A 56,537-nucleotide genomic window follows, 5' to 3' on the forward strand; every position below is an offset into this window, starting at 1 on the left:
ATGAGGTACCTGCCAGACAACATCCAAGAACAAACCAAGCGAATTGTGTGTTTAGCCGGGTATGACCCCTCGATATACGTGTCGAAACAGGAAGAATCAGTAAAGAACTAACGTGAAATTCAGCCAGACCGTTCTGGACATGTCGAATACAGCCGACAATTGAAGAAAAAAAGGAAAATTTGTCGGCTGAATAGAAGAATTAAACGTTTTTAAAAACTTAATCTAAAAAATTGGCTAAGTCTAGATCTGACCTGCGAAATGTGAGTTATAAGAACATCCAAAATAGTGCATTCTTTTAGAGGGAGTACTAAGAGAAAAGAGTACCTTACATTTCCTCTTCTGAAACCGATATGTATATTTTGGGCGAACATTAAATGAAAAGTATCATTCTTGTAGGTGAATCTAAGAAAGTGGTAGTTTAACGAAGCAAATGTTTAAATGACTTTATAGACAGAAAAAAGAAGCTCTTCACATAAATGATGTAGGTGAAGAGCTTCTTTTTAATTTTCAGGGGATTTCTGAATGGCTGTTTTTATGATTCTTAAAGAAGAACCGCTGAGTTCCCTCTATAAAATACCTTTAAACACAGGGTTCAATGAAACTAACACTATTTTGAAATGCTGTATTTAGGTTAAGATAGCCAGCTTCCAATAACCAAAATTAGTCCAATAATACCAACAGCTGCTGGTCCAACAAGAAAAAGACCTATCAATAAAGATCTGACAATGTCTAGTAGGATATGAGGAGGTTTATCATTGTTTGTTTCATCCTTCAACTCTTGTAACGTGTGCTTAATAATCTGTAATTCGTCCATAATTTGTTGTTCTTTATCTGTATCCATGTGAACACCTCGTTATCTATGGTTTTAATCTTTGTTAGGACTATTCATAATCCATTTGAATCACGATTGATGATTGAATCAACTTTTCATGAGAACATAAGGCTACTTCAAGACATTATGTGTTTCGATTCGTTATATTTTGTGAATGAATGGCTAAGTAGAAAATAAATTTTTCCACTAAATTATCGATGTCCGGAATGTGAGATTAGTAATTATTCTAAAGAGAAATAGAAGATGTTTGGAAGTATCATTCTATTATTTCAAATAATCCATAGCATGACAATCATGATTCTAGTATATCTTAGTGTTGCTGGGAAAAGATTTCATTAAGCTCAGTCACTTAATCAGTCAGGAAAGGTTTAAAAACTATAGTGAGCGTTAAAAATATAAACTGTGAATACTTACGGCTCTTTTCGTATACATTGTGGCTATTTCATCTGATTTTTGATTAAATCACCCATTTCACTGTTGATTTTCATTAAAAATAGACGAAATGATGCCCGAAACAAAGCTATATTAACGTTTATAGACCGGTGCTGTGAGATTAACTTCTTTGATATATACATACTTTGGGTTATATTTTCGTGTCAATTAGTAGATGTGTTAGAGCTATATACAATTTTCTTCAGAATCCCTTCTTGTATTATCAATCATTGACATAAGAGTCGTGCTTAAAAACGTTATCAAGTGAACTATTTGAAATGGAAAAGCAATATGTAGTATAATTAAAGTCAAATATAGTCAAAGTCAGAAAAGGAGGAGGTTTGTTGAGAAATATTTCCGATATTATCGAACAGTATTTAAAGCAAGTATTGAAAAAAAGTGATTCTGAAATTGTAGAAATAAAACGAAGTGAAGTGGCGGATCGCTTTCAATGTGTCCCCTCCCAAATCAATTATGTGATTAACACACGTTTTACGATTGAGCGGGGATATTTAGTAGAGAGTAAGCGTGGAGGAGGGGGCTTTATCCGAATTGCGAAGGTGCAATCTCATGATAAAGCACATCTTATCGAGCAAGTCCTTGCTATACTCGGTGAAACGGTTTCTCAAGCAAGTTCACAAAATGTCATCTACCGTTTAATTGAGGAAAGAGTCATCTCTGAGCGTGAAGCGAAGATCATGTTGAGTGTCATGGATCGATCGGTCATATATATTGAATTGCCAATTCGAGATGAATTAAGGGCTCGAATGTTAAAAAGTATGCTAACAACACTAAAATATAAATAACAGGAAAGCGAGGAGAGAATGTGATTTGTCAGGAGTGTGGAGAAAGACCTTCAACTCTTCATTTTACAAAGGTCGTAAATGGGGAAAAGAATGAAATTCATTTATGCCAAAAATGTGCTCAAGAGAAGCATGAATCATTGCTATCAACTGGTGGAGATATGTTCTCTGTAAATAATTTAATCGCAGGATTATTAAATATGAGCGCATTTCCTCAGCAAAATCCGTCAGCTTCTCATCAGAATATTCAATGTGAAAATTGTTCTATGACCTATGAGCAATTTGTGAATATCGGTAAATTCGGATGTCATCATTGTTACGAAACATTTAGTGATAAATTGCAACCAATTTTGAAAAGGTTGCATAGTGGAAACCTCACTCATAAAGGAAAGGTACCGGCTCGACAGGGAGGTACTATTCACCTAAAACGAAAAGTAAGCTCCCTTCGTCAAACTCTTCAGGAGCTAGTATCCAATGAAGAGTTTGAAAAAGCAGCTGAGCTACGAGATGAAATTCGTTCATTAGAAAGCACTATTTTCCATGAGAGGGGGGACTCATAATGTCGTTAGAGAAATTTATGAGTAAAGCCGTTAGTTCATGGATGAGTGCAGAAGGACCTGCCTCAGATATTGTCTTAAGTACGAGAATGAGACTGGCTCGGAATGTTACAGCCTATCGTTTTCCTTCTGTATATAGTTCTGAAGACGCAAAGGCTATTGTCGACATAGTAGAAGAGTTAAATGCCAATAACCAGTCAGAGAAGCAAGTTTTTGAATTGTTTAAGATGAATGAGCTTCAAGCATTGCAAAAAAGGGTATTAGTCGAGAAACATCTAATTAGCCCTCAACTCTCGGATAATTCTCGTTATGGAGCGGTTCTACTATCTGAAGAAGAAGACATCAGTCTTATGATCAACGAAGAAGACCATCTTCGTATTCAATGTTTATTTCCCGGTCTACAGTTAACGGAAGCATTACAAAAAGCAAATGAAATAGATGATTGGATAGAGAAAAAATTAGACTTTGCATATGATGAACAAATGGGGTATTTAACTAGCTGTCCGACAAATGTGGGAACAGGACTACGAGCTTCGGTGATGATGCATCTTCCAGGACTCTACCTTACACAACAAATGAATCGTTTAGTTCCTGCAATCAACCAATTAGGTCTGGTTGTCAGAGGAATTTATGGTGAAGGTAGCGAAGCATTAGGTAATATCTTTCAAATTTCAAACCAAATGACCCTGGGCAAGTCAGAAGAAGAGATTGTGGATGATCTTAACAGCGTAGTAAAGCAAATAATCGCCCAAGAGCAATCTGCTCGCGAAGCATTAGTCAAAACTTCAAACATACAATTAGTAGACAGGGTTTATCGTTCCTATGGCATTTTAGCAAACAGCCGTATTATCCATACAAAGGAAGCAGCTCAATGTCTATCTGATGTCCGTCTTGGTATTGACTTAGGTTACATCTCGAACATTTCAAGAAATATCTTGAATGAGCTTATGATACTAACACAGCCAGGTTTTCTGCAACAATATGCAGGTGGACCTTTACAAATGGAAGAACGAGATATAAGACGTGCCACGTTAATTCGTGAGCGATTAGAGTTAGAAGAAAATTGTTAGGAGGATGATCTAAATGATGTTTGGTCGATTTACAGAAAGAGCACAGAAAGTTCTCGCTCTAGCGCAAGAAGAAGCGATTCGACTTTCTCACACTAATATCGGAACAGAACATATCTTATTAGGTTTAGTCAGAGAGGGAGAAGGTATTGCAGCAAAAGCCCTATACGGATTAGGACTTAGCTCAGAAAAAATTCAAAAAGAAGTGGAAAATTTAATTGGTAAGGGGAAAGAATCAAGCCAAAACATCCACTATACTCCTCGGGCGAAGAAGGTTATTGAATTATCAATGGACGAGGCGAGAAAGCTCGGTCACTCCTATGTTGGAACGGAACATATTTTATTGGGCTTAATTCGGGAAGGTGAGGGTGTTGCAGCAAGGGTTCTTAACAATCTTGGCGTGAGTCTCAATAAAGCAAGACAACAAGTCCTTCAGTTACTCGGAAGCAATGAGTCAAGTGGTGGCCACCAAGTTGGTGGGGGGAATGCGAATACACCAACCTTAGACAGCTTGGCGAGGGATTTAACAGCTGTTGCACGAGAAGGTAGCCTAGACCCTGTTATCGGTAGAAGTAAAGAAATACAGCGTGTAATTGAGGTTTTGAGCCGTCGAACGAAGAATAATCCAGTCTTAATCGGAGAGCCTGGTGTCGGAAAAACAGCCATTGCTGAAGGCCTTGCTCAACAAATCATCAATAATGAAGTCCCTGAGATATTGCGAGACAAACGGGTGATGACTCTAGATATGGGAACCGTAGTTGCGGGGACAAAGTATCGAGGAGAGTTTGAAGATCGCTTGAAAAAAGTAATGGATGAAATTCGACAAGCCAATAATATCATCTTGTTCATCGACGAGTTGCATACATTAATTGGTGCAGGGGGAGCAGAAGGGGCAATCGATGCTTCGAATATTTTAAAACCTTCTCTTGCAAGAGGAGAGCTTCAGTGTATTGGGGCGACTACGCTAGATGAATATCGGAAGTACATTGAAAAAGATGCTGCGCTCGAAAGACGTTTTCAGCCAATTCAAGTCGATGAGCCTACAGCTGATGAATCCGTGCAAATTCTAAAAGGTCTTCGTGATCGTTATGAAGCTCATCACCGTGTTTCGATAACTGATGAAGCTATCGACGCGGCGGTTAAGCTATCTGATCGCTACATTCCCGACCGGTTCTTACCGGATAAAGCAATTGATTTGATTGACGAGGCAGGTTCGAAAGTTCGTTTACGCTCGTATACAACACCACCAAACTTAAAAGAGCTAGAGACGAAATTAGATGAGATTCGCAATGAAAAAGACGCATCTGTACAGAGTCAAGAATTTGAGAAAGCCGCAAGTTTACGTGATACAGAACAGCGGTTACGCGAAGATTTAGAAGAAACAAAGAAAACCTGGAAAGAAAAACAAGGTCAAGAAAATACAGAAGTGACTGTAGAAGATATTGCAACAGTCGTATCGAGTTGGACCGGAGTTCCTGTTTCTAAGCTAGCTCAAACAGAAACTGATAAACTCCTTAATCTAGAAGAAATCTTACACTCTAGAGTAATCGGTCAAAATGAAGCGGTTGTTGCAGTATCAAAAGCGGTGAGAAGAGCCCGTGCAGGGTTGAAAGACCCGAAACGTCCGATTGGATCATTTGTTTTCTTAGGGCCCACAGGAGTAGGGAAAACAGAATTAGCTCGAGCGTTAGCCGAATCCATGTTTGGTGATGAAGAAGCCATTATCCGAATTGACATGTCGGAGTATATGGAAAAGCATTCAACTTCACGACTTGTCGGATCTCCTCCTGGGTATGTCGGTTATGAAGAGGGTGGTCAACTGACTGAAAAGGTTCGTCGAAAACCTTACTCAGTCGTCTTGTTAGATGAGATTGAAAAAGCACATCCTGATGTTTTTAACATTCTTTTACAAGTGCTAGAGGACGGTCGGTTAACGGATTCAAAAGGAAGAACTGTTGATTTCCGAAACACTGTCCTTATCCTAACTTCTAACGTAGGGGCTTCGGCATTAAAACAAAACAAATATGTTGGTTTTAATGTTCAAGATGCTACTCAAGATTATAAAGACATGAAATCAAAAGTACTAGAAGAACTGAAGCGTGCATTCCGTCCAGAGTTTTTAAATCGAATTGATGAACTGATTGTGTTCCATTCATTAGAAAAAGAGCACTTAAAAGAGATTGTTACGCTAATGTCTGACCAGTTAACCAAACGATTAAAGGAACAACATATCTCACTCTCTTTGACAGATACAGCAAAAGAGAAAATTGCTGAAGAAGGCTATGATCCTGAATATGGTGCTCGTCCGCTACGTAGAGCAATTCAAAAACATGTTGAAGACCGATTATCAGAAGAACTTTTAAAAGGGAAATTGCTGACAGGTCAAGATATCGTTATTGACGTGGAAGACAAAGAGTTTGTTGTGAAAATCAAAGAACCCTCAGAATCAGCATCATTATAGAGGGTTGTATTCGCAAAGAAATTAATTCTTGAAAAAACATTCTTACTTTTCACCTAACGAAAGGAGCCCTAATAAAATTCGTTGGTGAAAAAGAAAGAAGGATATTACTGTTTTGGTCAAGTGCAAAATTAAACAATGAAAACGAAAAGTGCAGATAGATTGAAGTTTGGAGGTACACGGAAAAGCAGGATCGTGTACCTCTTTTTTCATAAGGATATATTCATAACAAAGGGTGCTTTCTGTAATAAGATATTAACCACATACAAGATAGAATTCGGGCCATCTTTTCATCTGTTTTTGAAGAATATTAACGACAAAATGTAGGACTGAATCCAAAATTAGTTGAAATAGCAACAGTGTATACGAGAAGAGCGTTTGCAATACAGAGGATATCCTTGACGATTTAGTTTGAAGCACCAATATTTACAAAAAAACTTCATAATGAATAAAGTTAATTATAGTTTTGTATCTAGAACTAGGCGTTGTTCTCTTTTCTTATCAAGAGATATTATTGTGACTGCTTGCTTTATTGAAAAGGCTGTTTTCGCAAAGATTATTGCTTTTCGAACCAGTCTATAAACGGTGATATCGCTTTGTTTCGGGCATCATTTCGTCTATTTTGAAAGAAAGCAATAGTGCAATGGGAGATTCCATCTACAAACAGATGAAATAGCCACAATGTATACGAAAAGAGTCTTGGAAAAAGAAAGATCAGCTGAAATAGTAGTAAGAAGGATTAGTCTGTTCATATTTGAAAGTGGTTTGAAGAGAAAGGAAAAAAGAGATATGGCAAAGAAAAAAACAAAATTTATGTGTTCCTCATGTGGATATGAATCTGCGAAGTGGATGGGTAGATGCCCTGGGTGTAATGAGTGGAATACGATGGTAGAAGAGGTAGAGGTTACAGGCAAAAGGCCCCGTGGTGCCTTTGTACACTCCGCTCCATCGGCTACCAATAAAGCAACCGCGATTACATCGATTGAGACCGTTCAAGAACCTAGAATTTCTACCAATATTAAAGAGTTGAATCGTGTATTAGGTGGGGGGGTCGTTCCAGGATCACTTGTCTTAATAGGTGGAGATCCAGGGATTGGGAAGTCTACCTTGCTGTTACAAGTATCATCACAGCTAGCTGTATTACAGCAAAAAGTGTTGTATATTTCTGGTGAAGAATCAGTGAAGCAAACAAAACTAAGGGCGGATCGATTAGACGTAACCTCAGAAAACCTATTCGTTTATGCCGAGACGAGTCTTGAGCTTATCTCAGCTACTATAGAAACGATGACTCCTGATATTATCGTCATTGACTCTATTCAGACGATTTTTCATCCAGAAGTAACGTCCGCTCCAGGAAGTGTTTCACAGGTGCGAGAATGTACAGCAGAGCTCATGCGAATAGCCAAAACGAAAGGGATTGCGATCTTTATTGTAGGGCATGTTACTAAAGAAGGAGCGATTGCAGGTCCGAGAATGCTCGAACATATGGTGGATACCGTTCTATATTTTGAAGGAGAACGACATCATTCCTATCGCATCTTAAGGGCAGTAAAAAATAGGTTTGGTTCTACGAATGAAATGGGTATCTTTGAAATGAAAGAAGCAGGACTTGAAGAGGTAGCAAATCCATCTGAAATTTTTTTAGAAGAACGCTCTCAAGGGGCTTCTGGCTCAACAGTCGTAGCTTCGATGGAGGGGACAAGACCAGTGTTAGTGGAAATTCAAGCTTTAATTTCTCCTTCGAGCTTTGGTAACCCTAGGAGAATGGCGACTGGAATGGACCATAATCGGGTCTCATTACTTATGGCCGTTTTGGAAAAGCGAGTAGGGCTGCTTCTCCAAAATCAAGATGCTTACTTAAAGGTGGCTGGTGGAGTCAAACTTGATGAACCCGCCATTGATTTGGCAACAATTATTTCTATTGCCTCTTCCTTTCGAGATCAGGCAACGCGAGCGACAGACTGTATTATTGGAGAAGTAGGACTAACAGGCGAGGTTCGCAGGGTTTCAAGAATTGAGCAAAGAGTCCAAGAAGCGGCCAAGCTGGGCTTTAAAAGGGTTATTATTCCAGCCAACAACATGGGCGGGTGGAAACAGCCAAGTGGTATTGAAGTGCTTGGGGTCGCGCATGTAGGAGAAGCGCTACAAGCTGTGTTAGGAGGGGAATAGTGCATGGAGGGGAGAAAGATGGAAGATAAATCAATGTCCGATATTTTGAGATTTATCGCACCAGGCACGCCAATTCGTGAAGGAATTGATAATGTATTGAGAGCAAATACAGGTGGTCTCATTGTGCTTGGCTATAATGAAAAGGTGAAAGGGCTCGTGGACGGTGGATTTCACATCAATTCGCAGTTTTCTCCGAGTTATTTATATGAACTAGCTAAGATGGACGGGGCTATTATTTTAAATGAAAAAGGAAGTAAAATTGTGCTTGCTAATGCTCAATTAGCTCCTGATCCAAGAATTACTTCTTCTGAAACGGGCATGCGTCATCGCACAGCTGAGCGGGTAGGGAAAGAGACGAAGACACTTGTTATTGCTATATCGCAAAGAAGAAACGTGATCACCTTATATCAAGGAAATGTCCGTTATGCTTTAAAGGATATTTCTGTTATTTTAACAAAAGCCAATCAAGCGATTCAAACCTTGGAGAAATACAAAGTGGTGTTAGATCAAAGTATTTCCAATTTATCAGTGCTTGAATTTGAAGAACTCGTAACCTATAGTGATCTGCTTCAAGTTCTCCATCGGTTTGAAATGGTTCTTCGAATTAAAAATGAACTTTTGTCCTATTTAAATGAGTTAGGAACGGAAGGAAGACTCATTCGTTTACAAATGAATGAATTGTTATCGGATATTGAAGAAGAAGCCATGTTAATTATTCGTGATTATGCTGCCGAAGAACAGATAAAACCCTTTGAAAAACTTGAAAAATTTCAACAACTTGCTCACAATGAGGTCCTTGATGACGCTGTCCTTTTAAAGTTATTAGGATTTCATGGGTATATTCCACTCGAGGATATTATCTGTCCAAGAGGCTACCGTGTTTTGAATAAAATACCTCGACTTCCTCTAGTTATTATTGAAAACTTAGTAACGACATTCGAACATTTAGCCAATGTCGTTAAAGCAACGGTCTTGCAGCTTGATGATGTTGAAGGAATAGGGGAAGTTCGTGCGCGTAAGATCAAAGAAGGAATAAAATTAATAAAAGAGCAAACCTTCGCAGATCGTCAACTGTAATGAAAAGGTACAGAAATTGACAGCCAATACTTAGAAATGGTACTATTTTTTACAGGTATTGGTATTTATACTTAGTCTTTAATTATATTAAAATAACAAAAAATTTCTTTTTTGTGACAATTATTAAAAATAGGGTTTAAAACTATATGAATTTGAGAAAATGATTATAATGAGGAAAGAGGAGGTGAGGGAATGTTAAAGAGAATCGTTCAAGTGTGTTTTCTTATTATAGGAGGAACACTAGGAATTTTTCTTCTACCAGAAGTGTTAGATTTAGTAAATCTTGGAGACATTCCATTATTAAAGAGTGCTTATATGACAGCCTTGCTAGGAGCTATTATTTTTTATCTTTTTACATTCTGGGTGGTCGATTATGTAGTCGATTTTGTCAAATGGGTTGAGGATTCTCTCGTAAAAGCACCAGCGGTAGAAATATTGTTTGGTAGTATTGGATTAATTTCAGGACTTATTTTAGCGTTTTTGTTTGGATTACCAATTAGTAGACTTCAACTTCCTTTTTTTGATACCGTAGTGCCAATTTTACTTACCCTACTACTTGGCTATATTGGTTTTCAAGTTGGTTTTAAAAAGAGAGAAGAGCTAATTAGTTTATTTTCACTGGGAAGTAAAGGTGGAAAGAAAAAGTCGGGAGAGGAAGAACTAGAAGTTCCCCCAAACACACTAAAAATTTTAGATACAAGCGTGATCATAGATGGAAGAATTGCGGATATTTGCCAAACGGGATTTTTAGAAGGTATCGTAGTAATTCCTCAGTTTGTTCTAGAAGAGCTTCAACATATCGCGGATTCATCCGATGTACTAAAGCGGAACCGTGGACGCAGAGGCTTGGATATTTTAAATCGCATTCAGAAAGAGCTGCCTGTAGAGGTCCAAATTTATGAAGGGGATTTTGAAGATATTCAAGAAGTGGATAGCAAACTAGTCAAATTAGCAAAAATCACACAAGGTATTGTGGTAACCAATGATTTTAACTTAAACAAAGTTTGTGATTTGCAAGGTGTTCAAGTATTGAATATTAATGATTTGGCTAACGCAGTTAAGCCTGTCGTGTTACCTGGAGAAGAGATGAAGGTTCAGGTCATAAAAGATGGAAAAGAGCATAATCAAGGAATTGCCTATTTAGATGATGGTACGATGATTGTTGTAGAAGAAGGTAAAAATTATATTGGCAAACACATTGATGTTTTGGTTACATCAGTATTGCAAACATCTGCAGGTCGGATGATTTTTGCGAAACCTAAGTTACTAGAAAAAGCGTTATAAAAGGTAAGGAGTATAAGAGATGACTTATCAAGTTGTAATTCCGGCAGCAGGAAAAGGGAAAAGAATGGGAGCCAATCGTAATAAGCTCCTACTAGAGATTCACCAAACTCCAATTATTGTTCACACTCTTAAAGTGTTTGAACAAGATCCTCTGTGCGATGGAACATTCTTGGTTATCCATCCTGATGAAGAAGAGATTTTTCAAGAATTGATGAAACAATTCGATCTTCAGAAAGTCCGTCAATTAGTGTATGGTGGATCAGAGAGGCAGTATAGCGTTTTTAATGGTATTAAGGCTCTGAACCATGACGGGGTGGTTCTCGTTCATGATGGCGCACGTCCGTTTATTACAACGGACGTTATTCATGCACTTGTCATAGCAGCCGAGAAGGAAGGAGCAGCTATTGCAGCTGTCCCTGTCAAAGATACCATTAAAAAGGTCCATCAACATACCGTCATCGAAACAATTGATCGATCTAGCTTGTGGTCTATACAGACGCCACAAGCTTTTCGTTTTTCTCTTCTTGAGAAGGCCCACCGCGAGGCAGTAGCTCATTCGTTTTTAGGGACGGATGATGCCTCTCTTGTGGAACGGATGGGACAAAGAGTAGCTATCGTAGAAAGTGATTATGATAATATTAAATTAACAACAACAGAGGATTTATATTTTGCGGACGCAATCTTACAAAAACGGAGTGAAAGAACTTCAAATTAATAGGATTTGAAAGGAGAAATCAATCATGTATCGAATTGGTCAAGGTTATGACGTTCATCAACTCGTTGAAAACCGTCCATTAATTATTGGGGGTATCCATATTCCATATGAAAAAGGGTTACTAGGTCATTCTGATGCAGATGTTCTCTTGCATGTAGTGGCTGACGCCGCTTTAGGTGCAATCGGGTCAGGTGATATTGGAAAACACTTCCCGGACACTGATCCAGATTTTGAGGGAGCAGATTCGGCCAGCCTGATGTCTTCTGTGTGGGAACTAGTAAAACAAGCTGGGTATGAATTAGGGAATATCGATTGTACAATCATTGCTCAAAAGCCGAAAATGGCTCCGCATATCGAACAAATGCGGTCCCGGATTGCCGAGTTGTTAGAATCCTCAGCAGATAAGGTGAATGTAAAAGCGACAACGACAGAAAAACTCGGTTTTACAGGAAGAGGCGAAGGGATTGCTGCTCAAGCGACGATTTTACTGAAAGAGACCCTATAAGGTACTTTCTTCTAGTCGTTAACGGTGATAAAATGTATCAATAGTAAGCGTAGATTGAGGAGGAAGAGTGATGTCAAAAGAAGTTCGCGTGCGTTATGCACCTAGTCCAACAGGACATTTACATATTGGAAATGCACGAACAGCATTATTTAACTATTTATTTGCACGCCATCATGGTGGGAAATTTATTATTCGAATTGAAGATACGGATAAAAAACGAAACATTGAAGGTGGGGAAGAAAGTCAGCTTCACTATTTAAAATGGCTTGGAATTGATTGGGATGAGAGTGTGGATGTGGGAGGAAAGTATGGCCCGTACCGACAAACAGAGAGAAATGATATTTATAAAAAGCATTTCGATGAGCTACTGACAACGGATCAAGCGTATTATTGCTATTGCTCAGAGGAAGAGTTGGAGGCAGAGCGTGATGCCCAAGCCTCTTCAGGTGAAATGCTTGGCTACTCTGGCAAATGTCGTCACCTTACTGCAGAAGACAAAGAGCGTTTCGAGAAAGAAGGACGTACACCGAGTATTCGAATAAAAATACCGGCTCGTAAAGTATATACTTTTAAAGATATGGTGAAAGACGAAGTGTCGTTTGAATCAGACGGAATGAGTGACTATGTTATCGTCAAGAAGGATGGAACACCTACCTATAACTTTGCTGTAGTTGTGGATGATCATCTTATGAACATTACTCATGTTTTACGTGGAGAAGATCATATCTCCAATACACCGAAACAAATGGTTATTTACGAAGCATTAGGCTGGGAAATGCCAGAATTCGGACATATGACATTGATCGTAAATGAAAGCCGTAAGAAATTAAGTAAACGTGATGAAAGTATTATTCAGTTTATTGAGCAATATGAGGAGCTTGGATATTTACCGGAAGCGCTCTTTAATTTCATTGCCCTCTTAGGTTGGTCTCCAAAAGGAGAAGAAGAAATTTTTACGAAAGAACAGTTCGTAGAAATTTTCGATACAGACCGTCTATCAACCTCTCCTGCCGTTTTCGATAAGCAAAAGCTAACCTGGATGAATAATCAATATTTGAAAAACCTTGAGTTAGATGCGTTAGTTGACTTAGCTCTTCCACATTTGTTGAAGTCGAACCGACTAAAAACACCACTAACCGATGAAACAAAAGCGTGGGCAAAAGAACTGATTGGCTTGTTTCACGAAAAAATGAGTTTTGGTGCAGAAATTGTTGAATACTCAGGAATGTTCTTCCAAGATTCAGTTCAGTATGATGAAGAAGCAAGTGAAGTATTAGCAGAAGAACAAGTCCCTGAAGTACTTGCTACATTTGTAGAAAAAATTAGTGAGCTTGAAGAATTTGTAGCTCCGAACATTAAAGCAGCCATGAAAGCGGTCCAAAAAGATACAGGACACAAAGGCAAGAAGTTATTTATGCCGCTTCGAGTGGCTATTACAGGACAAACTCATGGACCAGATCTGCCGTATGTCATCCAATTATTAGGTAAAGATAAGGTGAATAATCGTCTGCAAAGCATTTTAAATTAACATTTTTCATAGAATGTAATATAGTATATATAATCCAATAAAGTAGAAAATGTTGAAGAGGAGAAGTAAATACTCGAATGCTGATAGAGAAAACCACCTAGGCTGGAAGTGGTTAGTGTTTTGAGTGTTGAAATGCACCTTGGAGTCCTTTGCTGAATACAGTAGGCAAAGGCGGTTGAACCGTTATCCTGAATGAGTTGAGGGAGATTTTTGCCCTAAACAGAGTGGAACCGCGCTAGTAAAGCGTCTCTGTCTTTTGCAGAGGCGCTTTTTTATATGGAGTTAAACGGTGAACGTAGATCATGGAGAGGAGGAGGAAGATGTTAAAAATATTTAAAGAGGATATTGATGTTATTTTTGAACAAGATCCCGCAGCACGTAATTACTTCGAAGTGATTCTTACGTATTCGGGATTACATGCTGTCTGGTCACATCGAATAGCTCACGGCCTGTATAAAAGAAAATTTTATTTTCTGGCGAGGGCAACATCTCAAATTAGCCGCTTCTTTACAGGTATTGAAATTCATCCAGGAGCGAAAATAGGTCATCGTTTCTTCATTGATCATGGAATGGGTGTTGTCGTTGGGGAAACGTGTGAGATTGGTGATAACGTTACTATTTATCAGGGAGTGACGCTTGGTGGGACTGGTAAGGAAAAGGGTAAACGCCATCCAACTGTGAAGAGTAATGTGTTAATTGCCGCCGGAGCGAAGGTGCTTGGTTCAATAACGGTTGAAGAAAATTCGAAAATTGGAGCCGGATCTGTAGTTCTAAAAAATGTGCCGGCGAATTCAACAGTTGTAGGGATTCCTGGGAAAGTCGTTATTAAAAATGGTGTTCGCGTGATGCAAGATTTGAATCATAGCGATCTTCCAGATCCAATTTCTGATCGTTGCGAAGAAATGGAACGAGAAATTGCACAACTTAAAGGTATAGTTGAACAATCAGAGAGGAGTTTGAAACATGGGCATAAAAGTGTATAACACGCTATCTAGACTAAAAGAAGATTTTATTCCACAAGAAGAAGGTAAGGTGAAGATGTATGTCTGTGGACCAACTGTCTACAACTACATTCATATCGGGAATGCTCGGCCTGTCATCGTTTTTGATACCGTTCGCCGCTATTTAGAATACCGTGGCTATGACGTAGAGTTTGTTTCAAACTTTACCGATGTAGATGATAAACTGATTCGTGCGGCGAATGAGTTAGGAGAAGAAGTTCCGGTAATTTCACAGAGGTTTATTGATGCATATTTTGAAGATACAGAAGCACTCGGTTGCAATCGGGCCGACCTGCATCCTCGTGTAACAGAGAATATGGACATTATCATCGAATTCATAGCGGCGTTAATTGAAAAAGGATTCGCCTATGAGTCAGAAGGAGATGTCTATTATCGGACACGTAAGTTTAATGAATATGGAAAACTATCTCATCAGCCACTTGACGATCTTCGGGTAGGTGCACGTATTGAGATTGGTGAGAAAAAAGAAGACTCACTAGATTTTGTACTTTGGAAAGCGGCGAAAGAGGGCGAAATCAATTGGCAAAGCCCTTGGGGAATAGGTAGACCAGGTTGGCATATCGAATGCTCCGCCATGGTGAAAAAATATTTAGGTGATACCATAGATATTCATGCTGGTGGGCAAGACTTAGCGTTCCCGCATCATGAAAACGAAATCGCTCAATCAGAAGCACTGACAGGAAAACCATTTGCTCGATATTGGTTGCATAATGGGTATATTAATATTGATAATGAAAAAATGTCCAAATCTCTCGGGAACTTTGTGCTGGTTCATGACATCTTAAAGGAGCAAGATCCACAAGTTTTGCGGTTCTTTATGCTATCCGTTCATTATCGTCACCCTATTAATTATAGTATTGACTTATTAGAAAGCACAGAAGCAGGTTTAGAACGCTTAAGAACATCCTATGAAAACCTAAAACACCGGAATACGATAAGCGCGAATTTAACGGATGATGAGAATCAATGGTTAGAAAAAATTGAGAATCTTCATCAAGAATTTCTGGATTCAATGGATGATGATTTTAATACAGCAAATGCAATTTCCGTTTTATTTGAACTCTCAAAGCAGGCAAATTACTATCTTAGAGGAAAAAACACATCTGAAAAAGTGATAAAATCATTTATGAAAGAATTTGAGGATTTATTTCTCCTTCTAGGGCTGAAGCTAGAGGAAGAAGTATTACTAGATCAAGACATTGAAGTGATGATTGAAAAACGTCTTCAAGCCCGAAAAGACCGAGATTTTCAATTAGCAGATTCTATTCGTGATCAATTAAAAGACCTAAAAATCATCCTAGAAGACACCCCTCAAGGAACGCGCTGGAAAAGAGGTTAATGATGTTATTTGAGGAAAAATATAAAGAAGCCAAGCAAATAAATGCATTAGCTCTAGCCTATATGGGGGATGCGGTCTACGAACTATACGTTCGCCGCTTTCTTCTAGAATCTGGAAGAGTGAAACCGAATCAACTTCATCGAGAAGCAACGAAATATGTATCAGCCAAGGCGCAAGCAGCAATATTAAAAGCGCTTCTTGATGAAGATGTTTTAACAGAAGAAGAATTAGCTGTGATGAGAAGAGGAAGAAATGCAAAATCCGGATCGATTCCAAAAAATACAGATGTACAAACCTACCGTCACAGTTCCGCTTTTGAAGCGGTATTCGGATATTTATTCCTACAAAAACAAGTGGAAAGAATAGAGGAATTAATTCTCCTCATTTTACCGCTAGGAGACAAGAAGAACGGAGGAGCAAGATGAGTAGTGATTACATTGGGGGGAAAAACCCCGTTATCGAGGCTCTGAAATCAGATCGTGATGTTAATAAAATTTGGATTGCAGAGGGTTCACAAAAAGGTGCAATGCAACAGATTGTAAAGCTGGCGAAAGAGACAAAGGTTCTTATTCAATATGTTCCAAAACAGAAAATGGATGGAATGGTAAATGAGAATCATCAAGGAGTCGTTGCTCAAGTTGCTGCCTATCAATATGCAGAGCTTGATGACTTATATCTTGCAGCTGAGAAAAAACAAGAAGCACCCTTTTTCTTGTTATTGGACGAGTTAGAAGATCCTCATAACTTGGGGAGTATTATGAGGACGGCCGATGCAGTGGGGGCTCATGGAATTATTATCCCGAAAAGAAGGGCAGTCGGTTTAACCTCAACAGTAGCTAAAGCATCTACAGGCGCGATTGAATATGTACCTGTAGCGAGAGTCACAAACTTGGCTCGAACGATTGATGAGTTGAAAGAAAGAGGAATATGGATTGCAGGAACGGACGCTAAAGAAAGCGATGATTATCGTAATCTTGACGGAAAAATGCCTCTTTGCTTAGTGATTGGAAGCGAAGGGAAAGGTATGGGGAGACTGATTCGTGATAAATGCGACTTCCTCGTTAAGCTTCCGATGATTGGACACGTGACTTCACTGAACGCTTCTGTGGCAGCAAGTTTACTAATGTATGAAGTGTATCGTAAACGTCATCCTTTAGGGGAATAAGACTAATGAAAAATATCCTGATTGTCGACGGATATAATATTATCGGTGCATGGCCGGAGTTAAGAGTCTTAAGAGATAAGGACTTGGCTGCGGCCAGAGACCGGTTGATAGAACAGATGGCGGAGTATCAGGGATATACAGGATACGAGATCATCGTTGTCTTTGATGCTCATTATGTTAAGGGAGCAGCTCGTAAATATAAAAATTATAAGGTAGATGTGATTTTCTCAAAAGAAAATGAAACAGCAGATGAAAGAATTGAAAAACTAGCCAGTGAACTCAATAACATAAAAACACAAATTCATGTTGCAACATCTGACTTTACCGAACAATGGGTTATTTTCGGACAAGGAGCACTACGTAAATCTGCCCGAGAACTACTTATAGAAACGGAAGGAATTCAACGAAAAATTGAACACCGGGTACGTAAAACGAGAGAGAAGAGCCCAGCAACGAAACTTCCTCTTACAGAAGAAGTGACAGAACTTTTTGAAAAATGGAGACGAGGAGAGAAATGAAGGGTTGATGTCGCTTTCATACTATTGTATAATATTTCTATCTATTGTTTTGCGAGTTCGGAGGGATACGTGTGGCTGAAAAAGACAACGAAATTAACGATGTCCTTATTCAAATTGAGCTATTGGATGATGAAAAAATCATTGAACTAGTTCATAAAGGAGAAAGCGATGCATTAGATTTTCTTATTCGGAAGTATCGGAATTTCGTACGAGCAAAGTCAAGATCCTATTTTCTGATTGGAGCAGATAAGGAAGATATTGTCCAAGAAGGAATGATTGGCTTGTATAAAGCGATTCGTGATTACAAAGAGGACAAGCTCACCTCATTTAAAGCATTTGCAGAACTTTGTATTACCCGGCAAATTATTACCGCGATTAAAACCGCAACTCGTCAAAAGCATATACCCCTGAATTCCTATGTTTCCCTAGATAAGCCGATTTATGATGAAGAATCTGATCGGACTTTAATGGATGTTATAACCGGAACGAAGGCAATGGATCCGCAAGAACTTATTGTGAATCGAGAAGAATTTGATAACATGGAAGTGAAAATGGAAGAGTTACTTAGTGATCTAGAGCGAAAGGTGTTGGCCTTGTATTTAGATGGTCAATCCTATCAAGAGATTTCTGAAGAACTAGATCGTCATGTTAAATCAATTGATAATGCTTTGCAACGTGTAAAGAGAAAACTAGAACGATATTTAGAAGTCAGAGAGTTGACACTCTAGTTCACGTGTCATTGACACGAATCACTATGCATGTTACTTTTGAGAAAACAGGAATAATCATAGCAGGTGAACGACATGAACAAAAAAACAATTCTGTCTTGCAGTGACTGTGGCACACGCAATTATTCTACAGTAAGCAATGTTGGGGAAAAGCGTTTAGAGGTAAAAAAGCATTGTAAACATTGCAACGCTCACACCGTTCATAAACAAACCCGTTAACTTTGTTTAATTTAACATTCCTTGGAGGTTGCCTACAAATGTCTAGCCTATTGAAATTTTCCAGAAACGTATCATTAGAAATGAAGAAGGTAAGCTGGCCAAAACGCAAAGAGCTTACGCGCTACACGATCACCGTTATTTCAACCGTTGTCTTTGTAGCAATCTTTTTTGCTATAGTTGATTTAGGAATATCAGAATTAATCAATCTAATTTTATAACCTATAAAAGAAATTGAGTCAATACTGTATATCCATTAGGTAGTTTGGTATAATGTTGAAGTAAAGAGGACAAATTTTCAAAGCCCGGTTAACGGGTTTTTTCATTTGTTTTAATAAATGTATTATAAAAGAGAGAACGATTATTGAAGGAGGGAAGGACAAAACGTCCCTACACATGGAAAAAAGTTGGTATGTAGTCCATACGTATTCAGGTTATGAAAATAAAGTGAAGGCCAATCTTGAGAAACGCGTTGAATCAATGGGTATGCAAGATAAAATCTTCCGAGTAATTGTTCCTGAAGAAGAAGAAACAGATGTAAGAAATGGAAAAACAAAAGTAGTAAAGAAAAAGGTGTTTCCTGGTTACGTTATCGTTGAGATTGTTATGACAGATGATTCTTGGTACGTCGTTCGAAACACGCCCGGAGTAACAGGGTTTGTAGGTTCATCAGGGCATGGATCAAAACCAACGGCGCTTTTACCAGATGAAGTAGAAAGTATTCTAAAACAAATGGGTATGACTGAAAAACGCATTGAAGTCGACTTTGAATTGGGTGAAACAGTTACCGTTAAAGAGGGGCCGTTCGCTAATTTCACAGGTGCTATCGAAGAGATGGATATGGGTAAAGCGAAAGTCAAAGTGTTAGTGAATATGTTCGGTCGTGAAACGCCAGTTGAGCTTGATTTTACTCAAATTGAGAAATTATAAGAGAAAAACTTGAAATACATCGAAAAAGATGATAATATTTCATAAGTCAGTATGTCTCGTTTGAAGAGACTGGACATAAGATGAACTTTTTATGTTGCCTTAGACATTTAATAATTGAGTGGGAGGGTGTAAACCCTATTACCACATCACGGACTTAAGGAGGTGTGTCTCGTGGCTAAAAAAGTAGTGAAAGTAGTTAAGTTGCAAATTCCTGCTGGGAAAGCTAATCCGGCTCCACCGGTTGGTCCTGCATTGGGTCAAGCTGGTGTTAATATCATGGGATTCTGTAAGGAGTTTAACGCTCGTACAGCAGATCAAGCTGGCTTAATTATTCCAGTTGAAATCTCGGTTTTTGAAGACCGTTCATTTACATTCATCACTAAAACTCCACCTGCAGCTGTTCTTCTTAAAAAAGCAGTTGGAATTGAGTCTGGTTCTGGTGAACCAAACACAAAAAAAGTTGCTACAATCAAGCGTGACAAAGTACGTGAGATTGCTGAAACGAAAATGCCTGACCTAAACGCTGCAAGTGTAGAAGCTGCAATGCTTATGGTTGAAGGTACTGCGCGCAGTATGGGTATTGTTGTAGAAGACTAATCATATAGCAGATTAGTTTGTTGTTGGACGGGGTTGCGAGACTGAAAGGTTTATTCTCGCAACCTTTATTCGTGGGAGGTTATTCCGCTAAAACCACATTCGAGGAGGAAATGAAAATGGCTAAAAAAGGTAAAAAGTATCTTGAAGCTACTAAGCTAGTCGATCGTACAACAGCGTACGCTGTTGAAGAAGCGATTGATCTTGCGAAAAAAACAAGCACTGTGAAATTCGATGCAACTGTAGAAGCTGCATTTCGTTTAGGAATTGATGTACGTAAGAATGACCAACAAATCCGTGGAGCAGTAGTACTTCCAAACGGAACTGGTAAAACTCAACGTGTATTAGTTTTCGCAAAAGGCGAAAAAGCAAAAGAAGCAGAAGCTGCTGGCGCTGATTTCGTAGGAGATGCAGAATTCATCAACAAAATCAACCAAGGTTGGTTTGAATTTGATGTTATCGTTGCTACTCCTGACATGATGGGTGAAGTTGGTAAACTTGGTCGTGTTTTAGGACCTAAAGGTTTGATGCCAAACCCTAAAACAGGAACTGTTACTTTTGATGTAACAAAAGCTGTTAATGAAATTAAAGCGGGTAAAGTTGAATACCGTGCTGATAAAGCTGGTATCGTACATGTGCCAATTGGAAAAGTTTCATTTGAAGATGCGAAGCTTGTTGAAAACTTCATCACGATCTTTGAAACAATCCAAAAAGTAAAACCTTCTGCTGCAAAAGGAACATACTTGAAATCTGTGAACCTTTCTACAACGATGGGTCCAGGAATCAAGGTAGATCCTTCTACTGCGGTTGTAAAATAATAACCAAAATATACTATTGACAATAATAGTTATTTAAAATATAATTTAGTCTGTTGTTTAAAATAAACATTTGTACCGGAGACAGTAGGGGTGGCGACACTTAAAAAACCTGCCGAGGTAATAGCGATATATTCATCCAGTATTGTGCTGGATGCCTATTGCCTCCATGTCTACTTTTGTTGTATACGTGGAGGCTTTTATTGTGGCCGAGAACGGTATAAATGTTCATCTAACAAATCTATAGGAGGTGTAAAGATGAGCAGTGCTATCGAACAAAAGAAGGTTTTAGTTAGTGAGATTGCTGAGAAACTTGAGAAAAGTGTTTCCACTGTTGTTGTTGACTACCGTGGACTTACTGTAGCTGAGGTTACAGAACTACGTAAGCAACTTCGTGAAGCAGGAGTTGAATTTAAGGTTTTCAAAAACTCAATGGTTCGCCGTGCGGCTGAATCAGCTAACTTAGCTGGAATAAATGAAGTATTAACTGGTCCTAATGCGATTGCATTGAGCACAGAAGACGTAGTAGCGCCTGCGAAAATCCTAAACGATTTCGCTAAAAAACATGAAGCTTTAGAAATTAAAGCGGGTGTTATTGAAGGAAACGTTGCGACTGCAGAAGAAGTGAAAGCTCTTGCTGAACTTCCATCACGCGAAGGTTTACTTTCTATGCTATTATCTGTCCTTCAAGCTCCAATGCGCAATGTTGCGCTTGCAACTAAAGCTGTTGCAGAGCAAAAAGAAGAGCAAGGCGCTTAATTTGAACTTTTCGTTCTAAAAAAACTAAACATCCTTAAGGAGGAAATATACAATGACTAAAGAGCAAATCATTGACGCGATCAAAGAAATGACCGTTCTTGAACTGAACGACTTAGTAAAAGCAATTGAAGAAGAATTTGGAGTAACTGCTGCAGCTCCTGTAGCTGTAATGGGTGGAGCTGCTGGTGCAGACGCTGCTGTTGAGCAAACAGAATTCGATCTAGTATTAACTAGTGCTGGAGCTTCAAAAATCAAAGTTATCAAAGCGGTTCGTGAAATCACAGGTCTTGGTCTTAAAGAAGCGAAAGAACTTGTTGATAACGCTCCAAAACCACTTAAAGAAGGTATCGCTAAAGAAGAAGCTGAAGAGCTTAAAGCTAAACTTGAAGAAGTTGGCGCTGGCGTAGAAGTTAAGTAATTTTTAATGAAAAAGCTCGCTATTAAAGCGAGCTTTTTTTTCACATTCTTTTTATCCTATTTGAGGAGTATTTTCCTTGTAATTTGGATAAAAAGGAAAGAGAGTAGTTCTAAATAGGGAAAATCATTTTGACAAAAAAGAAAAAGATTCTTTCCTTATACTTTATCTTTTGATTTTATTTTGTAGGAGGGTCTTAATGACGGATCATTATTACTCCCGCACACCAAACGTTGAAAGTAATCCAGTGTATTGGCGTGTTGAATTAAGAGGGAATACCTTTAAATTCAAGACCGATCAGGGAGTATTTTCGAAAAATGAAGTGGATTATGGATCACGTTTGTTGATTGATGTTTTTCAATCTCCTCGTGTGAAGGGTGATTTGTTAGACGTTGGTTGTGGATACGGCCCCATAGGTCTTTCGCTAGCCAAGTCTTCTCAAGATTGTACTGTAAGCATGGTAGATGTTAATGAAAGAGCATTGTCTCTTGCGAAAGAAAATGCTGAAAACAACAACGTACACAATGTTTCGATTTATGAGAGTGATGAACTTCACTCTGTTGTGGGTGAATTTGCAGCGATTGTAACGAATCCTCCAATTAGAGCAGGGAAAACGGTTGTTCATAATATTTTGCGTCAAAGTTTTCAGCATCTGCTAGTAGGAGGAGAGCTTTGGGTGGTTATTCAAAAGAAGCAAGGAGCACCATCAGCTCAAAGTAAGCTAGAGGAAATTTTCGGTAATGTTGATGTGGTAGTGAAGAAAAAAGGCTACCATATTTTAAGAGCACAAAAACATTGACGCATTATAATAGCTATGATAGTATTATAAAATGCAAAATTATTAACATCCGGTAATATGCCTTCTTGTATATATATGTATAATTATTGGATGAGTTGGAAAAAATATTAACATAATAGCTCGTCATGTGGAAAATGAGGTTTTTAGGATTAAAACCCTTTTTCTTTTTGTCTTATGATAGGGAAACTGTTCTAAGATAAGACATGATAGACGCAACCAAAACGCTTGATTTGAGGGGTGAATCAGTTGACAGGTCAACTTGTTCAGTATGGACGACACCGCCAACGCAGAAGTTTTGCGCGTATCAGTGAAGTACTTGAATTGCCAAACTTAATTGAAATTCAATCTTCATCTTATCAATGGTTTCTTGATGAGGGTTTGCGAGAGATGTTTCATGACATTTCGCCAATCGAAGATTTCACTGGTAATCTTTCTCTTGAGTTTATCGATTATAGCTTAGGAGAGCCAAAATATCCGGTGGACGAATCTAAAGAAAGAGACGTTACATATTCTGCGCCATTGCGTGTGAAAGTACGTCTTGTAAACAAAGAAACCGGAGAAGTGAAGGACCAAGACGTATTTATGGGTGACTTCCCATTAATGACGGAAACGGGAACGTTTGTTATTAATGGAGCTGAGCGAGTAATTGTTTCTCAGCTAGTACGTTCTCCAAGTGTCTACTATAGCGGTAAAGTAGACAAAAACGGTAAAAAAGGTTTTACAGCAACAGTTATTCCAAACCGTGGAGCATGGCTGGAGTATGAAACAGATGCTAAAGATGTTGTTTATGTTCGTATTGATCGTACGCGTAAACTTCCAGTCACGGTTTTATTACGTTCACTTGGTTTCGGCTCTGATCAAGAAATCATCGATTTAGTCGGTGATAATGAATACATCCGTAATACGCTTGAAAAAGATAATACGGAAAGCATTGATAAAGCATTATTAGAAATTTATGAACGTCTTCGCCCTGGTGAACCACCTACGGTTGAAAACGCAAAAAGTTTACTAGTCTCTCGCTTTTTTGATCCCAAACGCTATGATTTAGCGAATGTTGGCCGTTACAAAATGAACAAGAAGCTTCATATTAAAAATCGCTTATTTGGTCAAGTTTTAGCGGAAACATTAGCTGATCCTGAAACAGGAGAAATCATTGCTGAAGAGGGAGTAACACTCGATCGTCGTACGCTCGACAAGATTCTTCCATACCTAGAAAAAGGTATTAATTTTAATTCGTACAACCAAGTTGGCGGAGTATTACAAGAAGATGTAGTGTTACAATCTATTAAAATTTACGCGCCAAATGACGATGGTGAAAAAGTAATCAATGTGATAAGCAATGCTTATGTAGAAGAAGAGATTAAAAACATTACAGCTTCTGATATTATTGCTTCAATCAGTTACTTCTTCAATCTATTACATGGTGTAGGCGATACAGATGATATCGATCATTTAGGAAATCGTCGTCTTCGTTCTGTGGGAGAGCTTTTACAAAACCAATTCCGTATCGGGTTATCTCGAATGGAAAGAGTGGTTCGTGAAAGAATGTCCATTCAAGACACGGCTACCATTACGCCACAACAACTGATAAACATTCGACCGGTCATTGCCTCTATCAAAGAGTTTTTCGGTAGTTCTCAGCTTTCTCAGTTCATGGATCAAACGAATCCATTAGCAGAGTTAACGCATAAGAGACGTTTATCTGCATTAGGGCCTGGTGGATTAACGCGTGAACGTGCTGGTTTCGAAGTGCGTGACGTGCATTATTCTCACTACGGTCGTATGTGTCCAATCGAGACACCTGAGGGACCGAATATCGGATTGATTAACTCCCTATCCTCATTTGCGAAAGTGAATCGCTTCGGTTTTATTGAAACGCCGTATCGAAGAGTTGATCCTGAAACAGGAAAAGTAACGAGCCGTATTGATTATCTTACAGCAGATGAAGAAGATAATTATGTTGTTGCTCAAGCGAATGCTCGTTTAGGAGAAGATGGGACCTTCCTTGATGATGAAGTTGTTGCTCGTTTCCGTGGGGAAAATACCGTTGTTATTCGAGAACGAGTAGATTATATGGACGTTTCTCCGAAGCAAGTAGTTTCTGCTGCGACAGCTTGTATTCCTTTCTTGGAAAATGATGACTCAAACCGTGCCCTTATGGGAGCGAACATGCAACGTCAAGCAGTACCGTTGATGCAGCCTGAATCGCCAATCGTAGGTACAGGGATGGAACATGTTTCAGCAAAAGACTCTGGTGCCGCTGTTATTTGTAAACATGAAGGAATAGTAGAACGTGTGGAAGCCAAACAAGTTTGGGTACGACGCATTCTTCATGTTGAGGGTAATGAAGTACTAGGTGATCTTGATAAATATAAAATGCAAAAATTTATTCGTTCTAACCAAGGTACGTGCTATAACCAACGCCCAATTGTCAGTGAAGGAGATCGTGTTACTAAAGGAGAGATCCTAGGTGACGGACCTTCAATGGAAAAAGGTGAACTTGCACTAGGACGTAATGTTATGGTCGGGTTTATGACTTGGGATGGATATAACTACGAGGATGCTATCATTATGAGTGAACGTCTTGTAAAAGACGACGTATACACTTCAATTCATATTGAAGAATATGAATCAGAATCTCGTGATACGAAGCTCGGACCTGAAGAAATCACTCGTGATATTCCAAATGTTGGGGAAGATGCTCTTCGTAACCTTGATGAGCGTGGTATTATCCGAATTGGAGCAGAAGTGAAAGACGGAGATCTGTTAGTTGGTAAAGTTACCCCTAAAGGAGTAACGGAATTAACAGCAGAAGAACGCCTATTGCATGCAATTTTTGGAGAAAAAGCTCGTGAGGTACGTGATACATCTCTACGAGTACCACATGGTGGTGGTGGGATTGTTTTAGACGTCAAAGTATTTAATCGTGAAGATGGAGATGAACTTCCTCCAGGTGTAAACCAGTTAGTTCGCGCCTATATCGTTCAGAAGCGTAAGATTTCTGAAGGAGATAAAATGGCTGGACGACATGGTAACAAAGGGGTTATATCCCGCATTTTACCTGAGGAAGACATGCCATATTTACCAGACGGAACACCTATCGATATCATGCTTAACCCACTAGGGGTACCATCTCGTATGAATATCGGTCAAGTACTAGAGCTTCATTTAGGTATGGCAGCTCGTTACTTAGGTATTCATGTAGCTTCACCAGTTTTTGATGGAGCTCGTGAAGAAGATGTTTGGTCAACGATTGAAGAAGCAGGAATGGCTCGCGATGCTAAAACAATTTTGTATGATGGAAGGACGGGTGAACCGTTTGACAACCGTGTATCTGTAGGTATCATGTATATGATTAAACTTGCGCACATGGTAGATGACAAACTTCATGCTCGTTCAACAGGACCATACTCACTTGTTACACAACAACCTCTTGGTGGTAAAGCACAATTTGGTGGACAGCGTTTCGGTGAGATGGAGGTTTGGGCATTGGAAGCCTACGGTGCAGCTTATACACTACAAGAAATTCTTACTGTGAAGTCAGATGATGTTGTAGGACGCGTGAAAACATATGAAGCGATCGTTAAAGGTGAAAATGTTCCAGAACCAGGCGTTCCTGAGTCCTTTAAAGTACTAATTAAAGAACTTCAAAGTCTAGGTATGGATGTTAAAATCCTATCTAGTGATGATAAAGAAATAGAAATGCGTGATCTCGAAGATGAAGATGACGTTCATCAAGCGGACACATTAAATATTGCAGAAAAGAAAGAATCAGATGCTGAAAAAGTTGGGTCTAAAGAATAAGACTCAAAAACTTTAGGCAATAAGGGTTAAAGCCTGAGATTAAAAGGGAGGTCGGCCCCTTGCTAGATGTAAATAATTTTGAGTACATGAAAATTGGTCTTGCTTCACCAGATAAGATTCGTTCTTGGTCTCATGGAGAAGTGAAAAAGCCAGAAACAATTAACTACCGAACACTAAAACCGGAAAAAGACGGTTTGTTCTGTGAACGTATTTTCGGACCAACCAAAGATTGGGAATGTCATTGTGGAAAATACAAACGTGTACGCTATAAAGGTGTAGTTTGTGATCGTTGTGGAGTAGAAGTAACGCGTGCGAAGGTACGTCGTGAACGCATGGGTCATATTGAACTTGCAGCACCGGTATCACACATCTGGTACTTCAAAGGAATTCCAAGCAGAATGGGACTTCTTCTTGATATGTCCCCTCGCTCCTTGGAGGAAATTATCTATTTCGCTTCATATGTTGTAACAGAATCTGGCGACACGGCTTTAGAAAAGAAACAACTCCTTTCTGAAAAGGAATACCGTGCTTACCGTGAAAAGTACGGCGTTAAATTCCAAGCAGCTATGGGTGCAGAAGCAATTAAAAAGCTTTTGCAAGATATCGATTTAGATAAAGAAGCAGATATGTTAAAAGAAGAATTAAAAACAGCTCAAGGTCAACGTCGTACACGTGCGATTAAACGCCTTGAAGTTGTGGAATCTTTCCGTAGTTCTGGAAACGATCCAGATTGGATGATTCTAGATGTTCTTCCAGTAATACCTCCAGAGCTCCGTCCGATGGTTCAGTTGGATGGTGGACGCTTTGCTACATCTGACTTAAACGATTTATATCGTCGTGTTATTAACCGTAACAATCGATTAAAACGTCTATTAGATTTAGGTGCGCCAAGTATTATTGTTCAAAATGAAAAGCGTATGCTTCAAGAAGCAGTAGACGCATTAATTGATAATGGTCGTCGTGGCCGTCCAGTAACTGGACCAGGTAACCGTCCATTAAAATCTCTTTCTCACATGCTAAAAGGGAAACAAGGTCGTTTCCGTCAAAACCTTTTAGGGAAACGTGTTGACTATTCAGGTCGTTCAGTAATTGTAGTTGGACCAAACTTGAAAATGTATCAATGTGGATTACCTAAGGAAATGGCTCTTGAGTTATTTAAACCTTTTGTTATGAAGGAATTAGTTGAAAGAGGCCTGGCTCATAATATTAAAAGCGCCAAACGTAAAATTGAGCGTGTACACCCTGAAGTATGGGATGTATTAGAACAGGTAATTAAGGAACATCCAGTCCTATTGAACCGAGCGCCTACTCTTCATAGACTAGGAATTCAAGCGTTTGAGCCTACACTTGTTGCAGGAAGAGCTATTCGTCTTCATCCTCTTGTTTGTACAGCTTATAACGCTGACTTCGATGGTGATCAAATGGCGGTTCACGTACCACTCTCTGCTGAAGCTCAAGCTGAAGCAAGAATGTTAATGCTTGCTGCGCAGAATATATTAAATCCAAAAGACGGAAAACCTGTCGTTACGCCGTCACAGGATATGGTTTTAGGGAACTACTATTTAACAATGGAACGCGAAGGAGCAATTGGAGAAGGGATCATCTTTAAAGATTCGAACGAAGCAATTTTGGCTTATCAAAATGGTTATGTTCACCTTCACACTCGAATTGCGATTGCTGCGAAGTCCTTAAATAACCCAACGTTTACAGATAAACAAAAAAATCAATTGTTAGTAACAACTGTTGGTAAATTAATTTTCAATGAAATCCTACCGGAATCGTTCCCGTATATAAACGAACCGACAAAGGGCAATCTTGAAAAAGAAACACCAGCCAAATACTTTATTGATTCAACGGTTAATACGAAAGAACATATCGCTCAACAAGAAGCGATTTCTCCTTTCAAAAAGAAAATTTTAGGTAATATCATTGCGGAAGTGTTTAAACGTTTTCATATTACGGAAACATCAAAAATGCTAGACCGAATGAAGGACTTAGGATTTAAATACTCTACAAAAGCTGGAATCACGGTTGGTGTATCTGATATCGTGGTATTGGCTGAAAAGCAAACGATTATTCATGAAGCTCAAACAAAAGTAGATAACGTTATGAAGCAATTCAGACGTGGCTTAATAACTGAAGAGGAACGTTACGATCGCGTAATTTCTATATGGAGTGAAGCGAAAGACAACATTCAAGGGAAATTAATGAAAACTCTTGATGTTTCTAACCCAATCTTCATGATGAGTGATTCAGGAGCTCGTGGTAACGCATCTAACTTTACACAGCTTGCTGGTATGCGTGGTTTAATGGCCAACCCGGCAGGACGAATCATTGAATTACCGATTAAATCAAGTTTCCGTGAAGGGTTAACCGTATTAGAGTACTTTATCTCGACACATGGTGCTCGTAAAGGACTTGCAGATACAGCCCTTAAAACAGCCGACTCAGGTTACCTTACTCGTCGACTCGTGGATGTAGCACAAGATGTTATCGTAAGAGAAGAAGATTGTGGAACTGATCGTGGTTTACACGTAGCTTCTTTAAAAGAAGGAACTGAAATAATTGAGCCTCTTGAAGAACGTCTAATCGGACGCTATTCTCGTAAAACAATCAAACACCCTGAAACTGAGGAAGTTTTGCTTGAAGAAAATGGCTTAATTACGGAAGACCTTGCGTTGCAAATTATCACAGCAGGCATTGAATCTGTATGGATTCGCTCCGCCTTTACGTGCAACACACGTCATGGGGTATGTGAGAAATGTTATGGTGTTAACTTAGCAACAGGACAAAAAGTTGAAGTAGGGGAAGCTGTTGGTATTATTGCAGCGCAATCAATTGGTGAGCCTGGTACACAGCTTACGATGCGTACCTTCCATACTGGAGGGGTTGCTGGAGATGATATCACACAAGGTTTGCCTCGTATCCAAGAGATATTTGAAGCTCGTAATCCAAAAGGTCAAGCGGTGATCTCTGATATTAACGGTGTTGTTACAGCTGTAAATGAAATCAAAGATCGTCAACAAGAAATCGTTATTCAAGGCGACGTTGAAACTCGTTCTTATACAGCACCGTATACTGCAAGGCTAAAAGTAGCCGTTAACTCTGAAATCGAAAGAGGACAAGTGTTAACAGAAGGGTCAATTGATCCAAAAGAACTACTCAAAGTCCTTGATGTCAATGCTGTTCAAGAGTACCTACTTCGCGAAGTACAAAAAGTATATCGTATGCAAGGGGTAGAAATTGGAGATAAGCACGTAGAGGTAATGGTTCGTCAAATGCTACGAAAAGTTCGTGTTATCGACGCAGGCGAAACAGATGTTTTACCAGGTACTCTATTAGATGTTCACCAATTTACAGATGCAAATAGAAAAGCGTTACTAGTTGGAGATGTTCCAGCTACAGGTCGTCCGGTTCTATTAGGAATTACAAAAGCATCTCTTGAAACAGACTCCTTCTTATCTGCCGCTTCTTTCCAAGAAACGACTCGTGTCTTGACTGATGCAGCGATAAAAGGAAAACGTGACGAATTACTAGGTCTAAAAGAAAATGTAATCATTGGTAAATTAGTACCGGCAGGTACAGGTATGGAAAGATATAGAAATTCAGAGCCGGTTTTATCAGAGCGGCTTGAAGAAACTTTAACTGTTGAATAGATAGTTAGGTGCGGCGCGTTTTTCGCGCCGCCCTAAAAAATCTTGATGAAGGATGTTGACATTCATAAATTAAGATGATAATATATTCAAGGTTGCTCCTATATTTAACCTGTAACTTTGGAGGATCTTAAATGTCTTATGAAAAAGTAGCACAGGCTAATAGTGTTATTGTAGGAACAAAGCAGACAGTGAAGGCAATAAAAACTGGTATCGTTCAAGAAATAGTCATTGCAAAAGATGCTGACCCAAAGGTTACGGCAAAAGTTGCAGAAGTGGCTGCTGAATTGAACGTACAGATCACTATAGTAGATTCGATGAAAAAGCTTGGAAGAGCTTGTGGAATTGAAGTAGGAGCTGCAACTGTTGCCATCATCTATTAATGTGGTTTTTGTGAGTATGAGGTACTTGCAAAGACTTTGTTTTTACCCAAAAATGAACCACCTGGATGTGTGGGCTTAACATAAATGAAGGGAGGAAATATCCATGCCAACTATTAATCAATTGGTACGCAAACCTCGTCAGTCTAAATCGACAAAATCTAAGTCTCCAGCGCTTAACAAAGGCTACAATAGCTTCAAAAAAGCGCAAACAAACGTATCTTCACCTCAAAAACGTGGTGTTTGTACGCGTGTTGGAACTATGACACCGAAAAAACCGAACTCGGCTTTACGTAAATATGCACGTGTTCGTTTAACTAACGGTATCGAGGTTACTGCATACATTCCTGGTATCGGTCACAACTTACAAGAACATAGCGTAGTACTTATTCGCGGTGGACGAGTAAAAGATTTACCTGGAGTACGTTATCATATCGTTCGTGGAGCGCTTGACACTGCTGGTGTTGAAAGCCGTATGCAAGGTCGTTCTAAATATGGAACAAAGCGTCCAAAAGCAGCAAAAAAATAATCTAAACTATACAGCTAGTTAACAGCTTCGCTGAAAGGAGGAAAACACATGCCACGTAAAGGACCTGTAGCAAAAAGAGATGTACTACCAGATCCAATGTATAACTCAAAGCTAGTAACAAAACTTATCAACAAAATCATGGAAGATGGTAAGAGAGGTAAGGCACAAAAAATCCTATACTCTGCTTTTGAAACAATTCAAGAGCGTACTGGAAATGAGCCTATGGAAGTATTCGACCAAGCTCTTAAAAACATCATGCCTGTACTTGAGGTAAAAGCACGCCGTGTAGGTGGAGCGAATTACCAAGTACCTGTAGAGGTACGCCCTGAGCGTCGCACAACTTTAGGATTGCGTTGGTTAGTGAAATACGCACGTCTTCGCGGTGAGAAGACGATGGAAGAGCGTTTAGCTAACGAAATCATGGATGCGGCAAACAGCACAGGAGCTGCTGTTAAGAAACGTGAAGATACACATAAAATGGCTGAAGCAAACAAAGCATTTGCTCACTATCGTTGGTAGAATTCACTTTATAAAAAAATACTCATATAAGGAAGGAGAAAGACAAGATGACAAGAGAGTTCTCCTTAGAAAAGACTCGTAATATCGGTATCATGGCTCATATTGATGCTGGTAAAACTACCACTACCGAGCGTGTTCTTTACTATACTGGTCGTATTCATAAAATCGGCGAAACTCACGAAGGCGCTTCTCAAATGGACTGGATGGAGCAAGAGCAAGAACGTGGTATCACTATCACTTCTGCCGCGACAACTGCTGCTTGGGATGGCCATCGTGTAAACATCATCGATACTCCTGGGCACGTAGACTTCACTGTAGAGGTTGAACGTTCATTGCGTGTACTTGATGGGGCGGTAGCTGTTCTTGATGCTCAATCTGGTGTTGAGCCTCAAACAGAAACTGTATGGCGTCAAGCAACGACATATGGTGTTCCACGTATCGTATTCGTTAATAAAATGGATAAAATCGGTGCGGATTTCCTTTACTCTTTATCTACTTTGCATGATCGTTTACAAGCGAATGCTGCTGCAATTCAACTTCCAATTGGTGCTGAAGACGAGTTCGAAGCAATCATTGATTTAGTTGAAATGAAAGCAACTTTCTACGGTAACGATTTAGGCACAGATATTCAAGTTCGTGAAATCCCTGCTGAACACCAAGAATTAGCTGAAGAATATCGCGAAAAGCTTATCGAAGCAGTTGCAGATCTAGATGAAAATTTAATGGAAAAGTATCTTGGTGGTGAAGAAATCACTAACGAAGAGCTGAAAAAAGCAATTCGTACGGCTACTCTTTCAGTAGAATTCTATCCAGTAATTTGTGGTTCTGCCTTCAAAAACAAAGGTGTTCAAAAGATGTTAGATGCTGTAGTCGACTATCTTCCAGCTCCAACTGATGTTGCAGCTATTAAAGGTATCGTTCCTGATTCTGAAGAAGAAGTTACACTTCCATCATCTGATGATGCTCCTTTCTCAGCACTAGCGTTTAAAGTTATGACCGACCCTTATGTTGGTAAATTAACTTTCTTCCGTGTTTACTCTGGAGTACTTAGCTCTGGGTCATACGTGCAAAACTCTACAAAAGGTAAGCGTGAGCGTGTAGGACGTATCCTGCAAATGCATGCAAATAGCCGTGAAGAGATTTCGCAAGTATACTCTGGTGATATTGCTGCAGCTGTAGGTCTTAAAGACACTTCTACTGGAGATACACTATGTGAAGAAAAGAATCTAGTTATTCTTGAATCCATGGAATTCCCAGAACCAGTTATCTCTTTGTCTGTTGAGCCAAAATCAAAAGCTGACCAAGACAAAATGACAACTGCTCTACAAAAACTACAAGAAGAAGATCCTACATTCCGTGCGCATACTGATCCTGAAACAGGTCAAGTTATCATCGCTGGAATGGGAGAACTTCATTTAGATATTATCGTTGACCGTATGCGTCGTGAATTCAAAGTAGAAGCTAATGTGGGAGCTCCACAAGTTTCTTACCGTGAAACATTCCGCGCAACTGCGCAAGTCGAAGGTAAATTTGCTCGTCAATCTGGTGGACGTGGACAATTTGGTCATGTATGGATTGAATTCTCTCCTAATGAAGAAGGAAAAGGATTTGAATTCGTAAATGGTATCGTTGGTGGGGTAGTACCACGTGAATACATCCCAGCTGTTCAAGCGGGTCTTTCAGACGCAATGGGCAATGGTGTGCTTGCTGGTTATCCACTAATCGATGTAAAAGCTAAATTGTATGATGGTTCATACCATGATGTCGATTCATCTGAGATGGCATTTAAAATTGCTGCGTCAATGGCGCTTAAAAATGCTGTATCAAAATGTAATCCAGTAATTCTTGAACCATTAATGAAGGTTGAGGTTGTAATTCCTGAAGAATATCTTGGGGATATTATGGGTGATATCACTTCACGTCGTGGACGTGTAGAAGGTATGGATGCTCGTGGAAATGCGCAATTAGTTAAAGCATATGTTCCACTATCTGAAATGTTTGGATATGCAACATCTCTACGCTCTAACACGCAAGGACGCGGAACATACTCTATGCATTTCGATCACTATGAAGAGGTTCCAAAATCAATCTCTGAAGAAATCATCAAAAAAAATAAAGGTGAATAATTGAATTATCATCTTTAATGAAGTATAACTACTAATGTAGGTTATGGTCTCTAAAAGATACTAGTATATAGTGTTTTTTAGAGACAAAAAAGGCAATTAAAATACTTAACTATCCGAAGGAGGATTTTCTAATGGGTAAGGAAAAATTCGATCGTTCCAAAACACATGCGAATATCGGTACAATCGGTCACGTTGACCACGGTAAAACAACTTTAACAGCTGCAATCACAACAGTTCTTGCAAAGAAATCTGGTAAAGGCGACGCAATGGCATATGCTCAAATTGATGCTGCTCCAGAAGAACGCGAGCGTGGAATCACAATCTCAACTGCACACGTTGAATATGAAACTGAATCTCGTCACTATGCACACGTTGATTGCCCAGGGCATGCCGATTATGTTAAAAACATGATCACTGGTGCTGCTCAAATGGATGGCGGAATCTTAGTAGTATCTGCTGCTGACGGTCCTATGCCACAAACTCGTGAGCACATCCTTCTTTCTCGTCAAGTAGGTGTTCCATACCTAGTTGTATTCTTAAACAAATGTGACATGGTTGATGACGAAGAACTACTTGAATTAGTAGAAATGGAAGTACGTGATCTTCTATCTGAGTATGATTTCCCTGGTGATGACATTCCTGTAATCAAAGGTTCTGCTCTTAAAGCTCTTGAAGGACAACCTGAGTGGGAAGAGAAAATTGTTGAATTGATGAATGCAGTTGATGAATATATCCCAACTCCAGAACGTCAAACAGACAAACCATTCATGATGCCTGTTGAGGATGTATTCTCAATCACAGGTCGTGGAACAGTAGCAACGGGTCGTGTTGAGCGTGGACAAGTTAAAGTCGGCGATACAATCGATATCATTGGTCTTGCTGAAGAAGCAAAATCTACAACTGTAACAGGTGTAGAAATGTTCCGTAAACTACTTGATTATGCTGAAGCTGGTGACAACATCGGAGCTCTACTTCGTGGTGTTGCTCGTGAAGACATTAACCGTGGACAAGTACTTGCTAAACCAGGTACAATTACTCCACACACAAACTTTAAAGCTGAAGTTTATGTTCTTTCAAAAGAAGAGGGTGGACGTCACACTCCATTCTTCACTAACTACCGTCCTCAGTTCTACTTCCGTACAACTGATGTAACTGGAATTTGTAACCTTCCAGAAGGTATTGAAATGGTTATGCCTGGTGATAACGTTGAGATGACTGTTGAACTTATCTCTCCTATTGCTATCGAAGAAGGTACTAAGTTCTCTATCCGTGAGGGTGGACGTACTGTTGGTGCTGGAGTAGTAGCAACAATCCAGAAATAATTATAAGATCAAAAAGCAGATGGATCTAATCCATCTGCTTTTTTTATTGAGTAAATAAAAAGTGAATAGATGGACAGGTGCATTGCTTTTTACCAGCGAAATGTGAATAGTTAGAATTTGCAAAGGGACTTGAATATGTAATTAAAGGTATGTATAATAGTAGGAGTGTGCAAAAGACATATTAGTATTTCAAAAAAAACTTGCAAATGCCTAGTGTCTTATGTATAATAGACAATGTTGGTCTTTGACTGCGATGAAGTGGAAGGTTGCTGACACACCCGGCCGCTTTGCCATGGCGAGTGTGTGGGAAATTTCCATGGAGAATGTCTATCTAAAATAGGCGAAAAAAAGGAGGGAAAGTAATGGCAAAACAAAAAATCCGTATCCGCTTAAAAGCATATGATCATAGAATTCTCGATCAGTCTGCTGAGAAAATTGTAGAAACAGCTAAACGTTCTGGTGCTGCAGTGTCTGGTCCGATTCCATTGCCGACAGAAAAGTCAATCTACACAATTCTTCGTGCGGTTCATAAGTACAAAGATTCTCGTGAGCAATTCGAGATGCGTACACACAAACGTTTAATCGATATCCTTAATCCAACTCCTCAAACAGTTGATGCGTTAATGCGATTAGACTTACCATCTGGTGTAGATATTGAAATCAAATTATAATCTATAAACAAAACATTAAAATTTTCAGGAGGTGTGACTCATGACCAAAGGAATCTTAGGAAGAAAAATCGGAATGACTCAAGTTTTCGCTGAAAACGGAGATCTAATCCCGGTTACTGTAATTGAAGCTGGTAATAATGTTGTTCTTCAAAAGAAAACTGTTGAAGTTGATGGATACAATTCAGTTCAACTAGGTTTTGAAGATAAGCGTGAAAAACTAGCTAACAAACCAGAAAAAGGCCATGTTGCTAAAGCAGATACTGCTCCTAAGCGCTTCTTACGCGAAATTCGCGGAGTGAACATGGACGATTTCGAAGTTGGTCAAGAAGTCAAGGTTGATATTTTTGCAGAAGGCGATTCAGTAGATGTTACTGGTATCTCAAAGGGTAAAGGTTTCCAAGGTTCTATTAAGCGCCATAACCAATCCCGCGGACCAATGTCTCATGGTTCTCGTTACCACCGTCGCCCGGGTTCAATGGGACCTGTTGCTCCTAACCGTGTATTCAAAGGTAAATTATTACCAGGACGCATGGGCGGAGAGCAAGTTACTCTACAAAATCTTGAAATCGTGAAGGTAGATGTTGAACGCAATCTACTATTAGTAAAAGGGAATGTTCCTGGACCTAAAAAAGCGCTAATCAAAATTAAAACTGCAATTAAAGCAAACTAATAGAACTTCTTAGGAAAGGAGGAAACATGAATGCCGAAAGTAGCATTATTAAATCAAACTGGCTCTCAAGTTGGAGAGATTGAATTAAATGATTCTGTATTTGGTATCGAGCCGAATGAAGCTGTTATGTTTGAAACAGTTATCATGCAAAGAGCTTCTTTACGCCAAGGGAATCACAATGTAAAAAATCGTTCTGATGTAGCAGGCGGTGGTCGTAAACCATGGCGTCAAAAAGGAACTGGTCGTGCCCGTCAAGGATCTATCCGTTCCCCACAATGGCGTGGAGGTGGTGTGGTATTCGGTCCAACACCACGTAGTTACAGCTACAAAATGCCGAAAAAAGTTCGTCGTTTAGCAATCAAATCTGCTCTTTCTTCTAGAGTGGCAGAAGAAAACATTTTAGTACTAGAATCCCTTGCTTTTGGTGCGCCAAAAACTAAGGAATTTGCTACACTTCTAAATAACCTATCTGTTAGCAAGAAAGTACTAGTAATTACAGATGACATGGATGAAAATGTAGCTCTTTCTGCTCGTAATATTCCTGGTGTAACTGTTGTTGCTTCAGAAGGTATTAGTGTTCTTGATGTGCTAGCTCATGATCAATTAATCATGACAAAAGCAGCGGTTGAAAAAGTAGAGGAGGTGCTTGCATAATGGATGCACGCGATATCATTAAGCGCCCCGTCATTACTGAACGTTCAACAGACTTAATGTCAGAAAAAAAATATACATTCGATGTCAACACAGCAGTTAATAAGACTCAAGTCAAAGATGCTGTTCAAGAAGTCTTCGGCGTAAAAGTTGCGAAAGTTAACATCATGAATTACAAAGGTAAATTCAAACGTATGGGAAAACATGCTGGTTACACGAACAAGCGTCGTAAAGCCATTGTTACTCTAACGGCTGATAGCAAAGAAATCGAATACTTTGAAGCATAAACAAACAATTAAGTAGAGGAGGGAAAGCACATGGCGATCAAAAAGTATAAACCTACCTCAAACGGACGTCGTAATATGACTTCTTCTGATTTTGCGGAGATCACTACTTCAACTCCAGAAAAATCATTATTAGCTCCTATTCATAATAAAGGCGGCCGTAACAACCAAGGTAAGTTAACCGTTCGTCATCAAGGTGGCGGCCATAAGCGTCAGTACCGTATTATCGACTTTAAGCGCGATAAAGATGGTATACCTGGACGCGTTGCCACGATTGAGTATGATCCAAATCGTTCTGCAAACATTGCACTAATCAATTATGTAGACGGTGAAAAACGATATATCCTAGCTCCTAAAAACCTAGTAGTAGGCTTAGAAGTTATGTCTGGTCCTGAGGCTGACATTAAAGTAGGAAATACACTACCATTAGCAAATATCCCAGTGGGTACAGTAATCCACAACATCGAATTAAAACCTGGTAAAGGTGGACAGTTAGTACGTTCAGCTGGTACTTCTGCACAAGTTCTTGGTAAAGAAGGAAAGTACGTATTAGTGCGTCTGAATTCTGGTGAAGTTCGTATGATCCTTACAACTTGTCGTGCTACTGTAGGTCAAGTTGGTAATGAACAACATGAACTTATTAAAATTGGTAAAGCAGGTCGTTCTCGTTGGTTAGGCAAGCGCCCAACTGTTCGTGGATCTGTAATGAACCCTAATGATCACCCACACGGTGGTGGTGAAGGACGTTCTCCAATCGGACGTAAATCACCTATGTCTCCATGGGGTAAACCAACTCTTGGATTCAAAACTCGTAAGAAAAATAATAAATCCGACAAGTTCATTGTACGTCGTCGTAAAAAATAAGTTGGTTGAACTACGGTTCATAAATGGAGCCGTAGAACAATCACAAAGGGAGGTTCAGACATGGGTCGTAGCTTAAAAAAAGGACCTTTTGTTGATGATCATTTGATGAAAAAGATCGAGAGCATAAACGAAACTGAAAAGAAACAAGTTATTAAAACTTGGTCTCGTCGTTCAACGATCTTCCCAACATTTATCGGTCATACAATAGCTGTATATGATGGACGCAAACATGTACCAGTATACGTAACAGAAGATATGGTAGGTCACAAACTTGGTGAATTCGCACCATCTCGTATGTATAAAGGTCATGCCGCTGATGACAAGAAAACAAGACGCTAATTGAGAGGAGGGTATCCTAATGCAAGCAAAAGCTGTTGCGAGAACAGTTCGTATTGCTCCTCGTAAGGTACGTTTAGTAGTAGATTTAATCCGAGGTAAGCAAGTAGGTGAAGCTGTTGCCATCCTACGTCATACACCAAAAACTGCTTCTCCTGTTGTAGAAAAAGTTTTGAAATCTGCGATTGCAAATGCAGAACATAACTATGATATGGACGTCAACAACCTAGTTGTTTCTGAAGTATTTGTAGATGAAGGTCCTACATTGAAACGCTTCCGCCCACGTGCAATGGGTCGTGCAAGTCAAATTAATAAACGCACAAGCCACATTACACTAGTGGTATCAGAAAAGAAGGAGGGATAATTCGTGGGTCAAAAAGTAAATCCAGTCGGTTTGCGTATCGGCGTTATCCGTGATTGGGATTCTAAATGGTACGCAGGTAAAGACTATGCAGATCTTCTTCACGAAGACTTAAGAGTTCGTGAGTATATCGCGAAACGATTATCAGACGCTTCTGTTTCTAAAGTAGAAATTGAACGTGCAGCAAACCGTATAAATATTACAGTTCATACTGCTAAACCAGGTATGGTTATCGGTAAAGGTGGTACTGAAGTTGAAGCTCTACGTAAAGCTTTAAACGAGCTTACTGGCAAACGAGTACACATCAATATCGTTGAAATTAAAAAAGCTGACATTGATGCTAAATTAGTTGCTGAAAATATTGCACGTCAATTGGAAAACCGTGTTTCTTTCCGACGCGCTCAAAAGCAAGCCATTCAACGTGCTATGCGTGTTGGTGCTAAAGGAATCAAAACACAAGTTTCTGGACGTCTTGGCGGTGCGGATATCGCACGTGCTGAATCATATAGTGAAGGTACAGTTCCACTACACACACTTCGCGCTGACATTGACTATGCTCATGAAGAAGCTGACACAACTTATGGTAAGCTTGGCGTTAAAGTTTGGATCTATCGTGGAGAAGTCCTTCCAGTTAAGAAGAAATCCGAGGAAGGAGGAAAATAATCATGTTATTACCTAAACGCGTGAAATACCGTCGTCAACATCGTGGAAAAATGCGCGGTAATGCGAAAGGCGGAACTGAAGTATCATTTGGTGAATTTGGTCTACAAGCTACTGAAGCTTCTTGGATCACTAACCGTCAGATCGAAGCTGCTCGTATTGCGATGACACGTTACATGAAACGTGGCGGTAAAGTTTGGATTAAAATTTTCCCTCATAAACCATATACTGCAAAACCACTTGAAGTCCGAATGGGTTCTGGTAAAGGGGCACCTGAAGGCTGGGTAGCAGTTGTGAAACCTGGTAAAATTATGTTTGAAATTGCAGGAGTATCTGAAGAAGTAGCTCGTGAAGCACTTCGACTTGCTGCGCATAAACTTCCTGTAAAGTGTAAATTTGTTAGACGAGAAGAAATTGGTGGTGAATCAAATGAAAGCTAATGATATTCGTGACCTAACCACTGCTGAAATTGAACAAAAAGTAAAATCACTGAAAGAAGAGCTTTTCAACCTTCGCTTCCAACTTGCGACAGGTCAACTTGAAAACACAGCTCGCATTCGTGAAGTACGCAAAGCGATCGCTCGTATGAAAACTGTAATCCGTGAAAGAGAGATCGGCGTTAACAATCGATAAATGAGAGGAGGTTTGCACTATGAGTGAGCGCAATCAGCGTAAAGTTTATACAGGTCGTGTTGTTTCGGACAAAATGGACAAAACAGTTACTGTACTTGTAGAAACTTACAAAAAACATTCACTTTACGGCAAACGCGTAAAATACTCTAAAAAGTTCAAAACTCATGATGAGATGAATGAAGCTAAATTAGGCGACGTTGTTCGTATTATGGAAACTCGCCCACTATCTGCTACTAAACGTTTCCGTCTAGTGGAAGTTGTAGAAAAAGCGGTTATTATCTAATATATATATATGTTCGGACTAATGCTTAATCCGAAAGGAGGTAACCTAAGTGATTCAACAAGAAACACGTTTAAAAGTTGCTGATAACTCTGGTGCACGCGAAGTACTAACAATTAAAGTTCTAGGCGGATCTGGTCGTAAAACAGCTAACATTGGTGATGTAATCGTTTGTACAGTAAAACAAGCAACACCAGGTGGCGTTGTTAAAAAAGGTGAAGTTGTAAAGGCTGTTGTTGTTCGTACGAAAAGTGGTGCTCGTCGTAAAGATGGTACGTACATTAAATTCGACGAAAACGCTTGTGTCATTATCAAAGATGATAAAGGCCCACGTGGTACTCGTATCTTTGGACCAGTTGCACGTGAATTACGTGATAACAACTTTATGAAAATCGTTTCATTAGCGCCAGAAGTACTATAATCGATATAAATAAAGGCGCCATTCAAGGAGGTGCGACAAAATGCATGTTAAAAAAGGCGATAAAGTAATGGTGATTACGGGAAAAGATAAAGGAAAGACTGGTGTTATTCTAGCTGCTTTCCCTAAAAAAGACCGCGTACTTGTAGAAGGTGTTAACATCGTGAAAAAACACGCTAAACCTTCACAAACAAATCCACAAGGTGGAATCATCAGCCATGAGGCACCTATTCACGCATCAAACGTAATGCCATTAGATCCTAAATCTAACGAGCCAACTCGTGTAGGTTTCAAAGTAGAAAATGGTACTAAAGTGCGTGTTGCAAAAAAATCAGGTGAAGTTCTAGATAAATAGTTCTAATAAAGAAGGGAGGTACGCTAGATGAACCGCCTAAAAGGTAGATACCAAAGTGACATCACACCTGCTCTAGTGAGCAAGTTTAATTATTCTTCTGTAATGGAAGTACCTAAAATCGAAAAAATCGTTATCAACATGGGTGTTGGTGACGCAGTATCAAATTCAAAATCTCTTGATGTAGCTGTTGAGGAGTTATCGTTACTAACTGGACAAAAACCAGTTGTGACTAAAGCTAAAAAATCTATCGCTGGATTCCGTTTACGTGAAGGCATGCCAATCGGTGCAAAAGTAACACTTCGTGGTGAGCGTATGTATGAATTCCTAGATAAACTAATTTCTGTATCATTACCTCGTGTACGTGACTTCCGTGGAATTTCAAAAAAAGCATTTGACGGTCGTGGAAACTACACACTTGGAGTAAAAGAGCAGTTAATCTTCCCAGAAATTGATTATGATAAAGTATCTAAAGTACGTGGAATGGATATCGTTATCGTAACTACGGCAAACACTGACGAAGAAGCTCGTGAATTATTAACACAAATCGGAATGCCATTCCAAAAGTAATCGCTAAATAAGGGAGGCGAAAACGTGGCTAAAAAATCAATGATTGCGAAACAAAAGCGCGAACCAAAGTTTAATGTTCAAGCTTACACTCGTTGCGAACGTTGTGGGCGTCCACATTCTGTCATTCGCAAATTTAAACTTTGCCGTATTTGTTTCCGCGAACTTGCGTACAAGGGTCAAATTCCTGGCGTTAAAAAAGCCAGCTGGTAAACCCCGAATCTGGGAAGGAGGTAAAATATAATGACTATGACAGATCCAATTGCAGATATGCTTACTCGCGTCCGCAATGCGAACATGGTTCGTCACGAGAAGCTAGAAGTACCTGCTTCAAACCTGAAAAAAGAAATCGCTGAGATTTTAAAACGTGAAGGTTTTGTACGTGACGTAGAATATATCGAAGATAACAAACAGGGCATTATCCGCATTTTCTTAAAATACGGTGCAAGCAACGAGCGTGTTATTACTGGTCTTAAACGTATCAGTAAACCTGGCTTACGTGTTTATGCTAAATCTAATGAAGTACCAAAAGTGCTAAACGGATTAGGTATTGCTCTTGTCTCTACTTCTCAGGGCGTTCTTACTGATAAAGAAGCACGTGCTAAACAAGTAGGCGGAGAAGTACTAGGGTACGTTTGGTAATATATTGACATGAATGGAGGTGCACACTAATGTCTCGTGTAGGTAAAAAACCGGTAGAAGTACCAGCAGACGTTACAATTACGATTGAAAGTAATACTGTAACGGTTAAAGGTCCTAAAGGTGAATTGTCTCGTACATTCAGCCCGGAAATGACAATTGAACAAGAAGGTAACATCTTAACAGTTTCACGTCCTTCTGATAATAAAGAACACCGTGCTTTACACGGAACAACTCGCGCTTTAATCTCTAACATGGTTGAAGGAGTTTCTAAAGGTTTCGAAAGATCTTTAGAGCTTATCGGGGTTGGTTACCGTGCTCAAAAGCAAGGCACAAAATTAATCCTAAACGTTGGTTACTCTCACCCAGTTGAGATGGAACCAGAAGCGGGCATCGAAATTGATGTTCCAACTAATACTAAAGTAATCATTAAAGGTACTGACAAAGAACGCGTTGGTGCTCTTGCAGCCAACATCCGTCAAGTACGTCCTCCAGAGCCTTATAAAGGTAAAGGAATTCGTTACACTGGTGAGCAGGTTCGCCGTAAAGAAGGTAAAACAGGTAAATAATGCCGCTTAGGTAAAGAAAGGAGTGACCGTAGGTGATTACTAAACCTGATAAAAATAAAACACGTAAAAAACGCCATGCGCGTGTACGTGCTAAAATTACTGGAACAGAAGCGCGTCCTCGCTTAAACATCTTCCGTTCTAGTAAACATATTTATGCACAACTTATCGATGATACGAATGGTGTAACTTTAGTAAGTGCATCTTCTCTTGATAAAGAACTAACTCTTGAATCAACTGGCAACTTAGAAGCTGCTATAAAGGTTGGTGCATTAGTTGCTAAACGTGCTGCAGACAAAGGATTCGCTTCTGTCGTATTTGACCGTGGAGGATACCTATATCATGGCCGCGTAAAAGCATTAGCTGATGCAGCTCGTGAAAACGGTCTAGAATTTTAATAGATAAAGGAGGGACATATCAGATGCGTCGCATTGATTCAAACAAACTTGAACTTGAAGAACGCGTAGTTACGGTTAACCGTGTAGCTAAAGTTGTTAAAGGTGGACGTCGTTTCCGCTTTACTGCTCTTGTAGTAGTAGGCGATAAAAACGGTCACGTTGGCTTTGGTACTGGTAAAGCTCAGGAAGTTCCTGATGCAATCCGTAAAGCTATCGAAGATGCAAAGAAAAATCTTGTAGAAGTACCTATGGTAGGATCAACAATTCCTCACCAAGTTATCGGAGAATTTGGTGCTGGAAATATCCTTCTAAAGCCAGCTTCTGCCGGTACAGGGGTTATTGCAGGAGGTCCAGTTCGTGCGGTACTTGAGTTAGCTGGTGTTGCTGACATCCTTTCTAAATCATTAGGATCAAACACTCCAATTAACATGGTACGCGCTACAATTAATGGACTTACTCAACTAAAAAGTGCTGAAACCGTAGCTAAACTACGTGGCAAATCAGTAGAAGAACTGTTAGGATAAGGGGGGAACTATAATGGCAAACAAATTAGCAATTACCCTTACTCGCAGTGTAATCGGACGTCCTCAAGATCAACGTGAAACTGTTAAAGCGCTTGGTTTGCGTAAGGTTAACCAAACGGTTGAACAGCAAGATAATGCTGCAATGCGCGGTATGATCAACAAAGTTGCTCACTTAGTAACAGTTACAGAATTATAAGATTACACTTTTCTTAAACAAGGAGGTGCAGAAATGAAACTACATGAGTTAAAACCTGCTGAAGGTTCACGTAAAGAACGCAAACGTGTTGGTCGTGGTATCGGTACTGGTAATGGAAAAACATCTGGTAAAGGTCACAAAGGTCAGAACGCACGTTCAGGCGGAGGTGTACGTCTTGGTTTTGAAGGTGGTCAAACTCCTTTATTCCAACGTTTACCGAAACGTGGATTTACAAACATCAATCGTAAAGAATATGCGGTTGTTAATCTAGATGCATTAAATCGTTTTGAAGAAGGTACTGAAGTAACTCCAGAACTTCTAATTGAAACTGGTGTTGTTAGCAACGAAAGAGCTGGAATTAAAATTCTTGCTAAAGGTACTATGGAGAAAAAGCTTACAGTGAAGGCTCACAAATTTTCTTCAGCTGCTAAAGAAGCAATTGAAGCTGCTGGCGGTCAAACAGAGGTGATTTAATGTTTCAGACAGTCTCCAATTTTATGCGCGTGGGTGAAATTAGACAAAAAATATTCTTCACTCTATTAATGTTAGTTGTTTTCCGTATCGGTACGTTTATACCGGTGCCGGGAGTCGATGCACAAGTCCTGAAGTTAAATGATCAACCAGGGCTTCTCGACTTCTTAAATACTTTTGGCGGTGGAGCATTGCAAAACTTCTCATTGTTCGCAATGGGAATTATGCCTTACATTACAGCATCCATTATTGTTCAACTCTTACAAATGGATGTTGTACCAAAATTTACGGAATGGGCGAAGCAAGGTGAAGTTGGTCGTCGTAAATTAACTCAATTCACTCGTTACTTCACAATTGTGCTTGGTTTTATTCAAGCATTAGGTATGTCTTATGGTTTCAACAGAATGTATGGTGGGGTTTTGATTACTAACACAGGTATAGGCTCTTATCTACTGATTGCACTTGTGCTGACAGCTGGTACTGCCTTTTTAATGTGGTTAGGTGAGCAAATTACCTCAAAAGGTGTTGGTAATGGTATATCCATTATCATTTTTGCGGGAATTGTTGCTGCTATTCCTAATGCAGTTAATCAAGTATATGCACAACAAATTGAGGGTGCAGGTGAAGAATTGTTTCTTCGCATAATGGTTCTAGTCTTAATCGTTCTTGCGATTATTGCTGTAACGGCTGCTGTTATCTTCGTTCAACAAGCATTACGAAAAATTCCTATCCAATATGCAAAGCGTATAGTAAATCGTAGTCCGGTTGGTGGTCAGTCGACTCATTTACCATTGAAAGTGAATGCTGCTGGTGTTATTCCAGTGATCTTCGCTATCTCGTTTATTATTACTCCACAAACTATTGCTACCTTCTTTGGTCAAAATAGTGTTACAGAAACGATTCAGTATATTTTTGATTACACTGAACCAATTGGTATGTTAATATATGTGGCACTGATAATTGCTTTTACGTACTTTTATGCCTTCATTCAAGTGAATCCAGAGCAAATGGCAGAGAACTTGCAAAAACAAGGCGGATATATCCCGGGCATTCGTCCAGGTAAAAGTACTCAGGAATATTTAACTCGCGTGTTATATCGTTTAACATTTGTGGGAGCAATTTTCCTTGCAGTCATTTCCATTCTTCCAGTCTTCTTCATTAAGTTTGCGGGCTTACCTCAGGCAGCACAAATTGGCGGAACGAGCTTGCTCATCGTAGTTGGTGTTGCGCTTGAGACAATGAAACAACTGGAAGCTCAGCTAGTAAAACGTCATTATAAAGGTTTTATTAAATAATGATTTGGTTTTAGGGACGATTGTTCCTAAAGCCAATTTAAAACTGAGGAGGAATTCGGTGAACATCCTATTAATGGGTCCTCCAGGGGCAGGAAAAGGTACTCAAGCCGAAAAAATTGTAGAAAAATATGGTATTCCACATATCTCAACAGGCGACATGTTTCGTGCTGCTATAAAAGGAAGTACGGATCTTGGCTTAAAAGCAAAATCATTCATGGATAAAGGCGAACTTGTACCTGATGAAGTTACTATTGGTATTGTCCGTGATCGATTAGCTAAGCCTGATTGTGTAAAGGGATTCTTACTTGATGGATTTCCACGAACCGTTGCACAAGCAAAAGCTCTTGAAGATATTCTTTCAGAGTTAAACAAGTCGATTGATTATGTAATCAATGTTAATGTTGATCATGACGTTTTAATGGAACGTTTAACAGGTCGACGTATTTGTAAAAATTGTGGTGCGACTTATCATCTTGTTTTCAATCCACCTTCTAATGAAGGAATTTGTGACCGTTGTAAAAGCGACCTTTACCAGCGTGCAGATGATAATGAAGAAACTGTTCAGAATCGATTGAGTGTATACACTAAACAAACACAACCTCTTCTTGATTTCTATCAAGGTAAAGGGTATTTAGAAGAAATAAACGGTCAACAAGATATCAACAAAGTTTTTGAAGATATCGAAAAGCTTGTTGGGGGCTTATAAAGCATGATCATATGCAAAACCCCGCGTGAAATTGAAATAATGAGAGAAGCTGGTAGGATTGTTGCTTTAACCCACCAAGAGTTAAAAAAACATATTACTCCTGGCATTACTACAAAAGAATTGGATGACATTGCCGATAATTTTATTCGTGCAAATAATGCAATCCCTTCTTTTAAAGGGTATAATGGGTTTCGTGGCAGTATCTGTGCTTCAGTTAATAACGAACTTGTTCACGGTATACCGGGAAAAAGAGTTCTTAAGGATGGCGATATTATTAGTATCGATATTGGTGCGAAATATAATAGCTACCATGGGGATTCAGCTTGGACGTATGCTGTCGGAAAAATAGATAATGATACACAAAAACTGTTGGATGTAACTGAAGATTCATTGTTTCTTGGCTTAAAAGAAGCAAAGCCAGGTGTACGTCTTTCAAACATCTCTCACGCGATCCAAACGTATGTAGAAGCTAACGGGTTTTCCATTGTTCGTGAGTATGTTGGACACGGAATTGGTCAAGACTTACATGAGGATCCTCAAATTCCTCATTATGGTCCACCAAATAAAGGTCCGAGATTAAAGCCTGGGATGGTACTGGCTATTGAACCCATGGTGAATGCAGGCAATCGCTACGTCAATACTCTTGCTGACAACTGGACGGTTGTCACGGTGGATGGGAAGATGTGTGCTCACTTCGAACATACAATTGCTATTACCGAAAATGGATATGAGATATTAACGAAAGCCTAAGTGAAGGTGATCTGATTGATCGAGTCTGATTCGACTCCCTATATAGGTCAAGTCGTATTAATAAAAAAGGGAAGAGATGCCGGCCAATTCGGCATTGTCATCCAACGGATTGATGATAAGTTTTTCCTTCTGGCTGATGGTGATAAACGAAAGTTTGACCGTCCTAAGAAAAAAAACATGCATCATCTGTATTTTTACGATTATATTTCTCCAGAAGTTCAAAACAGTATTTTTGAAACCGGGCGAGTCACAAATGGAAAGTTGCGGTTTGCGCTTGCTAAGTTTGTGAACGAAGTCCTTGATGATTTCATGAAGGGAGATGAGCTTGATGGCGAAAGACGATGTAATTGAAGTGGAAGGAAAAGTACTTGAGACTTTGCCTAACGCTATGTTTAAGGTAGAATTAGAAAATGGTCATACTGTTCTAGCTCACGTTTCTGGTAAGATCCGTATGCACTTTATCCGTATCCTACCTGGTGATAAAGTAACAGTTGAGTTGTCGCCGTATGATTTAACACGCGGACGTATTACGTACCGTTTTAAATAATCTATTTGCTCCGGACTACTAAGGAGGTAAGAATAAGATGAAAGTTAGACCATCTGTTAAACCGATCTGCGAGAAATGCAAAGTCATCCGCAGACGTGGTAAAGTAATGGTTATCTGTGAAAACCCAAAACATAAACAAAAACAAGGCTAATATAGAAGGAGGTGCACGCATTTATGGCACGTATTGCTGGTGTGGATATTCCACGTGACAAACGTATTGTCATTTCTTTGACTTATATCTATGGTATTGGTAAAAATTCAGCTCAAAAGATTCTTGCTGACGCAGGTGTTTCTGAAGACACTCGTGTGCGCGATTTGACTGAAGAAGAACTTGGAAAAATTCGTGATATCGTTGACAAGTATAAAGTTGAGGGTGATCTTCGTCGTGAAATCTCTCTTAACATTAAACGCTTAATGGAAATCGGTTCTTTCCGCGGGCTTCGTCACCGTCGTGGCTTGCCTGTTCGTGGTCAAAACACGAAAAATAACGCTCGGACTCGTAAAGGTCCTCGTAAGACTGTAGCGAACAAGAAAAAATAATAGGTAAAGGAGGTACATGCTAACATGGCACGTAAAACTAATACTCGTAAGCGTCGTGTGAAAAAGAATATCGAAGCTGGTATTGCTCACATTCGCTCTACTTTCAATAACACTATTGTAACGATTACTGACGTACATGGTAATGCTCTTTCATGGTCTAGTGCTGGTGCACTTGGTTTCAGAGGTTCTCGTAAATCTACGCCGTTTGCAGCACAAATGGCAGCTGAAACAGCAGCAAAAACAGCTATGGAACATGGTCTTAGAACTCTAGAAGTAACAGTTAAAGGACCAGGTGGAGGTCGTGAAGCAGCTATCCGTGCTCTTCAAGCTGCTGGTCTTGATGTAACAGCTATTAAAGATGTTACTCCTGTTCCACATAACGGATGCCGTCCACCAAAACGTCGTCGTGTTTAATTTCTCTGTATAGAATTCGTATCATTGTCTATAATGGGATATGATATGGTTTTTGTTGCAACAGATAAGACTTAATCCAGTTGTTGTGCACAATCGGGAATGTAAACATGGGGAATTTCGGGTAAGTATTCTTACCGAGGTTTCGACGTTGTAAAGGAGGGTAAATTTGAATGATCGAAATTGAAAAGCCAAAAATCGAAACGATTGAGGTCAGTGATGACGCTAAGTTTGGTAAGTTCGTCGTAGAACCACTTGAGCGTGGATATGGAACTACATTGGGTAACTCCTTACGTCGTATCCTTTTATCTTCACTCCCAGGTGCTGCTGTCACTTCTATTCAAATTGATGGTGTACTACATGAGTTCTCAACAATTGAAGGCGTTGTGGAAGATGTTACTTCTATCATTCTTAATATTAAAAAACTTGCGTTAAAGATTTATTCTGATGAAGAAAAAACGCTTGAAATTGATGTTCAAGGTGAAGGTAGCGTAACCGCAGCTGATATTACACATGATAGTGATGTAGAGATCTTAAATCCAGATTTACACATTGCAACATTGTCTAGTAACAGCCATTTTCGTATGCGTATCTCGGCTCAAAGTGGTCGTGGGTATACACCGGCTGATCAGAATAAACGCGAGGATCTTCCAATTGGCGTGATCCCAATCGACTCTATTTACACTCCAGTCTCACGCGTAAACTACCAAGTTGAAAACACTCGTGTTGGTCAATTGACGAATTTTGACAAACTATCACTCGATGTTTGGACAGATGGAAGCATTGGACCAAAAGAAGCGATTTCTCTAGGTGCGAAAATCCTTACAGAACATTTGAATATCTTTGTTGGGTTAACTGATGAAGCTCAAAAGGCTGAAATTATGGTTGAAAAAGAAGAGGACCAAAAAGAAAAGGTTCTTGAAATGACAATCGAAGAGCTTGATCTATCTGTTCGTTCTTATAACTGTTTAAAACGTGCTGGTATCAACACGGTTCAAGAGTTAGCGAATAAAACAGAAGAAGATATGATGAAAGTTCGTAACTTAGGACGTAAGTCACTTGAAGAAGTTAAAGCTAAACTAGATGAATTAGGCTTAGGTTTACGTAAAGATGACTGATATTCTTTAACGATATAAACATTCAACAAAGGAGGGAACCTTCATGGGCTACAGAAAGTTAGGGCGTACTAGCGCTCAGCGTAAAGCGATGCTTCGCGATTTAGCTACTGATTTAATTATCAGCGAGCGTATTGAAACGACAGAAGCTCGTGCGAAAGAACTTCGTTCTGTTGTAGATAAAATGATTACTCTTGGTAAGCGTGGAGATGTTCATGCACGTCGTCAAGCGTCTTCATTTATTCGTAACGAAGTAGCAAACGCGGAAACAAAACAAGATGCTGTACAAAAATTATTTGCTGATATCGCTCCACGTTACACTGAGCGTCAAGGTGGATATACTCGTATTATGAAACTTGGACCTCGTCGTGGTGACGGCGCACCAATGGTCATTATTGAGTTAGTTTAATAGTAGGAAATCTAGGGCAGGACAGTTAGACGTTAACTGCTTACTGCCCTTTTTCTGCAATTAGATGTCAAAGACTTCAAAAAGCAGAGCGTTATGATGAGCGTATCAAGCGTCTCGTCTAGCTCCATGCACCTCTTCCCCCGTTGCGGGCGTTCTTAGATGAACATGAAAAGCATTCAGCTTTTTATGGAATGAGGTGCAGGCTTTTTTTTGTATATACAGCTTTTTAATGATGAAGATTTATAGAGAGAAGATTGAGTTAAGCAGAGTTTAGAGGAGGATTAGAATGTCATCAGTTATTACGATTCGGGATGTCTCTTTTCAATACAATCCAGAACAACCTTTTGCCTTAAAAAACATTTCTTTAACAGTTGAAAAAGGAGAATGGTTAGCGATTGTGGGACATAATGGATCTGGTAAATCGACATTAGCTAAAATGCTAAATGGTCTTCACTTTCCCCAACAAGGAGAAGTTAAGGTTGAAGATCTGTTACTAAGTGAAGAACATATATGGGAGATCAGAAAGAAAATCGGTATGGTATTTCAAAATCCTGATAATCAGTTTGTCGGTGCTACTGTTCAGGATGATGTGGCTTTTGGTTTAGAAAACCATGGAATACCTCATGAAGAGATGGAAGAAAGAATTCATCATGCGCTAAGTTCCGTTCACATGCAAGATTTTCTTGATCAAGAGCCGCACCATCTTTCTGGAGGTCAAAAGCAACGAGTGGCCATTGCTGGAGTAATGGCCCTTAGTCCAGACATCATCATCCTTGATGAGGCGACGTCAATGTTAGACCCGAAAGGAAAAGAAGAAGTACTTCGAACAATTCGAGATTTAAAGGAACAAAAGCAAATTTCGATTATATCTATTACTCATGATCTTGAAGAAGCCACAAAGGCTGATCGTATGATTGTCTTGAATCAAGGTGAAGTATATAAAGAAGGAACACCTGATGAAATTTTTCAATTGGATGAAGAACTGGTTGCATTAGGGTTAGATATCCCCTTTTCAGCTAAAATGAGCAAAGCGTTAAAGAGGCAAGGATTTCATTTAGAGCAGAATTATTTAACAGAAGAAGAGTTGGTGAATGGTCTATGGATATCAAACTTCAACAAGTAAGTTATAAATATGCACAGGGAACCCCTTTTGAGCGCCAAGCTCTTTATGATGTTAGCCTTCATATACCTTCAAGAGAGTATATTGCCATTATTGGTCATACTGGATCAGGAAAATCCACTCTATTGCAACATTTAAATGCTCTATTACAGCCTACGAGTGGAGAAGTCCAAATAGGAGATTTGGTTGTTCGTTCCTCAAAAAAAGCAAAAAATCTAAAGAGCATTCGACAACAAGTAGGGATTGTTTTTCAGTTTCCTGAACATCAGCTGTTTGAAGAAACGGTCTTAAAGGATGTAATGTATGGACCGTTAAACTTTGGTGTTTCTACAGGTGAGGCTGAGGAAAGAGCTAGGAAATATATTGAACAAGTGGGGTTACCACAAGAAATAATAGACAAATCTCCGTTTGACCTCTCTGGTGGTCAAATGAGACGAGTCGCCATTGCGGGTGTATTAGCAATGCAGCCTAGTGTCCTAGTTTTAGACGAACCCACCGCCGGTCTAGACCCGAAAGGCAGAAAAGAAATTATGAACATGTTTTCTCGGTTACATCAGGAGGAAGGATTGACAACGATATTAGTTACACACAGTATGGAGGATGCAGCGAAGTATGCGAATAGGCTAATGATTATGCATAATGGACGCCTAGCTGAACAAGGATCACCTCGTGAAATTTTTTCCAATGGACCAAAACTTTCTTCCCTCGGCTTAGATGTACCCGAAGTGGTTCGTTTTCAACGCCACGTTGAGAGGAAATTAGGCAAAAAACTAGCGAAAATCTGTCTTACTGTTGAAGAATTGGCTACAGAACTTATGCAGTTATCAGTAGATGGTGATGAATTATGATGGAAAAACTGATTATTGGTCGTTTTGTTCCTCAAGATTCTATCGTTCATCGATTAGATCCTCGAGCGAAGTTATTATTTATTTTTTTCTTTATAGCTGTCGTGTTTTTGGCGAATAATGTTCTATCTTATGGCTTGTTAGCTTTATTTACTTTTTCACTCGTTACTTTAACAAAAATTCCGTTTTCCTTTATTGTAAATGGTTTAAAGCCCGTTTGGTGGTTAATCCTCTTTACTTTCCTTTTGCATGTCTTTTTTACAAAAGAGGGAAATGTGATTATTGATTTCCAGTTGTTTAAAGTTTATGAGGAAGGGTTTCGTCAAGGTGTGTTTATCTCAGTTCGATTCCTTTTATTGATCATTGTGACCTCACTACTGACGTTAACGACGACTCCAATATCTTTAACAGATGGACTAGAAACACTATTTGGTCCATTAAAAAAAGTTAAAATGCCTGTCCACGAAATAGCGCTAATGATGTCGATATCATTGCGATTTATACCTACACTAATGGAAGAAACTGAAAAAATAATGAAGGCGCAGTCTGCTAGAGGTTCAGATTTGGCGAGTGGTAGCATCAAAGGGCGTCTTCAAGCAGTGGTTCCTTTGTTAATCCCTCTATTTGTCAGTTCTTTTAAGCGGGCAGAGGATTTAGCGATTGCCATGGAAGCAAGAGGTTACCGTGGTGGTGAAGGAAGGACAAAATATCGACAATTGAAGTGGAAAAGAAGTGATACCCTTTCATTGCTAGTGTTAATAGGGTTAACGATGATATTATATTTATTACGTTCTTAATGGAGGATAACATGCAGCGTGTGAAATGTACGATTAGTTATGATGGAGCGATGTTCGCTGGCTATCAAGTTCAACCAGGAATGAGAACTGTTCAATCTGAGCTAGAAGATGCTTTAACAAAAATTCATAAGGGCAATTCTATGAAGGTCGTTGCTTCAGGTAGGACTGACGCAGGTGTGCATGCAGTAGGACAAGTGATTCATTTTGACACACCTTTAGACATTCCGCTAGATAGATGGCCGGTTGTGTTCAACTCCATTTTACCAAATGAAATTGTCGTATCTACTAGTGAATTTGTTGAGAGTGATTTCCACGCTCGTTATTCTGTTGATAAGAAGGAATACCGGTACAAGCTGAATATTAGACCCATTCCGAGCCCATTCACTCGTCATTATGCCTATCATTTTCCTTATGAATTGAATCTTGCAGAGATGCAAAAGGCCGCAAGTTTTTTTATTGGAATGCATGATTTCACCAGTTTTTGTTCAGCCAGAACAGATGTCGTGGATAAGATTAGAACAATTTCAGCTATTTCTATTGAAAGAACAGATGAAGAAATCCTCTTCACTTTTACTGGTAATGGTTTCCTATATAATATGGTGAGGATTTTAACGGGAACACTAATAGAAGTCGGTCAAAGAAGGCTACATCCGGAAGAAATGGCTGTTATTTTAGCCAAAAAAGACCGAGGTGCAGCTGGAAAGACGGCTCCTGCTCATGGATTATATCTTTGGAAAGTACAGTATCCTAATGACAACTAATCCTGGTGTAACATTTTCTTGACAACAAGACTAGAAAGCGATAAGATATCATATGGTATGAATTTTAACCCCACGATGAGCCCCGGAATCTTATTGTGACTAAATAAATACTCAAATTCATTGGATAATAATTTTTTAAATAATAGGAGGGTTAAACAATGCGTACGACGTATATGGCGAAAGCTAATCAAATCGAACGTAAATGGTACGTTGTTGACGCTGAAGGTAAGACTTTAGGTCGCCTTGCAAGCGAAGTAGCATCTATTTTACGCGGTAAACACAAACCAACTTTTACACCACATGTTGACACTGGTGATCATGTTATTCTTATCAATGCAGAGAAAATTGAACTTACAGGTAAGAAATTAACAGATAAAATTTACTACCGTCACAGCATGCACCCAGGTGGATTGAAAACTCGTACTGCGCTTGAAATGCGTACGAATTACGCTGAGAAAATGTTAGAGCTTGCGATTAAAGGCATGCTTCCAAAAGGTTCTCTTGGACGTCAAACTTTCAAAAAATTACACGTATATGCTGGTGCAGAACATCCACACCAAGCTCAACAACCTGAAGTTTACGAACTTCGCGGATAATTAATTAGAGGAGGACATTACCTTGACACAAGTTCAATATTATGGAACAGGTCGTCGTAAGAGCTCAGTTGCTCGCGTGCGTTTAGTACCAGGCGACGGTTCAATCGTTATCAATGATCGTGATGTAGAAAACTATATTCCATTCGCAGCTTTACGCGAAGTAATCAAACAACCACTAAATGTTACTGAAACGCTAGGCAACTATGATGTATTAGTAAACGTTCACGGTGGAGGATATACAGGTCAAGCTGGCGCAATTCGCCACGGTATCGCTCGTGCGTTACTACAAATTGACCCTGAATTCCGTACGCCTTTAAAACGCGCAGGATTGTTAACTCGTGACGCTCGTATGAAAGAACGTAAGAAATACGGTCTTAAAGGCGCTCGTCGTGCACCTCAGTTCTCGAAACGTTAATCTATTCATCATGAAAACCCCAGTCCTTGGACTGGGGTTTTTTGCTGCTTAATTCTCTCTCTTTTATTCAATACTTTCTCTTTTATTCGATGCCAATGTTTCCGGAATTGGGAAGGGATGATAGCATTTGCCAAGGATGGGCTTAGGGTTATTGTAGGAAAATACGTTCAAGGGGTGAATGCACTTGAATGTAATCACAACATTAAATGCAAAAAGACGGGAAAAACAAATCAAATATGAGCGTCGTCTTTTGAAAGAGATTTCGATAAAAATGCTATCAGAAAGTGTGAGGAAGTATTTTAATACCCTAAAGGTACAAGGGGGTATTTTCATGCAAGAGGGATTTGATGAAGCGTGTTACGATGTCGCGATTGAGTCATATCTTTTAGGTGGAAAAGTGAGTAGGTTAGGGCGGAATGAGGATAGAGTTAGTCAAATAAAATTATCAGTAGAGAGTGAACTAAAGCATCTTACTGATACGATTTTTAATTTTTGGTTATATTGGGCTGAGCTTGGTGTCGCATCCCCAGTGGACGAATCCTTCTACTATGCCTGTGAGCAATTTGTGAATAAGTGGTGGGAAGAAGGGTATCAAAAAGGCATTCAACGCCAGAAGCTACGTTTACACTAGAGGAAGTTAAGGTTCTAAAAGCACGTCTTGTCCCATATTCTTTTGTAGAGGCTGTTTTCGTGGAGTTTGTTGCTGTTCGAACCAGTCTATAAACGGGGGTAAAGCTTTGTTTCGGTTCATCTTTTCGTCTAATTCTGATGGGTATCAACCGCATAATGGGGGATTCCATCTAAAATTAAACTAATGAGCAACAATGTATACGAAAAGAGGCTTTGTAGAAGAGTTGGGAGGGGCGTTTAATGTTTCATAAAGTGAAAATCATCAGCTTTTTTGGAGCAGCCGTTATACTTTTAATTTTGTTTCAATTTACGATAGGAGACAATGATTCTTGGAAATCATGGAATCTACCTTTGTCGGGAAAAATTATTTACTTGGATCCAGGCCATGGAGGCCCAGACGGAGGAGCGGGTGACGAAGAAGCTTTAGAAAAGGATATCTCGTTAAAAGTAGCCCTTAAAGTAAAAGAATATTTGCAAGAACAAGGGGCACTTGTGTTACTAACTAGAGAAGAAGATACAGACTTAGCAGATAAAGGAACGAAAGGGTACAGTCGAAGAAAGTCAGAGGACTTAAAAAAAAGACTGCAAATGATTAATGAATCTGATGCTGACTTGTTTATTACCATTCATCTGAATTCCATCCCGTCTCCTAAATGGAATGGAGCGCAAACGTTTTATGCACCACATTATGTGGAGAATAAGCGAGTTGCAACTTTCATCCAAGCTGAGCTTGTTCGTAATTTAGAAAATACGGACCGGGAAGCAAAGATTATTCAGAATGTGTACTTACTTAAGTATGCTAAGAAGCCAGGTGCATTAGTAGAAATCGGCTTTTTATCAAACCCTGAGGAGAAACATCATCTTATGAAGGATTCTTATCAAGAGAGTGTATCAGCATCCATATATGAAGGAATCCTCCGATATTATACGAATGAAGCTGATTTGGAATGATCAAATCAGCTTTTACCTTTGAATAGAGTCTCGTAATGCCAAATTAAT

General features: G+C 39.4%; 71 protein-coding genes and 2 other annotated features. Of the genes, 70 read left to right on the forward strand and 1 reads right to left on the reverse strand.

The annotated features are described in order from the left end of the window. Positions 1–631 precede the first annotated feature (631 nt). Positions 632–841, reverse strand: a complete 210-nt coding sequence (locus tag U8D43_RS15675) for a hypothetical protein (protein ID WP_335872129.1) — start codon at positions 839–841, stop codon at positions 632–634. A gap of 767 nt (positions 842–1,608) precedes the next feature. Between U8D43_RS15675 and U8D43_RS15680 the strand changes: the two genes are divergently transcribed. The 70 genes from U8D43_RS15680 (at position 1,609) to cwlD (ending at position 56,489) form a co-directional block, all read left to right on the forward strand. Beyond that, positions 1,609–2,070 (forward strand): CtsR family transcriptional regulator, encoded by a 462-nt coding sequence (locus U8D43_RS15680; protein WP_335872130.1) that lies wholly within the window; start codon positions 1,609–1,611, stop codon positions 2,068–2,070. Between the two features lie 20 nt (positions 2,071–2,090). After that, entirely contained in the window at positions 2,091–2,627 is a 537-nt protein-coding gene (mcsA, locus tag U8D43_RS15685) for a protein-arginine kinase activator protein McsA (protein ID WP_335872131.1), read from the forward strand. Next, the gene (gene mcsB / locus U8D43_RS15690; protein ID WP_335872132.1) at positions 2,627–3,694 is read left to right on the forward strand and encodes a protein-arginine kinase McsB; all 1,068 of its coding nucleotides are present in this window, start codon (positions 2,627–2,629) and stop codon (positions 3,692–3,694) included. The genes mcsA and mcsB overlap by 1 nt, the downstream gene beginning before the upstream one ends. Before the next feature lie 13 nt (positions 3,695–3,707). Beyond that, entirely contained in the window at positions 3,708–6,152 is a 2,445-nt protein-coding gene (clpC, locus tag U8D43_RS15695; RefSeq protein ID WP_335872133.1) for an ATP-dependent protease ATP-binding subunit ClpC, read from the forward strand. A gap of 786 nt (positions 6,153–6,938) precedes the next feature. Then, positions 6,939–8,318 carry a DNA repair protein RadA gene (gene radA / locus U8D43_RS15700; protein ID WP_335872134.1) on the forward strand — a complete coding sequence of 460 codons (1,380 nt, stop codon included), beginning with the start codon at positions 6,939–6,941 and terminating at the stop codon, positions 8,316–8,318. A gap of 3 nt (positions 8,319–8,321) precedes the next feature. After that, positions 8,322–9,395: a DNA integrity scanning diadenylate cyclase DisA gene (disA, locus tag U8D43_RS15705; RefSeq protein WP_335872135.1), complete on the forward strand. Its 1,074-nt coding sequence runs from the start codon at positions 8,322–8,324 to the stop codon at positions 9,393–9,395. A 192-nt stretch (positions 9,396–9,587) separates the two neighbouring features. Continuing rightward, on the forward strand, positions 9,588–10,679 hold the full coding sequence (locus tag U8D43_RS15710; protein ID WP_335872136.1) for a PIN/TRAM domain-containing protein: 1,092 nt from the start codon (positions 9,588–9,590) through the stop codon (positions 10,677–10,679). Between the two features lie 19 nt (positions 10,680–10,698). Beyond that, positions 10,699–11,394, forward strand: a complete 696-nt coding sequence (gene ispD / locus U8D43_RS15715) for a 2-C-methyl-D-erythritol 4-phosphate cytidylyltransferase (protein WP_335872137.1) — start codon at positions 10,699–10,701, stop codon at positions 11,392–11,394. A 25-nt stretch (positions 11,395–11,419) separates the two neighbouring features. Continuing rightward, the gene (ispF, locus tag U8D43_RS15720; protein WP_335872138.1) at positions 11,420–11,899 is read left to right on the forward strand and encodes a 2-C-methyl-D-erythritol 2,4-cyclodiphosphate synthase; all 480 of its coding nucleotides are present in this window, start codon (positions 11,420–11,422) and stop codon (positions 11,897–11,899) included. A gap of 70 nt (positions 11,900–11,969) precedes the next feature. Beyond that, positions 11,970–13,427, forward strand: a complete 1,458-nt coding sequence (gene gltX / locus U8D43_RS15725) for a glutamate--tRNA ligase (protein WP_335872139.1) — start codon at positions 11,970–11,972, stop codon at positions 13,425–13,427. Positions 13,428–13,470: 43 nt separating this feature from the next. Then, positions 13,471–13,681, forward strand: a binding site (T-box leader). A gap of 66 nt (positions 13,682–13,747) precedes the next feature. Beyond that, a complete protein-coding gene (gene cysE / locus U8D43_RS15730) occupies positions 13,748–14,410 on the forward strand; it encodes a serine O-acetyltransferase (protein WP_442893618.1) in 663 nt (220 codons plus the stop codon). After that, positions 14,391–15,788: a cysteine--tRNA ligase gene (gene cysS / locus U8D43_RS15735; RefSeq protein WP_335872141.1), complete on the forward strand. Its 1,398-nt coding sequence runs from the start codon at positions 14,391–14,393 to the stop codon at positions 15,786–15,788. Before cysE ends, cysS begins: the two co-directional genes overlap by 20 nt. Before the next feature lie 2 nt (positions 15,789–15,790). Continuing rightward, positions 15,791–16,213 carry a Mini-ribonuclease 3 gene (locus tag U8D43_RS15740; protein ID WP_442893619.1) on the forward strand — a complete coding sequence of 141 codons (423 nt, stop codon included), beginning with the start codon at positions 15,791–15,793 and terminating at the stop codon, positions 16,211–16,213. After that, entirely contained in the window at positions 16,210–16,953 is a 744-nt protein-coding gene (gene rlmB / locus U8D43_RS15745; protein WP_335872143.1) for a 23S rRNA (guanosine(2251)-2'-O)-methyltransferase RlmB, read from the forward strand. The genes U8D43_RS15740 and rlmB overlap by 4 nt, the downstream gene beginning before the upstream one ends. A gap of 5 nt (positions 16,954–16,958) precedes the next feature. Continuing rightward, positions 16,959–17,471, forward strand: coding sequence for an NYN domain-containing protein (locus U8D43_RS15750; RefSeq protein ID WP_335872144.1), 513 nt, complete (start codon positions 16,959–16,961; stop codon positions 17,469–17,471). Between the two features lie 71 nt (positions 17,472–17,542). Next, positions 17,543–18,199 carry an RNA polymerase sporulation sigma factor SigH gene (gene sigH / locus U8D43_RS15755; protein ID WP_335872145.1) on the forward strand — a complete coding sequence of 219 codons (657 nt, stop codon included), beginning with the start codon at positions 17,543–17,545 and terminating at the stop codon, positions 18,197–18,199. A 75-nt stretch (positions 18,200–18,274) separates the two neighbouring features. Beyond that, positions 18,275–18,418: a 50S ribosomal protein L33 gene (gene rpmG / locus U8D43_RS15760; protein ID WP_335872146.1), complete on the forward strand. Its 144-nt coding sequence runs from the start codon at positions 18,275–18,277 to the stop codon at positions 18,416–18,418. A 38-nt stretch (positions 18,419–18,456) separates the two neighbouring features. Next, on the forward strand, positions 18,457–18,636 hold the full coding sequence (gene secE, locus U8D43_RS15765) for a preprotein translocase subunit SecE (protein WP_335872147.1): 180 nt from the start codon (positions 18,457–18,459) through the stop codon (positions 18,634–18,636). Positions 18,637–18,811: 175 nt separating this feature from the next. Then, the gene (gene nusG, locus U8D43_RS15770) at positions 18,812–19,345 is read left to right on the forward strand and encodes a transcription termination/antitermination protein NusG (RefSeq protein ID WP_335872148.1); all 534 of its coding nucleotides are present in this window, start codon (positions 18,812–18,814) and stop codon (positions 19,343–19,345) included. A gap of 171 nt (positions 19,346–19,516) precedes the next feature. Continuing rightward, a complete protein-coding gene (rplK, locus tag U8D43_RS15775; protein ID WP_335872149.1) occupies positions 19,517–19,942 on the forward strand; it encodes a 50S ribosomal protein L11 in 426 nt (141 codons plus the stop codon). Between the two features lie 116 nt (positions 19,943–20,058). After that, positions 20,059–20,757 carry a 50S ribosomal protein L1 gene (gene rplA, locus U8D43_RS15780; RefSeq protein ID WP_335872150.1) on the forward strand — a complete coding sequence of 233 codons (699 nt, stop codon included), beginning with the start codon at positions 20,059–20,061 and terminating at the stop codon, positions 20,755–20,757. A 57-nt stretch (positions 20,758–20,814) separates the two neighbouring features. Beyond that, positions 20,815–20,967, forward strand: a sequence feature (ribosomal protein L10 leader region). 45 nt (positions 20,968–21,012) lie between these two features. Beyond that, positions 21,013–21,513 (forward strand): 50S ribosomal protein L10, encoded by a 501-nt coding sequence (rplJ, locus tag U8D43_RS15785; RefSeq protein ID WP_335872151.1) that lies wholly within the window; start codon positions 21,013–21,015, stop codon positions 21,511–21,513. A 52-nt stretch (positions 21,514–21,565) separates the two neighbouring features. Then, positions 21,566–21,931, forward strand: coding sequence for a 50S ribosomal protein L7/L12 (rplL, locus tag U8D43_RS15790; RefSeq protein ID WP_335872152.1), 366 nt, complete (start codon positions 21,566–21,568; stop codon positions 21,929–21,931). A 196-nt stretch (positions 21,932–22,127) separates the two neighbouring features. Beyond that, complete coding sequence (locus tag U8D43_RS15795) at positions 22,128–22,727, forward strand: class I SAM-dependent methyltransferase (RefSeq protein ID WP_335872153.1); 600 nt, start codon at positions 22,128–22,130, stop codon at positions 22,725–22,727. 246 nt (positions 22,728–22,973) lie between these two features. Continuing rightward, positions 22,974–26,531, forward strand: coding sequence for a DNA-directed RNA polymerase subunit beta (gene rpoB, locus U8D43_RS15800; RefSeq protein ID WP_335872154.1), 3,558 nt, complete (start codon positions 22,974–22,976; stop codon positions 26,529–26,531). Positions 26,532–26,590: 59 nt separating this feature from the next. Beyond that, on the forward strand, positions 26,591–30,187 hold the full coding sequence (gene rpoC / locus U8D43_RS15805) for a DNA-directed RNA polymerase subunit beta' (RefSeq protein WP_335872155.1): 3,597 nt from the start codon (positions 26,591–26,593) through the stop codon (positions 30,185–30,187). 131 nt (positions 30,188–30,318) lie between these two features. Next, a complete protein-coding gene (locus U8D43_RS15810; RefSeq protein WP_335872156.1) occupies positions 30,319–30,567 on the forward strand; it encodes a 50S ribosomal protein L7ae-like protein in 249 nt (82 codons plus the stop codon). Between the two features lie 103 nt (positions 30,568–30,670). Continuing rightward, entirely contained in the window at positions 30,671–31,093 is a 423-nt protein-coding gene (gene rpsL / locus U8D43_RS15815) for a 30S ribosomal protein S12 (protein ID WP_335872157.1), read from the forward strand. 48 nt (positions 31,094–31,141) lie between these two features. Beyond that, positions 31,142–31,612 carry a 30S ribosomal protein S7 gene (rpsG, locus tag U8D43_RS15820; RefSeq protein ID WP_335872158.1) on the forward strand — a complete coding sequence of 157 codons (471 nt, stop codon included), beginning with the start codon at positions 31,142–31,144 and terminating at the stop codon, positions 31,610–31,612. 47 nt (positions 31,613–31,659) lie between these two features. Next, complete coding sequence (fusA, locus tag U8D43_RS15825) at positions 31,660–33,738, forward strand: elongation factor G (RefSeq protein WP_335872159.1); 2,079 nt, start codon at positions 31,660–31,662, stop codon at positions 33,736–33,738. A 131-nt stretch (positions 33,739–33,869) separates the two neighbouring features. Further along, positions 33,870–35,060 (forward strand): elongation factor Tu, encoded by a 1,191-nt coding sequence (gene tuf, locus U8D43_RS15830; RefSeq protein ID WP_335872160.1) that lies wholly within the window; start codon positions 33,870–33,872, stop codon positions 35,058–35,060. A 362-nt stretch (positions 35,061–35,422) separates the two neighbouring features. Beyond that, complete coding sequence (gene rpsJ / locus U8D43_RS15835) at positions 35,423–35,731, forward strand: 30S ribosomal protein S10 (protein WP_335872161.1); 309 nt, start codon at positions 35,423–35,425, stop codon at positions 35,729–35,731. 40 nt (positions 35,732–35,771) lie between these two features. Next, entirely contained in the window at positions 35,772–36,401 is a 630-nt protein-coding gene (gene rplC / locus U8D43_RS15840; RefSeq protein WP_335872162.1) for a 50S ribosomal protein L3, read from the forward strand. Positions 36,402–36,431: 30 nt separating this feature from the next. Then, a complete protein-coding gene (gene rplD, locus U8D43_RS15845; protein WP_335872163.1) occupies positions 36,432–37,055 on the forward strand; it encodes a 50S ribosomal protein L4 in 624 nt (207 codons plus the stop codon). Further along, on the forward strand, positions 37,055–37,339 hold the full coding sequence (rplW, locus tag U8D43_RS15850; RefSeq protein WP_335872164.1) for a 50S ribosomal protein L23: 285 nt from the start codon (positions 37,055–37,057) through the stop codon (positions 37,337–37,339). The genes rplD and rplW overlap by 1 nt, the downstream gene beginning before the upstream one ends. A 30-nt stretch (positions 37,340–37,369) precedes the next feature. After that, the gene (gene rplB, locus U8D43_RS15855; RefSeq protein ID WP_335872165.1) at positions 37,370–38,200 is read left to right on the forward strand and encodes a 50S ribosomal protein L2; all 831 of its coding nucleotides are present in this window, start codon (positions 37,370–37,372) and stop codon (positions 38,198–38,200) included. Positions 38,201–38,260: 60 nt separating this feature from the next. Then, positions 38,261–38,539, forward strand: a complete 279-nt coding sequence (gene rpsS, locus U8D43_RS15860) for a 30S ribosomal protein S19 (RefSeq protein ID WP_335872166.1) — start codon at positions 38,261–38,263, stop codon at positions 38,537–38,539. Between the two features lie 19 nt (positions 38,540–38,558). After that, on the forward strand, positions 38,559–38,900 hold the full coding sequence (rplV, locus tag U8D43_RS15865; RefSeq protein ID WP_335872167.1) for a 50S ribosomal protein L22: 342 nt from the start codon (positions 38,559–38,561) through the stop codon (positions 38,898–38,900). Positions 38,901–38,903: 3 nt separating this feature from the next. Further along, positions 38,904–39,560 (forward strand): 30S ribosomal protein S3, encoded by a 657-nt coding sequence (rpsC, locus tag U8D43_RS15870; protein ID WP_335872168.1) that lies wholly within the window; start codon positions 38,904–38,906, stop codon positions 39,558–39,560. A 2-nt stretch (positions 39,561–39,562) separates the two neighbouring features. Next, complete coding sequence (rplP, locus tag U8D43_RS15875) at positions 39,563–39,997, forward strand: 50S ribosomal protein L16 (RefSeq protein WP_335872169.1); 435 nt, start codon at positions 39,563–39,565, stop codon at positions 39,995–39,997. Continuing rightward, the gene (gene rpmC, locus U8D43_RS15880; RefSeq protein WP_335872170.1) at positions 39,987–40,190 is read left to right on the forward strand and encodes a 50S ribosomal protein L29; all 204 of its coding nucleotides are present in this window, start codon (positions 39,987–39,989) and stop codon (positions 40,188–40,190) included. Before rplP ends, rpmC begins: the two co-directional genes overlap by 11 nt. A 19-nt stretch (positions 40,191–40,209) precedes the next feature. Beyond that, the gene (gene rpsQ / locus U8D43_RS15885) at positions 40,210–40,473 is read left to right on the forward strand and encodes a 30S ribosomal protein S17 (protein ID WP_335872171.1); all 264 of its coding nucleotides are present in this window, start codon (positions 40,210–40,212) and stop codon (positions 40,471–40,473) included. 49 nt (positions 40,474–40,522) lie between these two features. Then, entirely contained in the window at positions 40,523–40,891 is a 369-nt protein-coding gene (gene rplN / locus U8D43_RS15890) for a 50S ribosomal protein L14 (RefSeq protein ID WP_335872172.1), read from the forward strand. A 40-nt stretch (positions 40,892–40,931) separates the two neighbouring features. Next, the gene (gene rplX, locus U8D43_RS15895) at positions 40,932–41,243 is read left to right on the forward strand and encodes a 50S ribosomal protein L24 (protein WP_335872173.1); all 312 of its coding nucleotides are present in this window, start codon (positions 40,932–40,934) and stop codon (positions 41,241–41,243) included. A gap of 27 nt (positions 41,244–41,270) precedes the next feature. Further along, complete coding sequence (gene rplE / locus U8D43_RS15900; RefSeq protein ID WP_335872174.1) at positions 41,271–41,810, forward strand: 50S ribosomal protein L5; 540 nt, start codon at positions 41,271–41,273, stop codon at positions 41,808–41,810. A gap of 24 nt (positions 41,811–41,834) precedes the next feature. Beyond that, on the forward strand, positions 41,835–42,020 hold the full coding sequence (locus tag U8D43_RS15905; RefSeq protein ID WP_335872175.1) for a type Z 30S ribosomal protein S14: 186 nt from the start codon (positions 41,835–41,837) through the stop codon (positions 42,018–42,020). 30 nt (positions 42,021–42,050) lie between these two features. Then, positions 42,051–42,449: a 30S ribosomal protein S8 gene (gene rpsH, locus U8D43_RS15910; RefSeq protein WP_335872176.1), complete on the forward strand. Its 399-nt coding sequence runs from the start codon at positions 42,051–42,053 to the stop codon at positions 42,447–42,449. 29 nt (positions 42,450–42,478) lie between these two features. After that, positions 42,479–43,015 (forward strand): 50S ribosomal protein L6, encoded by a 537-nt coding sequence (gene rplF / locus U8D43_RS15915; protein ID WP_335872177.1) that lies wholly within the window; start codon positions 42,479–42,481, stop codon positions 43,013–43,015. Between the two features lie 32 nt (positions 43,016–43,047). Beyond that, positions 43,048–43,410: a 50S ribosomal protein L18 gene (gene rplR, locus U8D43_RS15920; protein ID WP_335872178.1), complete on the forward strand. Its 363-nt coding sequence runs from the start codon at positions 43,048–43,050 to the stop codon at positions 43,408–43,410. A 23-nt stretch (positions 43,411–43,433) separates the two neighbouring features. Beyond that, positions 43,434–43,934 carry a 30S ribosomal protein S5 gene (rpsE, locus tag U8D43_RS15925; RefSeq protein WP_335872179.1) on the forward strand — a complete coding sequence of 167 codons (501 nt, stop codon included), beginning with the start codon at positions 43,434–43,436 and terminating at the stop codon, positions 43,932–43,934. 13 nt (positions 43,935–43,947) lie between these two features. Continuing rightward, positions 43,948–44,130, forward strand: coding sequence for a 50S ribosomal protein L30 (rpmD, locus tag U8D43_RS15930; RefSeq protein ID WP_335872180.1), 183 nt, complete (start codon positions 43,948–43,950; stop codon positions 44,128–44,130). 33 nt (positions 44,131–44,163) lie between these two features. After that, positions 44,164–44,604, forward strand: coding sequence for a 50S ribosomal protein L15 (gene rplO, locus U8D43_RS15935; protein ID WP_335872181.1), 441 nt, complete (start codon positions 44,164–44,166; stop codon positions 44,602–44,604). Further along, positions 44,604–45,896, forward strand: coding sequence for a preprotein translocase subunit SecY (gene secY / locus U8D43_RS15940; RefSeq protein ID WP_335872182.1), 1,293 nt, complete (start codon positions 44,604–44,606; stop codon positions 45,894–45,896). The genes rplO and secY overlap by 1 nt, the downstream gene beginning before the upstream one ends. A gap of 58 nt (positions 45,897–45,954) precedes the next feature. Then, complete coding sequence (locus tag U8D43_RS15945) at positions 45,955–46,602, forward strand: adenylate kinase (RefSeq protein ID WP_335872183.1); 648 nt, start codon at positions 45,955–45,957, stop codon at positions 46,600–46,602. A gap of 3 nt (positions 46,603–46,605) precedes the next feature. Continuing rightward, positions 46,606–47,352, forward strand: a complete 747-nt coding sequence (map, locus tag U8D43_RS15950) for a type I methionyl aminopeptidase (RefSeq protein ID WP_335872184.1) — start codon at positions 46,606–46,608, stop codon at positions 47,350–47,352. 15 nt (positions 47,353–47,367) lie between these two features. After that, positions 47,368–47,703: a KOW motif-containing protein gene (locus U8D43_RS15955; RefSeq protein WP_335872185.1), complete on the forward strand. Its 336-nt coding sequence runs from the start codon at positions 47,368–47,370 to the stop codon at positions 47,701–47,703. Further along, complete coding sequence (infA, locus tag U8D43_RS15960; RefSeq protein ID WP_071351372.1) at positions 47,681–47,899, forward strand: translation initiation factor IF-1; 219 nt, start codon at positions 47,681–47,683, stop codon at positions 47,897–47,899. Before U8D43_RS15955 ends, infA begins: the two co-directional genes overlap by 23 nt. 37 nt (positions 47,900–47,936) lie before the next feature. Further along, positions 47,937–48,050 (forward strand): 50S ribosomal protein L36, encoded by a 114-nt coding sequence (gene rpmJ / locus U8D43_RS15965; protein WP_000868344.1) that lies wholly within the window; start codon positions 47,937–47,939, stop codon positions 48,048–48,050. Positions 48,051–48,073: 23 nt separating this feature from the next. Then, a complete protein-coding gene (gene rpsM, locus U8D43_RS15970; protein ID WP_335872186.1) occupies positions 48,074–48,439 on the forward strand; it encodes a 30S ribosomal protein S13 in 366 nt (121 codons plus the stop codon). A gap of 24 nt (positions 48,440–48,463) precedes the next feature. Next, on the forward strand, positions 48,464–48,853 hold the full coding sequence (gene rpsK / locus U8D43_RS15975; RefSeq protein ID WP_335872187.1) for a 30S ribosomal protein S11: 390 nt from the start codon (positions 48,464–48,466) through the stop codon (positions 48,851–48,853). 170 nt (positions 48,854–49,023) lie between these two features. Next, complete coding sequence (locus tag U8D43_RS15980; protein WP_335872188.1) at positions 49,024–49,968, forward strand: DNA-directed RNA polymerase subunit alpha; 945 nt, start codon at positions 49,024–49,026, stop codon at positions 49,966–49,968. Between the two features lie 43 nt (positions 49,969–50,011). Continuing rightward, a complete protein-coding gene (gene rplQ, locus U8D43_RS15985) occupies positions 50,012–50,374 on the forward strand; it encodes a 50S ribosomal protein L17 (RefSeq protein ID WP_335872189.1) in 363 nt (120 codons plus the stop codon). 286 nt (positions 50,375–50,660) lie between these two features. After that, the gene (locus tag U8D43_RS15990; protein WP_335872190.1) at positions 50,661–51,497 is read left to right on the forward strand and encodes an energy-coupling factor ABC transporter ATP-binding protein; all 837 of its coding nucleotides are present in this window, start codon (positions 50,661–50,663) and stop codon (positions 51,495–51,497) included. Further along, the gene (locus tag U8D43_RS15995; protein WP_335872191.1) at positions 51,473–52,342 is read left to right on the forward strand and encodes an energy-coupling factor ABC transporter ATP-binding protein; all 870 of its coding nucleotides are present in this window, start codon (positions 51,473–51,475) and stop codon (positions 52,340–52,342) included. Before U8D43_RS15990 ends, U8D43_RS15995 begins: the two co-directional genes overlap by 25 nt. Next, positions 52,339–53,136: an energy-coupling factor transporter transmembrane component T family protein gene (locus U8D43_RS16000; RefSeq protein ID WP_335872192.1), complete on the forward strand. Its 798-nt coding sequence runs from the start codon at positions 52,339–52,341 to the stop codon at positions 53,134–53,136. Before U8D43_RS15995 ends, U8D43_RS16000 begins: the two co-directional genes overlap by 4 nt. Before the next feature lie 11 nt (positions 53,137–53,147). Then, complete coding sequence (gene truA, locus U8D43_RS16005; protein ID WP_335872193.1) at positions 53,148–53,897, forward strand: tRNA pseudouridine(38-40) synthase TruA; 750 nt, start codon at positions 53,148–53,150, stop codon at positions 53,895–53,897. Between the two features lie 158 nt (positions 53,898–54,055). Next, on the forward strand, positions 54,056–54,493 hold the full coding sequence (gene rplM / locus U8D43_RS16010) for a 50S ribosomal protein L13 (protein ID WP_335872194.1): 438 nt from the start codon (positions 54,056–54,058) through the stop codon (positions 54,491–54,493). Between the two features lie 22 nt (positions 54,494–54,515). Continuing rightward, a complete protein-coding gene (rpsI, locus tag U8D43_RS16015) occupies positions 54,516–54,908 on the forward strand; it encodes a 30S ribosomal protein S9 (protein WP_335872195.1) in 393 nt (130 codons plus the stop codon). 178 nt (positions 54,909–55,086) lie between these two features. Next, positions 55,087–55,539: a DUF2521 family protein gene (locus tag U8D43_RS16020; RefSeq protein ID WP_335872196.1), complete on the forward strand. Its 453-nt coding sequence runs from the start codon at positions 55,087–55,089 to the stop codon at positions 55,537–55,539. A gap of 239 nt (positions 55,540–55,778) precedes the next feature. Then, entirely contained in the window at positions 55,779–56,489 is a 711-nt protein-coding gene (gene cwlD, locus U8D43_RS16025) for an N-acetylmuramoyl-L-alanine amidase CwlD (RefSeq protein WP_335872197.1), read from the forward strand. The last annotated feature ends 48 nt before the right edge of the window (positions 56,490–56,537 follow it).

It is taken from the genome of Bacillus sp. 2205SS5-2 (assembly GCF_037024155.1).
GTDB lineage: Bacteria > Bacillota > Bacilli > Bacillales > Bacillaceae_K > Bacillus_CI.

Excerpts from the sequence above, each read along its gene's own strand:
- rplD (WP_335872163.1), top strand. The coding sequence starts at position 36,432 with ATGCCGAAAGTAGCATTATTAAATCAAACTGGCTCTCAAGTTGGAGAG.
- rplB (WP_335872165.1), top strand. The coding sequence starts at position 37,370 with ATGGCGATCAAAAAGTATAAACCTACCTCAAACGGACGTCGTAATATG.
- U8D43_RS15810 (WP_335872156.1), top strand. The coding sequence starts at position 30,319 with ATGTCTTATGAAAAAGTAGCACAGGCTAATAGTGTTATTGTAGGAACA.
- disA (WP_335872135.1), top strand. The coding sequence starts at position 8,322 with ATGGAGGGGAGAAAGATGGAAGATAAATCAATGTCCGATATTTTGAGA.
- ispF (WP_335872138.1), top strand. The coding sequence starts at position 11,420 with ATGTATCGAATTGGTCAAGGTTATGACGTTCATCAACTCGTTGAAAAC.
- cysE (WP_442893618.1), top strand. The coding sequence starts at position 13,748 with ATGTTAAAAATATTTAAAGAGGATATTGATGTTATTTTTGAACAAGAT.
- U8D43_RS15795 (WP_335872153.1), top strand. The coding sequence starts at position 22,128 with ATGACGGATCATTATTACTCCCGCACACCAAACGTTGAAAGTAATCCA.
- rplE (WP_335872174.1), top strand. The coding sequence starts at position 41,271 with ATGAACCGCCTAAAAGGTAGATACCAAAGTGACATCACACCTGCTCTA.
- U8D43_RS15750 (WP_335872144.1), top strand. The coding sequence starts at position 16,959 with ATGAAAAATATCCTGATTGTCGACGGATATAATATTATCGGTGCATGG.
- cysS (WP_335872141.1), top strand. The coding sequence starts at position 14,391 with ATGGGCATAAAAGTGTATAACACGCTATCTAGACTAAAAGAAGATTTT.
- U8D43_RS15980 (WP_335872188.1), top strand. The coding sequence starts at position 49,024 with ATGATCGAAATTGAAAAGCCAAAAATCGAAACGATTGAGGTCAGTGAT.
- rplM (WP_335872194.1), top strand. The coding sequence starts at position 54,056 with ATGCGTACGACGTATATGGCGAAAGCTAATCAAATCGAACGTAAATGG.
- rpsS (WP_335872166.1), top strand. The coding sequence starts at position 38,261 with ATGGGTCGTAGCTTAAAAAAAGGACCTTTTGTTGATGATCATTTGATG.
- infA (WP_071351372.1), top strand. The coding sequence starts at position 47,681 with ATGGCGAAAGACGATGTAATTGAAGTGGAAGGAAAAGTACTTGAGACT.
- rpmC (WP_335872170.1), top strand. The coding sequence starts at position 39,987 with ATGAAAGCTAATGATATTCGTGACCTAACCACTGCTGAAATTGAACAA.
- U8D43_RS15675 (WP_335872129.1), bottom strand. The coding sequence starts at position 841 with ATGGATACAGATAAAGAACAACAAATTATGGACGAATTACAGATTATT.
- tuf (WP_335872160.1), top strand. The coding sequence starts at position 33,870 with ATGGGTAAGGAAAAATTCGATCGTTCCAAAACACATGCGAATATCGGT.
- rpsJ (WP_335872161.1), top strand. The coding sequence starts at position 35,423 with ATGGCAAAACAAAAAATCCGTATCCGCTTAAAAGCATATGATCATAGA.
- rpmD (WP_335872180.1), top strand. The coding sequence starts at position 43,948 with ATGGCAAACAAATTAGCAATTACCCTTACTCGCAGTGTAATCGGACGT.
- gltX (WP_335872139.1), top strand. The coding sequence starts at position 11,970 with ATGTCAAAAGAAGTTCGCGTGCGTTATGCACCTAGTCCAACAGGACAT.
- rplL (WP_335872152.1), top strand. The coding sequence starts at position 21,566 with ATGACTAAAGAGCAAATCATTGACGCGATCAAAGAAATGACCGTTCTT.
- rplF (WP_335872177.1), top strand. The coding sequence starts at position 42,479 with ATGTCTCGTGTAGGTAAAAAACCGGTAGAAGTACCAGCAGACGTTACA.
- truA (WP_335872193.1), top strand. The coding sequence starts at position 53,148 with ATGCAGCGTGTGAAATGTACGATTAGTTATGATGGAGCGATGTTCGCT.
- rpsH (WP_335872176.1), top strand. The coding sequence starts at position 42,051 with ATGACTATGACAGATCCAATTGCAGATATGCTTACTCGCGTCCGCAAT.
- cwlD (WP_335872197.1), top strand. The coding sequence starts at position 55,779 with ATGTTTCATAAAGTGAAAATCATCAGCTTTTTTGGAGCAGCCGTTATA.
- map (WP_335872184.1), top strand. The coding sequence starts at position 46,606 with ATGATCATATGCAAAACCCCGCGTGAAATTGAAATAATGAGAGAAGCT.
- mcsB (WP_335872132.1), top strand. The coding sequence starts at position 2,627 with ATGTCGTTAGAGAAATTTATGAGTAAAGCCGTTAGTTCATGGATGAGT.
- ispD (WP_335872137.1), top strand. The coding sequence starts at position 10,699 with ATGACTTATCAAGTTGTAATTCCGGCAGCAGGAAAAGGGAAAAGAATG.
- rplO (WP_335872181.1), top strand. The coding sequence starts at position 44,164 with ATGAAACTACATGAGTTAAAACCTGCTGAAGGTTCACGTAAAGAACGC.
- radA (WP_335872134.1), top strand. The coding sequence starts at position 6,939 with ATGGCAAAGAAAAAAACAAAATTTATGTGTTCCTCATGTGGATATGAA.
- U8D43_RS15740 (WP_442893619.1), top strand. The coding sequence starts at position 15,791 with ATGTTATTTGAGGAAAAATATAAAGAAGCCAAGCAAATAAATGCATTA.
- rplJ (WP_335872151.1), top strand. The coding sequence starts at position 21,013 with ATGAGCAGTGCTATCGAACAAAAGAAGGTTTTAGTTAGTGAGATTGCT.
- rpsL (WP_335872157.1), top strand. The coding sequence starts at position 30,671 with ATGCCAACTATTAATCAATTGGTACGCAAACCTCGTCAGTCTAAATCG.
- U8D43_RS15995 (WP_335872191.1), top strand. The coding sequence starts at position 51,473 with ATGGATATCAAACTTCAACAAGTAAGTTATAAATATGCACAGGGAACC.
- U8D43_RS15990 (WP_335872190.1), top strand. The coding sequence starts at position 50,661 with ATGTCATCAGTTATTACGATTCGGGATGTCTCTTTTCAATACAATCCA.
- rplC (WP_335872162.1), top strand. The coding sequence starts at position 35,772 with ATGACCAAAGGAATCTTAGGAAGAAAAATCGGAATGACTCAAGTTTTC.
- rpsQ (WP_335872171.1), top strand. The coding sequence starts at position 40,210 with ATGAGTGAGCGCAATCAGCGTAAAGTTTATACAGGTCGTGTTGTTTCG.
- rplP (WP_335872169.1), top strand. The coding sequence starts at position 39,563 with ATGTTATTACCTAAACGCGTGAAATACCGTCGTCAACATCGTGGAAAA.
- rplW (WP_335872164.1), top strand. The coding sequence starts at position 37,055 with ATGGATGCACGCGATATCATTAAGCGCCCCGTCATTACTGAACGTTCA.
- rpsG (WP_335872158.1), top strand. The coding sequence starts at position 31,142 with ATGCCACGTAAAGGACCTGTAGCAAAAAGAGATGTACTACCAGATCCA.
- secE (WP_335872147.1), top strand. The coding sequence starts at position 18,457 with ATGTCTAGCCTATTGAAATTTTCCAGAAACGTATCATTAGAAATGAAG.
- rpsK (WP_335872187.1), top strand. The coding sequence starts at position 48,464 with ATGGCACGTAAAACTAATACTCGTAAGCGTCGTGTGAAAAAGAATATC.
- clpC (WP_335872133.1), top strand. The coding sequence starts at position 3,708 with ATGATGTTTGGTCGATTTACAGAAAGAGCACAGAAAGTTCTCGCTCTA.
- U8D43_RS16000 (WP_335872192.1), top strand. The coding sequence starts at position 52,339 with ATGATGGAAAAACTGATTATTGGTCGTTTTGTTCCTCAAGATTCTATC.
- fusA (WP_335872159.1), top strand. The coding sequence starts at position 31,660 with ATGACAAGAGAGTTCTCCTTAGAAAAGACTCGTAATATCGGTATCATG.
- rplQ (WP_335872189.1), top strand. The coding sequence starts at position 50,012 with ATGGGCTACAGAAAGTTAGGGCGTACTAGCGCTCAGCGTAAAGCGATG.
- rpsM (WP_335872186.1), top strand. The coding sequence starts at position 48,074 with ATGGCACGTATTGCTGGTGTGGATATTCCACGTGACAAACGTATTGTC.
- nusG (WP_335872148.1), top strand. The coding sequence starts at position 18,812 with ATGGAAAAAAGTTGGTATGTAGTCCATACGTATTCAGGTTATGAAAAT.
- U8D43_RS15710 (WP_335872136.1), top strand. The coding sequence starts at position 9,588 with ATGTTAAAGAGAATCGTTCAAGTGTGTTTTCTTATTATAGGAGGAACA.
- U8D43_RS16020 (WP_335872196.1), top strand. The coding sequence starts at position 55,087 with ATGCACTTGAATGTAATCACAACATTAAATGCAAAAAGACGGGAAAAA.
- rpsE (WP_335872179.1), top strand. The coding sequence starts at position 43,434 with ATGCGTCGCATTGATTCAAACAAACTTGAACTTGAAGAACGCGTAGTT.
- rlmB (WP_335872143.1), top strand. The coding sequence starts at position 16,210 with ATGAGTAGTGATTACATTGGGGGGAAAAACCCCGTTATCGAGGCTCTG.
- secY (WP_335872182.1), top strand. The coding sequence starts at position 44,604 with ATGTTTCAGACAGTCTCCAATTTTATGCGCGTGGGTGAAATTAGACAA.
- rplV (WP_335872167.1), top strand. The coding sequence starts at position 38,559 with ATGCAAGCAAAAGCTGTTGCGAGAACAGTTCGTATTGCTCCTCGTAAG.
- rplA (WP_335872150.1), top strand. The coding sequence starts at position 20,059 with ATGGCTAAAAAAGGTAAAAAGTATCTTGAAGCTACTAAGCTAGTCGAT.
- rplX (WP_335872173.1), top strand. The coding sequence starts at position 40,932 with ATGCATGTTAAAAAAGGCGATAAAGTAATGGTGATTACGGGAAAAGAT.
- rpmG (WP_335872146.1), top strand. The coding sequence starts at position 18,275 with ATGAACAAAAAAACAATTCTGTCTTGCAGTGACTGTGGCACACGCAAT.
- rpmJ (WP_000868344.1), top strand. The coding sequence starts at position 47,937 with ATGAAAGTTAGACCATCTGTTAAACCGATCTGCGAGAAATGCAAAGTC.